We start from the raw sequence: 46,232 nt of genomic DNA, 5'->3' as shown, positions 1-46,232 counted from the left end.
AAAGCAGCCTTGCGCTCACTTGAATAACGAGCCATTCGACACTCTTTATCCGCCCCCGGTCTTCACATTTAGATTATTCAGATTAGGCGACAACTATTCTGACACCGGGGGTTACGACGCAGCTCCCGGTAGAGGGTGGAGCGATGAACGCCAATGGCGCGTGCGGTGGCAAGGATGGACATCCCCTGTGCGCGAAGCACCGATAACTGGTATCGTTGCCCCTCGGTCAACTGCTGATAGCTCATGGTGATACTGCTTATACTTTGGCGAGCAGAAGGGTACCACCAATCAGCAGTTGGCCACCTCTCGCCATTCATCCATGAGTGTCGCACTTATTATCTGAATTCCCGTCTTAATAAGCTTAGGATTGAGGTTAGCCTCAGGCTCGTCCCAAAATAGATATCCCCTTTCTAATAACACGCCGGTACTGATAAGGCGCGCCAACATAGCCAATTTGCGCAAGCCCTCGGCAACTAGTGACATCTCCAGTTTTTGGCCTGCCTGCTGGAGATAGAAGCGTCCGGTATGAGGTTCAACAATTACCTTCCCTCCTATCGCCTCTTCCAGTGGTTGCATCAACTTAGAGACTAATTTCTCTCGTGGACCTTTAAGTGATGGAGCCCCCAGTAATGAGCAGGTATCGCGCCAAGTTACCTCAAACTCAAGATGGTAATTATCGTACAAATTGATAAACCAAGGGCACAAAGTAACCAACTCTCGAGTTGGCAAATAAACAGGAGATTGATTCAATTTTTTGTGTGGGACAATTTCTACCTGTACACTGCTCACGGCGTTAGAAGCAAAATTAATCTCGCAATTTTGCTTCTTGTCTTCCATGATTAGTTTGATTTCACAACGTTCACGCCCCTGCTTTCGCTTAACAAGCCTCCCTAAACTTTCAGGGCGAAAAACCCCTATCAACTTATCTGCATAGGCTTTCTGCAAAGAGGATTTAGCAAGATCTCCACCAGTGTTAACACTTAACAGAGAGTATATGGCTTTAAGAAGATGGGTTTTTTCACAACCATTTTCAGCAACGATTACATTCAACCCCGACCCGAAGAGCAAGGAGTCACTTGGTAAAGATGTAAAGTTTTTGAACGTGGCTTCTTTTAACATAATTTGAAATCCAGATTTAAATTGCACCCGCCAAAATGAGTTCAGCAATCATACACCTTTGGTTATATCGCTATCATTTTGAGTAAATTGCACACATAGTTTTTATTGTGCAACATCTATGCAGACAAAGGAATCACAAAGCTGATTCGAAAGCCAGCCCCCCTTTACCGCCGTCCAATCGCTCACTCCCCCAACCTCTGTGCCAATCCGGAATATCGCTCGGTCTTTTTCCGCACGGCTTGTGCCAGCAGGGCGCGATCGCCGTAGAGGTCGAGGCGGGCCTTGGCGCGGGTGATGCCGGTATAGACCAGCTCGCGGGTGAGCAGCGGGCTGGGGCTGTCGGGCAGCACCAGCACGGTATGGGCAAACTCCGAACCCTGGGATTTGTGGATGGTCATGGCGTAGACGGTCTCGTGGGGGGGCAACCGGCTGGGCAGCAAAGCCCGCAGGGTACCGTCCGGCTGCTCGAACCACACCTTGAGGCGGCCGGTGTCATCGGGCAGACAGAGCCCCATGTCGCCGTTGTAGAGGCCGACCCCGTGGTCGTTGCGCACCACCATCACCGGGCGGCCCGCATACCAGTCGCCGTCACGCTGGATCAGCCCTGCCTTGGCGAGGGCCAGTTCGAGCCGCTCGTTGAGCCCCGTCACCCCGAAGGGGCCATCCCGCAGGGCGCAGAGGATCTGGAAGCCGTTGAACGCCTTGAACACCGCCGCCGGATCCTCTCCGGCCCGGGCCGCCTTCAGATAGCTGCCGTAACCGGCTACCCCCTGGGCAATCAGGGCATCGTAGGCCTCCCCCGCCCAGGGGTGCAGGCTGATATCGGCAAAGCCCATGCCCCAGACCGCCTCCACCGCCGTGGCATCGCCGCTGTTGCAAGCGCGCGCCAGCTGACCGATGCCGGAGTGCTGATCAAAGCGCCAGCTCTTGGAGAGCAAACAGAGGCTGTCGCGCACGCTGGCCCCCGCTGGCGTGCCCTGCAAGCGGTAGCCGGTCTGGCGGGAGAGCCAATCCGCCTGCGCCGGGCTGATGCCCTGTTCGATAAAGCTGCAGATATCGCCGAGCACGGCCCCCGCCTCCACCGAGGCGAGCTGATCCTTGTCGCCGAGCAGGATCAGGCGGGCGTGGCGGGGCAGCGCATCCAGCAGGCGCGCCATCATCGGCAAATCGACCATGGAGGCCTCATCCACCACCAGCAAGTCGAGGTGTAGCGGGTTGCCCGCGTGGTGGCGGAACTGGCTGCGCCCCGAAATGACCCCGAGCAGCCGGTGCAGGGTGCCCGCCTCGGTGGGGATCGCTTCGACCCACTCGGGGGGCAGATCGAGGGCCTGCAGGGCAGAGCCGATACTCTCGGTGAGGCGCGCCGCCGCCTTGCCGGTGGGGGCCACCAGCCGGATCGCCGGCGCCTTGCCCGCTTGCAGGCCGGTCTCTACCAGAATGGCGAGCAGTTTAGCAACCGTGGTGGTCTTGCCGGTGCCGGGGCCGCCGGAGATCACCGCAAAGGGGCGCGCCGCCGCCGTGGCCGCCGCCAGCTTCTGGCCGTTGCAGCAGAGCGCCTCGGGCACCAGCACATCCAGCTTGCTCAAATCGCTCGCCGCCTGCGCACTGGCGAGCAGCGCCTCGATGGCGGGCCAATCCACCTCGTTCGGGAACACCAGATCCAGATACTTTTCGATAAAGTGGCGGGCCGAGAAGTCGGGGGCGAGGCGGGCCTTGAGCAGCGCCGCGAACACCAACCCGTAGTCGCGGGCAAACAGCCGCGACAGGGCCGGGGCAATCTCCGGCCATTCGGCTCGCTCGCTCAGGGCGCGCAGATAGCGGGCCACCCCCTGCTCGTGATCGTGGTAGCGGGTGAGGTAGAGACGCCCGTGCCACAGCCGCAGCGGCCAGCGCGGGGCGAGCCCCTCATCCTGTTCCGTACCCACGAGCGGGCTTGCCGCAAACAGGGCGGGCCAGCGGGCAGGATCCGCCAGATCAGACAACAGATCCCGGCTCTGCTGGGGATCCAGCCCGAACGGTCGCAGGGATCCGGCAGTCAACATTTCAAGCGGCAGACAGACATGGCCGCGCCCCAGCTCGAAGCAGGCGAGCGCAGCCCCCAGCACCAGCTCGGGGCTGCCACCAAGGTCGGCCACCAGCCGGGCAAATTGCAGATCCAGCTGGCGGATACGGCCAGCCAGCGCCAGTGTTTTGAGCCGTTCAACCATCATTGCGCTGGTCGCGGTGCTGATCTTGGTGCCGCTCATGCCTCTACCTCGTTCAATGCTTGGGATCCCGCTGCTGGCAGCTCACTGCCTTCGCGAAACAACTTATCCAGCCCCAGCACCAGTTCACGGCTCGGGCGGGTATGGAAAATGCCCCCCTGCGGCATGCCGCGCAGGAAAAGATAGAAAACGCCGCCAAAGTGCTGCTCGAAGTCGTAGCCCGGCAGGCGCAGGGTGAGCAGCCGGTGCAGCGCCAGCGAGTAGAGCTGGTATTGCAGGTCGTAGCGGTGCTCGGCCATCGCCCGCTCCAGCGCCGGACGGCTGTAATCGGCAGGACTCATGCCGAGGTGATTCGATTTGTAGTCGAGCAGATACCAGCGCCCCTGCCACTCGAACACCAAGTCGATAAAGCCCTTGAGCATCCCCTGCACGGTGGCAAAGCTCAGCGGCTTGTTGCCCCGCGACAGCGGGTCGTGCTGCTGGCAGAGCGCAGTCAGCGCCGGTGCCGTCACCCGTCCCATGGGCAGGAAGAACTCCAGCTCCACCTGTTTGCGCTCGGGGGCCAGATCCCGCAGCCGTACCGGATCACCAAAGCCGGTATCGAGCGGAGTATCCAGCACCGCCTCCACCTGCTGTTGCAGCACCGGGGCCCAGCTTTCGTCGAAACCATCTTGCAGCAACAAGCTGGCGATATGCTCTGCTAGCGGCTCACCAGCGGCGCTTTGAAAGTCGATGGTCTCGAACAGGCTGTGGAGCAGGGTGCCGGGACGCGCCCCTTTCGGGAAGGTGAAGATGGAGGGCTGGGGTGCCTCCTCCGGTTGCTCGGAAGCCAATGCAGCCGCCTCGGTCATCACCTCGTCATCGAAGCCGGGGTTGGCAAGCACGCCCTTGCTGTGACCGTGACCCTGCGCCGCCAGCCCGGAGTAGGAGCTGATCCACCAGTCCCGCTCAAGGGAGCCGGAAAAGTGGCGCACCTGCGGCTCGCCCAGCTGCTCCTCCTCTGGCGGCAGCGGGGCCGGACGGGTGAGCGAGGGCTCACCGACGGCCACCCCGGGCAGCGCCTGTGCCAGCTCGGTCAGCGCGGTCGCCAGCGTCTGCGCATCCCCCTCTTCACCCTTTTGCAGCAGGTAACCGATGGCGGTGTGGTGCAGGTCTGTCTTCTCCGACTTGCCCGCCCCCGCCCGCACCGGCGCCAACCCGAGCCAGGTGGCATAGACCCCCCGGGTCAGGGCCACGTAGAGCAGGCGCAAGTCTTCGGCGAGGCGCTCCTTGTCGGCCTCGGCCAGGGACTCCTCGGCACCGGTGAGATCGAGCACGGTGCGATTGCCCGCCTCCCCCGTTTCGTGGAACAGGGGGGTGTCGGCGGCGCGGTGGCTGCAAATGAACGGCAGGAAGACCAGCGGGTACTCCAGCCCCTTGGATTTGTGGATGGTGACGATCTGCACCAGCTTGCGCTCTGATTCGAGGCGCAGTACCTGCTCCCCGTCCTGCCCGTTGGGGCGGCTCACCGCCTCCCCCAGCCAGCGCAGCAGGGCATACTCCCCATCCAGCTCGCTGCTCACCTGTTGCAGCAGCTCGCCAAGATGGAGGAAGTTGGTCAGCCGCCGCTCGCCATAGGGGCTCGCCAAAAGCGAAGAGGCGAGATTGCGCCGGTGCAGCAGGGCCCGCAGCATCGCCAGCACGCCACGGCGGTGCCAGATCTTGCGGTACTCCATAAACTCCTGCACCGCGCTCTCCCACGCCCGCTCGTCGCTGGCCAGCCCATCGAGCGCCTTGGCGTCGAGGTCAAACAGGCCGGTGGCGAGCGCCGCCCGCAGGCTGCGCTCCTCGCTCGGGTTCTGGCAGGCGTGCAAAATCAGCAGGATCTCCCGCGCCTCCGTCTGCTCCAGCACGCTCTCGCGGTTCGACAGATAGACGGAGGCGATGGCAAGCCGTGCCAGCTCCTGCTGCACCAGCTTGCCCTCAGCGCCGGTGCGCACCAGCACGGCGATATCCCCGGCCTTCACCGCTTTGTCACCGATCTGCGCCTTGCCCTCGCGGGCCAGCGTCAGCAGGCGGTGGATCTCGGCGGCGGTGGCGCGGGCCATCTTGCTCTGGTAATCCCCCCGGTTGAAGGTGGGCTGGCCGGTCAGCTGCCAGCAGTGGAGCACGGGCGCGGTGGCGCCATCGAGCAGCAGCGCCTTGCTCTTGCCCTGCGACTCCACCGGCAGGAAGGGGATATCCGCCTCGTAGATAAAGGGATCCTTGGCCCGTTCGAACAAGCCGTTGACCGCCCCCACCAGTGCACTGCTGGAGCGCCAGTTGCGCCCGAGGGTGTAGTGGGCGCTCACATTTCGCCGCGCCTGAATGTAGGTAAAGATGTCGGCGCCGCGAAAGCCGTAGATGGCCTGCTTGGGGTCACCGATCATCAACAGCGCCGTGTCTGTGTGGCCGCCGTAGAGGCGGTGGAAGATGCGGTACTGCTGGGGGTCGGTATCCTGAAATTCGTCGATCATCGCCACCCGGTAGGTGGCGCGAATGCGCTCGCAGAGCCGCTCGCCAAGGCTTGAGCCAAGCGCCCCGTCGAGGTCTTTCAGCAGGTCATCGAACGAGAGCTGATGGGCTTGGCGCTTACTGGCCTGCATCCGGCTGCGCACCACCTTGGCCGCCCGTTGCAGGATCAGATCCCGAATACCGGGGCGGCTCGCCAGCAGCTCGTCTATCTGACTGAACAGCGGCAGGGTCGGCACTGCCCCCCCCTTCTTGAGGTTCTCCTCCAGCACCGTCTGGCCAAAGCGCTCCAGCTCCTTGGGAATGGCGTAGCCACTGCTCTCGTCTTGCGCCCAGTCGGCTATCTTGGCGAGCCACCCTTCGTAGTTCTTGCCGGTGTAGCGGCTGATCTGGCCGTCGGTCTGGCGGCGGATCTCGTCCGTCTGCGCCAGCCATTCACTCTTCACCGCCGCGATGCGGGCCATAGCCGCCTGATGACGGGCTGCGAGGGTCTCGTCCCCCAGCGCGGGGTGGATCTCCAGCTCGCTGTTGTCGAGCCAGCTGCCCATCTCCCGCAGCAGGGCGGCGGGGCTCGGCCAGAGCGCGCGCACCGCGCTGGCGAGGGCTTTATCCACCGGATAGAACTCGGCGCGCCAGTAGTCGCTCACCGCCTGCAGCCTGAGCTGGCTGTCGTCGGTAAGAAATTCGGTTTCAAAGAGGGCGCCCGACTCGAAGGCGTTCTGCTTGAGCATCCGCTGGCAGAAGCCGTGGATGGTAAAGACCGCCGCCTCGTCCATCTGCCGCTCGGCGGCCAGCAGGCGGCGGGCCGCCAGCTCGTGATCCTCCACCTCTTCCAGTAGTTGGGCCAGCAGGGTGTCACTGCTATGACCGCGCATAAAGGCGAGGCGCGCCTCGTGGATGCGACTGCGGATCCGCCCGCGCAGCTCGGCGGTGGCCGCTTCGGTAAAGGTCACCACCAGAATTTCGGTCACCGAGAGCGGCCGCTCGTGGACGCTCGGCTGACCGGCATCGGCCCCCTCTTCGATAAGCGGGCCGTGGCCCAGCAGCAGGCGCAGGTAGAGGCCAGCGATGGTGTAGGTCTTGCCGGTACCGGCAGAGGCTTCGATCAGTCGTTCACCATGGAGGGGAAAACGCAGGGTATTGAGCGGGTTAGCCATTATTTCAGCTCCTCCAGGGTCTTGAGCAGCGGGGTCAGGTGTTCGCGGGCCAGCGCCTGCAACTGCCCCAGCACCTCGTCATCGAGTTCGGGGAAGCAGCGGGCGACGTAAACGTCTTGCCCCTCCCCATTGATCATCCAGCCGCCGTTGAAACGGGTGAGGGCCGCCTTGTCGGCCGCCTCCGGCTTGTCGGGATCCTTCTCGATCGCCTTGAGCCAATCCCAGGCGGTGTTGGGGAAGAAGGGCAGCGGCCGCTTCATCCCCTGCGCCCAGCACGCCACCAGCGCCGCCAGCTTGGGGCGCGCCTTGTCAGCCGGGAGCCTGGGCAGGCGCAGGCTCTGCTTGGCGTCGAACAGCAGGGTGTCACCGGGGGCATCACTCAGGGAGAGGCAAAGGTGCTGGATCCAGCCCAGCAGCAGATCCTTGCCGTTGAAGCTGCCGGGGTTGATCACCAGCAAGCGCCCCTTCTGGGTGTCGATCCACCCTTGCAGCTGACCCTGAGTGAGGGAGATATCGATCTCCACCGCCTGCTTTTCTGACTCATTGGCAGCAACCCATGGCCGCAGCCGGTCCGCCAGCTTGCCCATCTCGGCATCCAGATCGTCCAGCAGCAGGCTGCCAAACCACCCTTGCGGCAACAGGCCGCTGAGCTGCAACCGCTCGCGACGCTCGGTGCTATCTCCTTCCGCCAGATGGGCATCGAGCAGCAGATCTTTCAGCTGATAATGTTGCAGGCCATCCAGCTCGAACGGCTCGCTATCCTCGATGTTGGCTTCGTTTAGCTCAAACCACACCTTGAGGCGGCGGTTGAGGAAATATTTGGTGGGCTGGCGATAGAAGCGCAGCAGCTCCGCCAGCTCCAGCCCCTGCTCCTTGCCCCATTCGGGGGGCAGCGGCAGCTCGCCACTCTGGAAGTTGGCCGCGCCACGCACCGGATTGAGGGCGGGCAGCCAATCGGCGGCATAGGTAAAGAGGCGTGAACCCGCCTCCGGGTAGAAGTAGTTGCGGCTGTAGGGGGTGAGCGGGTGCGCCACCATCAGGTGGTTGAGCAGCCGCTTGCCGGAGGTTTCGTCATCGAGATCCTCATCCCCTGCCAGCACGAAGCCCTGCCGCACATAGTCGATCAGTTCCGCCAGCAGCACCGATGGCACCTTGTCGCTGTTGTCCTGCGCGCTGAATCCCTGATAACTGATATAGAGCCCCTGCTGGGCGCTGAGCAGCGCCTCGAGGAAGAGATAGCGGTCGTCATCACGACGGGAGCGATCCCCGCGCCGCGACGCCACCGCCATCAGATCGAACCCCATGGGAGCCAGGGTGCGCGGGTAGACGCCGTCGTTCATACCGAGCAGGCAGACCTGCTTGAAGGGGATGGAGCGCATCGGCATCAGGGTGCAGAAGTTGACCTGACCGGCGAGGAAGCGCTGGCTGGAGCGGGACTCTCCCAGCACGCTGCCGAGGTAGTCCTGCAACAGATCGGCGGTGATGGGCTGCTCGAAGCGGGCCTCGCCAAGCCGGGTCTGCCACTCGGCCAGCTGGCTGCGAATGAGCTGGAGCTGACGCTCTTCATCCTCGTCGGCCAGATAGAAGCGCTCCAGCAGCGCCAGCAGGCAGGCGTTCCAATCGGCCAGCGGCTGCGCCTGTTGCAGGCGGGGCAGAAACTCGGCCAGCGAATCGACAAACCAGGCGAGCTTGCCGAGTGCCAGCCCCTGCTGACCCTCGATATCGGCGTAGGGCAGGATGCCCGCCACCGGCTCGCCATCCCCCATGGCAAAGCCGAGCAGCATGCGGCGCAGGCCGAACAGCCAGCTATTGCCGGACATGGGCGGCAGATCGAACCGGACGGGGTAACCGTCATCCAGCCCCCAGCGGATGCCGGTCTCCTGCACCCAGACCCGCAGCTGGTTAAACTCGTCGTCATCCAGTTCGAAGCGGCGCAGCACGGCGGGCACCTCGAGAATGGCGAGCAGCTCGCCTGCCCCGAAGCGGGCATTGGGCAGCCTGAGCAGGGCGAGGAAGCTTTGCAGCAGCGGGCTTTCCTGACTCGCCGCCCGATCCGAGACCGCAAACGGGATCTGACCCCGCGCGCCAAACACCGCCTGAATGTAGGGGCCGTAGCTGTTCACATCCGGCATCATCACCACCACATCTTTCGGGGTGAGGGTCGGGTCCTGCTCGAACAGCGCCAGCAGCCGGTCGTGCAGCACTTCCAACTCCCGCATCGGGCCGTGGCAGGCGTGGATCTGCAAGGATCCATCCGCCGGATCGATAGGGCTCTTGTGATGGCTGCTGTCGAGATCGAACTGACCGGCGCCTCGCTCGGCCAGCTCCAGCACATCCTTCTGGATGGCGCGCAGCAGGCTGACATTGCCCTTGGCGTCTACCTCGTCGATATCGACGAAGGCCTCGATTTGCGGCACCTCCAGCTCCATCAGCTGGTGCAGGTAGTCACGCCCCAGCTTGCCCATGGAGGCGAGCAAGGGGTTGGCGGGGCCCTGCAGGGTCTCGAGATCCGTGCCGGGCTTGAGCTTGTTTTCGAGGCGCGCCAGGGTCTTGCGATCGAGCAAATCCCCCCAGTAGTAGCGGCACGGGTTGGTCACAAACAGGTGAACCTCCACCTCGGGGCGGCTGCCGAGGGCCAGCAGGGCCTCCACATAGCGGGGCGGCAGGGCCGAGATGCCGAACACGAAGACCCGTTGCGGCAGCCTGCCCGGCAGATCCCGGGTACGCTCCAGCTCGTGGATGAAGGCCTCGTAGAGGTTGGCGCGGTGGTAGCCGCTGGGGCTGAGGGCCAAGGTGCGGGCCACCAGCTCGCGCCAGAGCTCGGGCTGCCAATCCTGACCGCTCACTCCGGCCAGCTCCTGGCTCAATCCTTCCCCCTCTTCCCAACGGGCGATCCAGTCCGGCCGGTAGACAAGATACTGGTCGAACAGATCCGCCACCTTCTGGCAGAGCTGCCAGAGCCGCACCTGCTCCGGCGCCGCCCCGTCACTGCCCCCCAGATAGGCCGCGAGGGGTGCAAAGGCGGGTCTGCCGAGCAGGGTGGGCAGAATGGTCATCAGGTGCCAGCTCATGGCCCCCTTGTTGTAGGGGCTCTGGCGGGGCACGTCCGCCAGCACCCGGGTGAACATCTCCCAGATGAAACTCGCGGGCAGGGGAAAGTCGATGTTGGCGGCAATGCCGAACGCCTTGGCCAGCTCCAGCTTGAGCCACTGGGCCATGCCGGGACTCTGCACCAGGATCTGCTCCCGATCGAAGGGGTGGGAGAGCGGAGCCTGCCGGATGCGGCTCACCAGCAGCTCCTTGAGCAGATCCAGCTGATTGGAGTGGTAGAGGGTAAACATGGACGACTCCCGCCAATTTCATGAAGAGGGGGTGCGCGGGGGGACACTCTCTGACATTCCCGTCACGGCACGCGAATCGGGATTGTCGGGGATCGGGGGATAAGATGCAAAAGGCACTTGTGGCGTCCGGACTGCGCGCCGTCACACAGATGACATCCCCGGGAAGCGGGCACAAAAAAGCCGGTGCAGGGCACCGGCCAAAAGGCGTTGGAAAACTTGAAACGTCAGGGTATTACCAGTGCTTGCCGAGGCGGGCATCCAGGCTGAAAGCCCCTGCACCGGCCGCCGCCAGGGCTAGGAAACCACCGGCCACGGAGACGTTCTTCATGAACATCAGCATCTGCATCTGCTCGGCAGGCTGATAGTGGAAGATGAAGGCGGCCATCAGGGTGAAACCGGCCAGCAGCACGGAGAGGCTGCGGGTAAACAGGCCCAGCACGATGGCGAGACCGCCACCCAGCTCCAGCAGGATCACCAGGGGCAGCATGAACCCGGGCACGCCCATGGCTTCCATGTAACCCTGGGTACCGGCGTAACCGCCGATCTTGCCCCAGCCAGCCATCACGAACATCAGCGCCAGCAGTACACGACCCACCAGCAGTGCCACATCTTTCATCTTGTCCATCGTCATATTCCTTTGCTTACCATCATGGTATTTACAGTGTAAAAGCTAATTGTTAACTCATTCATTTCGCCAAGATTTTTCTATCAAGGCAGGTCAAACAGCAGGGCTTCACTCCCCCTGGAGGCGGTGAGCACCCAGCTCGACTCGTCGCGGCTGAGCAGCCCGTCGCCGGGTCGGGCAGCCAGACCGTTGCCGGTCAGCTCCCCTGAAATCATGTGCAGGTAACCATGACGCCCTTGCAGTGCCCACTCCAGGGTCTCCCCTTCTGCGAGCTGCAGACGCCACACTCTGGCCTGCTGGCGGATCCTGAAGGATCCCGCCTCGCCGTCCGGTGACGCCACCAGCGTCATCCCGGGCTTGTTTTCAATCTTCTTCTGCTGATAACCCGGGGTCGTGCCGTGTTCATTCGGCTCGATCCAGATTTGCAGCAGGGAGAGCGGCTCGGTCTGCGAGGGGTTGTACTCGCTGTGCCGGATGCCGGACCCTGCGCTCATCAGCTGGAAATCCCCCGCCGGGATCTGCTCGGCGTGGCCGAGGCTGTCCTTGTGCTCTATGGTGCCTTGCAGCACGCAGGTGAGGATCTCCATGTTGGCGTGAGGGTGGGTCGCGAAACCGCCACCCGGCGCCACCCGATCCTGATTGATGACCCGCAGGGCAGAGTGTCCCATCCATTCCGGGTCATAGTAGTGACCGAAGGAGAAGCTGTGACGGGCATCCAGCCAGCCAAAGTTGGCCTTGCCCCGTGCTTCTGCGGCTCTCAATTTCATCATGGTGTGCTCCTCACTGACCAAGTTGGTTCATTAACGCTGGCGACCGTCACCCAGACCGAAGGGGATGCGGTAGCTGCTGCTTTCGTTGCCCAGGCTCACCGTCAGCTTGCCCTGGGTGCGGCTCGGGATGGCGACCTGCTGGGTGCCGATCAGGTTGGCGTGGACGGAAGCCAGCAGATCACCGGACTCGTCGCGCACCTCCAGCATGGGGTTGGCCTTGCCGTCCATCGCGGCGGTGGCGCTCCAGTTGACGAACAGCACGCCCGGGGCGGCATTGAAGTCAGCGGGAACGGAAGCCTGGGCGGCACCTGCGGTCATCAGGCCTGCAACGGCCAGCATCTTGATTACGTTTTTCATGTTCATTCACTCTCTTGGGTTTTATGTCATTGCCAAGGCCCCTTGGGCCCGAATCAATGCATCCATGCAAGAGATCATTCAAATACTATGTTGTTCTTTTGCTGACATCAGACATCGTGTTTGGGGATGTTTCAGCCCGGAACTACCTTTTATTTGGCTGCCAGGCGTTCCTGCCTAAGCGTTGATTGAATATTAAAGTGACTTCCCCTAAGTTGTTAGCGAGATAATCTGGTAAACACATTCAAAAAAATTGAAGGTTGGATATGGCCAAGGAATCGAACAAGGAGCGGGCGCTGACCCTGGAGGCGATCCGGGTGCTGGACGCCATCGACCGTCGTGGCAGCTTCGCGGCGGCGGCCGACGAGCTGGGCAAGGTGCCTTCGGCGCTGAGCTACACGGTACAAAAGCTGGAAGACGAGCTGGACGCCATGCTGTTCGACCGCAGCGGCCACAGGACCAAGTTCACCCCGGCGGGCCGCATGCTGCTGGAGCGGGGCCGGGTGCTGCTGGAGGCGGCCGAGCACCTGGTGGGGGAGACCCGGGCCCTCTCCCGTGGCTGGGAGACCGACATCACCATCGCCGTCGACGCCTTGATGCCGGTACAGGCTCTCTACCCCCTGGTGGATCGGCTGGCCGAACAGACCGATACCCGGCTGAGGTTTCGCGCCGAGGTGCTGGCGGGCAGTTGGGAGTGCCTGGAGGATGGCCGCGCCGACCTGCTCATCTCCTCTCTCAATGCCGATATCGCCATGACCGGCATCAAGCACCAGGTGCTCAGGGAGGAGGTGATGCTCTACGTCGCCCACCCCGATCACCCCCTGCATCAGGAACCCGAGCCCCTGGCGGACGAGACCCTGCGCCGCTATCGCGCCATCGCGGTAGCCGACACGGCACTGCGCAAGCCGGTGCTCACCTACCGCCTGCTCGACAAGCAGCCGCGCCTGACCGTCAGCACCATGGGGGAGAAGCGGGACGCCCTGCTGGCGGGGCTCGGCATCGGCACCATGCCGCAACGCTGGATTGAAGAGGACATCAAGGCGGGCAGACTCAAGGTGATCAGTCCCGAATATCGCCACCAGATCCAGGTCGTGCTGGCCTGGCGGCGGGACACCATGGGCAAGGCCAAGAGCTGGCTGGTGCGGGAGATCCCCAAGCTGTTTGCCGGTCAGGGGGAATAAAGGACTGCCTTCCGGGGTCGGTGGCGCAGGAAGTACCAAAACTGCGCCCCATTCTTGACGACGGGCTCAGATTCGGAGAAAAGAAAAAAAGCGGACCTCTTGCGAGTTCCGCTCAATGCCAGGAAAGAATAAAACCTTGCGGTTAAAAAAACCCTTAAATTGGAAGCAAACAATCGTTTTCTCAACCAGGAAGGTATTGAATCCGATTCGTGTTGAATTATGTGCGATGTAATATGCATCACCAGCAAAATGTTGAAAGGTTGAAGGATATGCACCACCGAGTGTCATTTTCTGCCACCTTGCACCACAACTGGTCAGGCCATTTCCGCCATTATCACCGGGTTACCCTCCTCTGGTTTTTCTAGGTGTCAAAATTTGAGCCCGATACAGACAAACCACTCAATTTCTGACACGACTAAAAATGCAGATAAAGGAATAGTTGCATGACCTACAGCCAGACACTGGCCAATCACATCCTCGACACCCTGAAGAAAACCCTGACCGACAAGGGGATCCGCTATCAGACCCTGGCAGAAGCCATGGGGGTTTCCATCGCCACCGTGAAACGCATGATGAACAAGCCCTCCCTGCCGTTCGACACCCTGCTGGAGATCTGCCATCTGGTGGGACTCTCCTTCGAAGAGCTGCTGGACCGGACCCAGGATGCCCAGAGCCGCCGGGCCGTCTTTACCCAGGAGCAGGACGAGGCGTTTCACAAGGAGCCGGGGCTCTATGCCTTTCTCGCCAACATCTTCTGGCGCGACAAGACCCTTATCGATCTCAAGCGGGAGTACGGCCTGACCGATGCCTCCTGCTACCTCTATCTGCGCAAGCTGGAGAAGCTCGGCATCCTGCAGCTTGGCATCGACAACAGCTACCACTTCCTCATCAGCGAGCGCATCAGCTTCGAGCAGCACAGCCGCTTCGCCCGCCAGCAGGCGCGCCAGGCCATGTCGGTGCTGGGGGACTATCTGGTGGAGAACATGCACAGGCCCAACAACTACATGGCGCTGTGCCAGCTCCATCTGGGGGAAAGCGAGGCCATGGCGCTGATCGATCGCATGAAGGAGTACTGGCATCAGGAGCTCAAGCTCAACCGCCCCGCCATCGGCCAGCGGGAGGGCAGCAAGACCTACACCATGTCGCTGCAACTGGCGGACTGCGGCTACCAGAGCTTCGACGATCTGATCCCCAACATCGACAACTGATCCCGGTGGATCCTGCGGGATCCGCCCCGTCAGGGCGCCAGAACGCCGCTACTCTGCCAGTTGCACCTGCCGCGCGCCGGTGGCGAGCGGTTGCAGTGCCCGGGTATCCAGGCAGATGCGGATGGCGTCCGGTCGCCAGTGCTCGATGTCGCAATCCACCAGCTTCCCCTCCTCGTCATGATTGACCCGCACCAACCGCAGCACGGCACTCCCCTGGGCCAGGTTGAGGGCGCGGGCTATCTCTCCCCGGGCCGCCGAGGGGGTGATCTCGAGGCTCGCCCAGCCCTGGCCTATGCCATAGCGCTGCCGGTAAAGCTCGGTGAGGGAGCTGGCCAGAGGAGCGCTGGCGATGCCGGGGAAGCGGCTCGCCAGCAGGTGATGGCTGACGTGGAGCACGGGGCGACCGTCGATCAGCCGCTGGCGGCGAATTTCATACAGCGGCGTAAAGGGTTCCAGACCCATCCAGCGGCACAACTCGCTGCTGGCAAGCTGGTTGCCATGGGCCAGCACACGGGTCTCGGCGGTGCGCTGCTGCTCGCCAATCCACTGGTGAAAGTGGGTGTGGATGGCGGGATCGTAGGTGAGGCGAGGCGGCGCCACGAACCAGCCGCGCCGCTCGGCCCGGTAGATGAGGCCGTCCGCCTCGAGGCTGGAGAGCGCCTCCTTGATGGTGATGCGGGTGGTGGCGAATCGCTCGCTCAGGGCCCGTTCGGCGGGCAGCTGCTGCCCCGCCGCCAGGTGTCCGCTGCCGATATAGCGGCGCAGGGTCCGGCAAATCTGTTCGCACTTGGAGGGTATGCGGCCATCGGCCATCCCCTGTTCACTCAATCGCTCTGTCACTGTCACATCCCTGTCGGTCATTCGGGTTTGCACACCACTGGAGTAGACCAGAGGTTGTCGACCCCGAGTTGTAACCGCCCCTGATGACAGCGCCATGACAGGGCGATTGTCACGAAACTGCCATCAAAGCGCCCCGCCACCGTCATATTTCCCCTCTAGCATCCCTCTCGAACCTTAACTGACCTAGTCCAGAGGGATGGGATGATGAAAAGCGTGATCGCAAGTGCACTGGCCCTGGTGGCCATCAGTCAACCGCTGTTTGCCGCCGAGAACATCGCGGATCTCGAAAAAGCCGCCCGCGGTGAGGGCCAGCTCCAGAGCGTCGGCATGCCGGACAGCTGGGCCAACTGGAAGGATACCTGGCAGCAGCTCGGCAGCATCTACGGCATCAAGCATCAGGATACCGACATGAGCTCCGCCCAGGAGATCGCCAAGTTCGCCGCCGAGAAGGCCAACGCCACCGCCGACATCGGCGACGTGGGCGGCGCCTTCGGTCCGGTTGCGGTCAAGCAGGGGGTCACCCAGCCCTACAAGCCCTCCACCTGGGCCGACATTCCCAACTGGGCCAAGGATGCGGATGGCCACTGGATGCTGGCCTATACCGGCACCATCGCCTTCCTGATCAACAAGGATCTGGTCAAGGCCGCCCCCACCAGCTGGCAATCCCTGCTGGGTGGCGACTACAAGGTGACCCTGGGTGACGTAGGCGTCGCCTCCCAGGCCAACAACGGCGTGCTGGCGGCGGCCTATGCCACCGGCGGCAGCGAGAAGAATCTGAAACCAGCCCTGGATCTGTTCGGCAAGCTGGCCAAGCAGGGCCGTCTGTCGCTGAACGACCCGACCATCGCCAACATCGAGAAAGGCGAAGTGGAAGTGGGGGTGCTGTGGGACTTCAACGCCCTCAACTACCGCGACCAGATCGACCCCAAGAAGTTTGATGTGGTGATCCCGAGCGACGGCTCCGTCATCGCCGGCTACACCACCATCATCAACAAGTGGGCCAAGAACCCCAACGCCGCCAAGCTGGCGCGGGAATACATCCTCTCCGATGCAGGTCAAATCAACCTGGCCCGTGGCTACGCCCGCCCCATTCGCAGCAACGTGACCCTGCCGGATGACGTCAAGGCCAAGCTGCTGCCGGCCGAGCAGTATGCCAACGCCAAGCCGGTGCAGGATCACGCCGCCTGGGAGCAGAGCTCCAAGGCCCTGCCGCGCCAGTGGCAGGAAACCGTCATGATCAACATGCAGTAAGGAGTGGCCAGTGCAACACAAGGTGATAGTGGTACTTGTGGATGGCCTGGCAGCAGAGGTAGCCCATTGCATGGGCTACCTCTGTGGCATGGTGGAGGCAGAGCGCGGCCTGCATACGACCCTGAGTGCCGCCCTGCCCTCCCTCTCCCGCCCTCTCTACGAGTGCATCCTGACCGGCTTGCCGCCGGTGGCGAGCGGCATCACCCACAACGGGGTGAATCGCCTGAGCCAACACGACTCCATCTTCCATCTGGCCCGGGCCGCGGGCAAACGCACCGCAGCGGCGGCCTACCACTGGGTGAGCGAGCTCTACAACCAGAGCCCCTGGCTGGTGGCCCGCGATCGCTTCACTCACGATGAGCAACTGCCCATCCAGCACGGCTGCTTCTACTGGGATGACGGCTACCCCGACAGCCATCTGCTGATGGACGGCGAGTGGCTGCGCAGCCAGTACGACCCCGATTTTCTGCTGATCCACCCCATGGGGGTGGACGATGCGGGCCACCAGTTTGGCCTCGATTCCCGCCAGTACCGCAATCAGGCTCGCCGCATGGACAGTCTGCTGGCCGAGCTGCTGCCCCAGTGGCTGGCGGAGGGGTATCAGGTGGTGATCACCTCGGATCACGGCATGAACAACGATCTCAGCCATGGCGGCACCCTGGCCGAGGAGCGCACTGTGCCACTCTGGCTCTTTGGCGATGCCTTCGTCGAGCGCTGGCCGGATGGGGTAGTGATCGCCCAGACCCAGCTCTGCGCCCTGATGGCGGATCTGCTGGGGGTTCCCCACGACAAGCCGGCAGCCCCCCCGCTGCTCAAGGCGGCCTTTATGCGCGAGGTGCACTGATGATGCCTGCCACCACCGAGATCCTCGCGGATCAACAGGTGAAGCCACGCCGGGTGCGCCGCCACTGGCTGCCGGCCCTTGTGCTGCTGCCCTTTGTCCTCTTGATGATCCTGTTCCAGCTCGCCCCCATGGTGTGGGTGCTGGTGGGCAGCGTCCAGACCCCCGATGGCTGGGGTCTCGACCACTACCGGGAGATTTTGGGCTCCCCCTTCTATCTGCAATCCTTCGGCAACTCCTTGCGCATCGCCGGCATCGCCAGCCTGGCGGGGCTCGCCATCGGCACCCTCGGGGCCGCGGCCCTGCGCCACAGCGGCGAGCGGGTCAAGCGGGTGCTGCTGGCCTTCGTCACCATGACCGGCAACTTCAGCGGCGTGCCGCTGGCGTTCGCCTTCATCATCGTGCTCGGCATCAATGGCGCCGTTACCCTGTTGCTCAAATCCTGGGGCCTCATCGACGACTTCAACCTCTATTCGGGCAGCGGCCTTATCCTGATTTACACCTACTTCCAAATCCCCCTTGCCCTGCTGCTGCTCTACCCGGCGTTCGACGCCCTGCAGGATGAGTGGCCCCAGGCCGCCGCCCTGCTGGGTGCGAGCAGGGGGCAGTATGTGTGGCACGTGGCGCTGCCGGTGCTCACCCCTGCCCTGCTCGGCACCCTGATCATCCTGTTTGCCAACGCGGTGGGAGCCTATGCCTCTGCCTACGCTCTCACCACCGGCAACTTCAACCTGGTGACCATCCGGGTGGCCAGTCTGGTCTCCGGCGACATCTTCCTCGAGCCGAATCTCGCGGCGGCGCTGGCGGTGATCCTGATGGTGCTGCTGGGGGTGGTGACAGCCGCCAACCAGTGGCTGCTGAAAAAGAGCTATGTGAACAAGGGGCAATCCCATGCATGATTTGACGCCGCGCTGGCCCAGATGGGTGCTGGGGGCGCTGGTCGCCACCCTGCTGCTACCGCTGCTGGCCACCTTTATCTACTCCATCTCCACCCGTTGGGGGGCGACCCTGCTGCCGGATGGCTTCACCCTCGACTGGTATCTCAAGCTCTGGGGCGACCCGCGCTTTCTGGCGGCCTTTGGCCGCAGCCTCCTGGTCTGCTTCGCCACCCTGCTGCTGGGGACCCTGGTGCTGGTGCCCACCGTGCTGGTGGTGGCCTACTACTTCCCCAGGCTGGATCCCTGGATGAACCTCTTGATCCTGCTCCCCTTCGCGGTGCCGCCCGTGGTCTCCTCGGTGGGCTTGCTGCAGATCTACGCCGACGGCGTGCTGCCGATTATCGGCACGCCGTGGATCCTGATCGGCACCTGGTTCACCGTGGTGCTCCCCTTCATGTACCGGGCGCTGGCCAACAGCCTGCAAGGGGTGCCGCTCAAGGATCTGATGGATGCCGCCCATCTGCTGGGGGCGAGCAGTGCCCGCGCCTTCCTGCTGGTGGTGATCCCCTGCCTGCGCAAGGGGCTGCTGGCGGCGCTGTTTCTCTCGCTCTCCTTCCTGCTCGGGGAGTTCGTGTTTGCCAACATGCTGGTGGGCACCCGTTACGAGACCCTGCAGGTCTACCTCTACAACATGCGTGCCACCTCGGGCCACTTCACCAGCGCACTGGTGATGAGCTACTTCCTGCTGACCCTGCTGCTCACCTGGGCAGCTAACAGATTTCATCGGTGAATCAACATGTTCCATCTAGAAGTGAATCAACTGCACAAATCCTACGGCGACACCAAGGTGTTCGAGGGAATTGAATTCGGCATCCGCAAGGGGGAGCTGGTGACCCTGCTCGGCCCCTCCGGCTGCGGCAAATCCACCCTGCTGCGAGCCCTGGCCGGGCTCACCCCAGTGGATGGAGGTCAGGTGCGGGTGGCCGGTGAGGACATCACCTGGCAAGCGCCCCAGAAGCGGGGCATCGGCATGGTGTTCCAGAGCTATGCGCTCTTCCCCAACATGACGGTGTGGGACAACGTCGCCTTCGGCCTCAAGATGAAGCCCCAGCCGGGGCGGGATCTCGCCGCCAGCGTGCAAGAGGCGCTAGAGCTGGTGGAGCTGACCGGCTTCGAGCGCCGCTATCCGGCCGAGCTCTCCGGCGGCCAGCGCCAGCGAGTGGCGCTGGCCCGCGCCCTGGTGGTGCAACCCCGGATCCTCTTGCTGGATGAGCCCCTCTCGGCGCTGGATGCCCGCATCCGCCGCAGCCTGCGCCAGCAGATCCGCGCGATCCAGCAGCGCCTTGAGCTCACCACCATCTTCGTGACCCACGATCAGGAGGAGGCACTGACCCTGTCGGATCGGATCTTCCTGATGAACAAGGGCTCCATCGTCCAGAGCGGCACGCCGGAGCAGATCTACACCCGCCCCGCCAGCGAGTTCGTGGCGGGCTTTATCGGCAACTACAACCTGCTGGATGGCGAGCAGGCCAAATCCCTGTTCGGCCCGCGCTTTCGCGGTAAGCTGGCGCTGCGACCGGAGTCCATCACCCTGCTGCCCGCCGGGGCGACCAGCCACGAGCCCAGCCTGCCCGGCATCGTTCGCCAGCAGCAGCTGCTCGGCAACGTCATCCGCTATCAGGTGGAGTGCGAGGCAGGGCTGTTGACGGTGGATTGCCTCAACCGCCGTGCCGGCGATCTGCTGCCGGTGGGCAGCGCCGTGACCCTGGTGGTGGCCCGGGATCAACTCTGTGAGGTAGCATAACGCCATGAATCCCATTCATTTTTCAGCCAGTTCCCCGATGCTGGCAGCCAACCCGAGGAGCAGCCATGGCCCTGGCACTGTTTGATCTGGACGAGACCCTGATAGCGGGGGATTCCGCCAGCCTCTGGCTGGAGTACATGGTGGCCCAGGAGCTGGCCCCGGCGGGCATGGTGGCCGAGGAGCAGGCCATGATGTCCCTCTACCACCAGGGCAAGATGGACATGCACCAGTACATGGCCTTCACCCTGCAACCGCTGGCAGGCAGGACGCGCCAGTGGCTCGACTCCCTCTGCACCCGCTTTGCCGAACAGGTGCTGCGGGAGCGCCTCTACCCCGAGGGGCTGGCCCGCATCGAGTGGCACCGCCAGCGTGGCGACGAGCTGGTGCTCATCTCCGCCTCCGGCGAGCATCTGGTGGCCCCCATGGCGCAGATGCTGGGGATGGATCACTGCGTGGCCATCCTGCTCGACGAGGAAGCCGGCATGCTGACCGGCCAGACCCGCGGCACCCTGAGTTTTCGCGAAGGCAAGGTGGCCCGCATCAACCAGCTCTTTGCCGGAAAGGAACACCTCTGGCAGGGGAGCTTCGGCTACAGCGATTCCCACAACGATCTGCCCATGCTGCGGGCGGTGAGCCATCCCCATGCGGTCAATCCGGCCCCCGCCCTGCGCCAGTGCGCCGAGGAGCTGGGCTGGCCCCTCTGGACCTGGCAGTTGCACCCTTGATCCGCGCAATGAAGAAGAGGCCCTCAGGCCTCTTCTTTGCTCAACATGCCATCCCCTGAGGGCGAGTCGTCCCGGGGGGCCAGGGGATCCACCATGTAGATGCGATTCTTGCCGTCACCCTTGGCGCGATAGACCTCGGCATCGACCATGGTCAGCAGGCTCCTGGCCCCAAGCCCGGGGGCACTCGCCACCAGGCCGCCGCTGAAGGTGATCCCAAGACCGGGTTCACGCCAGTGCAGGGAGGCCACCCCAATCCTGTACTGCTCCAGCAGCATCTGGCAGAAGTGGATATCGGGATTGGCAAACAGCACCACCAGCTCTTCCCCGCCATAGCGGCATACCCAGCCATGATCCCCCAGCAGCTTGGCGCCAAAGCTGGCCACCCGCTTGAGCACCACGTCCCCGGTCTGGTGACCATAGGTGTCATTGATCCGCTTGAAACCGTCCAGATCGATCATGGCCAGGCAGAAGCGGTCCTGATCGAGCAGCAGCCGATTCAACCGCTCGTCGAAGAAGCGCCGGTTGTAAAGGCCGGTCAGCTTGTCGAGGTTCGCCTGCTGGCGCACCTCGTGGTAGTCCTTGCTCACCTCCGCCAGCTCGGCATAGACGTGCCTGAGCTCGCGCATCCCCCCCTGGTGCACCTCGTCAGGCTGGGTCCGGCTGGCCCGGATCACGGTGGAGATCTCGTCCAGCATCCGCCTGAAATAACGGGACCAGATCAGTGCCAGCACCATGTAGAGCACGCTGGCCAGCACGATGATCCCGAGCACGTTGAGGGAGGCACTCGCCACCACCGCCTGGATGCTGGAGGCGGGCAACACGCTGATCAGCACCCAGTTGTGGTCCGGCAGGCGGCTGTAGGCCACGAACTGGCGAGACGCCTGATCCAGGAAGATGCCGTCCTCTCCGCTGAAGCGGGAGAGCCAGGTCGGGTGCGTCATAGGCTTGAGCAGTTGTGAGGGATCGGGGTGGGCCAGCACCTTGCCCGACTGGTTGACGATCATCTGGTAGCCGCTGTTCCACTGCCGGTTCAGCTGGACGGAGAAGGGGGCCAGGATGGCATCCACCGCGAAGACCCCCCGCACCTTGCCCTCCTTGTCGGTGATGGCCCGCGCCAGGGCGATCACCAGCGTGCCGTTGGTGTAGTCGTAGTAGGGTTCGGTCCAGACCATCTTGCCCACATGCTGGCTGGCCAGCTGATACCAGGGGCGCACCCTGGGATCGAAGTCCGCATCCGCCTGCCATTCGGGGTAGATCAGCATCTGGCGCTCGGCGGTGCCCACATAGATGTAGATGAGATCCGCCATCACCCCCTTGTAGAGACGCCACTCCCTGAGATAGGAGTCGGTGTTGCGCAGACGGGGGCCGCTGATGTCCTCCACCTTGATCTGGTCGTAGATGAGGGAGAACTGACGCTCCATCTCGTTCAGGTAGGGCTCGATGAAGACGTGGCGCAACTGGTGATTGGTGGCGAGCAGGCGCTGTTGCAGCTCTCGCTGCAGGCTGCGCTCCATGTGCAGGTAGTAGATGGCGCCCAGCATCAGGACGGGAATGAAGAGCAGAAGCAGGCCCAGGCGCATCCGTGCCACCAGGGACCAGGTCTTTTTGGAGACTGCTCGCTTATCCAACCCTGACTCCATGCTATCCCCTGACATCGTGTAGTGTCAGAATATCAGCCCCACCTGATGGCGTCCAAAAGGAAGCGCATCAGGTGGCCAACGAGAAGGAACTGGCCTGGATGTTGAAACCGGAACTGCTGACTGCCCTCCATTACTGCGCCGTGATCACCCTGACCGGTGCCATCACCTCGGAGTATTTCCTGTTCCGACGCGGCATGTCCATCGAGCAGGTGCGCAAGCTGCTGCTGGCTGACAGCCTGGCCGCCCTGGCCCTGCTGCTCATCTTCATCACGGGAGTGCTGCTGGTGGTCGCCCATCCCCAGCCACCGGCCATCCTGTTTGCCAATCCGGGTTACCGCACCAAGCTGCTGATGTTCTTCGCCATGGCCATCAGCTTTGGCTACCCCAGCCGGCTGTTCCACCACTGGCGCCGATCCTTGCGCCAGGGACGGGCTCCCCTTGTCTCCACCCAGCAGCAGTTCTGGGTGATCTGGATCCTTAGGGGCAACCTGCTGCTGCTCGCCCTGCTGCCCCTGCTCGCCAAGCTGGCCAGCCGCTGATCCTGCCCTCGCCCGGCAACAAATGGCTGACGACAAACGCCCCTTCTCGCAGGTATCGTAATGGCGGGGCCCGAGTGCCGCCGAGACTCTTTCTCAGGGATGATTCCGTATGCGTTCAAACATGATGTTATTGATGGCCGCCGCCATCTGGGGGCTGGGCTTCGTCGCCCAGCGTCTGGGGATGGATCACATGGGGCCCTTCACCTTCAACGGCCTGCGCTTCCTGCTGGGCGCCCTCTCCCTGCTGCCGCTCTTGTGGTGGCTCAAGTCACGCCAGCCGCCCCAGCCTGCCGGTGATCACCGCCTGCTGCTGACCGGGGGCCTCATCGCCGGCACCGTGCTCTTCTCCGCCGCCTCCCTGCAACAGGTGGGGCTGCTCTACACCACGGCCGCCAAGGCGGGCTTCATCACCGGCCTCTACATCATCCTGGTCCCCGTCATCGGCCTGGCCCTGCGCCACAAGACCGGGGCCAACACCTGGGTAGGCGCCCTCATCGCCATGGCCGGGCTCTACTACCTCAGCGTCACCGAGGAGTTCACCATCGGCTACGGCGATCTGCTGCAAGTGATCGGGGCCCTGTTCTGGGCCGTGCATCTGCTGGTGCTGGATCACTACTCGAACCGGGTCGCCCCCATTCGTCTTGCCGGGGTGCAGTTCGTGGTGTGCGGCCTGCTCAGCCTGGCCACGGCCTTCGTCATCGAGACCCCGACGGCGAGTGGTGCCGTCGCGGGCTGGCAGGCGCTGCTCTACGCCGGTCTGGTCTCGGTCGGCATCGGCTATACCCTGCAGGTGGTGGGGCAGCGCGGTGCCCATCCGGCCCACGCCGCCATCATCCTCAGCCTGGAGACGGTGTTCGCCGCCATCGGCGGTGTCCTGCTGCTGGGGGAACATCTGGACGAACGGGCCGTGGTCGGCTGCGCCCTGATGCTGGCGGGGATGCTCATCTCCCAGATCCGCCTGCGCTGGTGGTGGAAGTCCCGCCGCAACAAGGTGCCCAGCCAGCCCTGATATCTGCGGTGGTCATTGACCCCAAATTAAACGAGGCGCCCTTGGGCGCCTCGTTTAATTGCCGCCTGCCTAGCGCACGCTGGAGCAGAAGCTCACGTCATCGCGCAGGGGGTCATTGCTCACGCTGTGATAGAGCTCGAAACAGGGGCCGTCCCCAAAGGCGAGGCCGGCCGCGACGATATCGCCGATGTGCTCCTGCCAGCGCTCCCCGTACTGGCTGCGATCCGTGATGAGATAGCGGGACTGGGCGTAGCGCCCGGCGGGGATGAGCTGAATTTCCACCTCCCCCGTCCCCAGGGTGCCCACCGGCACGCTGATGCCGATGTCGGTGCGGCACTGGGCCGGCGGCGTCACCTCGGGGTTGTCGTGGTAGATGAAGATCCACTCTCCCCCTTCCAGGCCACGGGGCGCGGCCCACTGGTGAAGGCGATGGCAGACGGCGTCATACCCTTCGCCATAGGGGCCGGTCACGCGGATATAGGCCAGGGTGCGGGCGTCCATCTCGACGGTGTTCATGGTGTTGCTCCTTGCTGATGAGTGGCCTTCAGCATAAGGGAGTGCCCCTTGCCATGCGTGTCCTTCCTTGCGATCCAGGTGTCCGTTCTTGCCCTTGTCGCGGCGAAACGCCCCTGGGGTGCAGCCATAGTGACGACGAAACGCCTTGGCGAAAGCCTGGGAGCTGCCAAGCCCCGCCCCCAGAGCGATGGCGGTGACGCTGGCATCGGTGTAGCAGAGCTGCCAGGCCGCCCGCTGCATCCGCAGGCGGCGGCACATCTCGCCGGGGGCCTCCCCCACCACGGCGGTGAACACCCGGTGGAAATGGTAGAGGGAGAGGCAGGCGCGACTCGCCAGCGCCTCGATGGAGAGATCCGGATCCTGCTCCAGTGCCCGCAGCACCGGCGTCAGGCGCTCGCGATAGTCGATCATCGGCGCACCCTGGCCATGTAGAGGGCATCCACCAGCACCCCATGACGCAGGCCGTAATCCCGGGCTACGCCCTCCTCCACGAAGCCCGCCTTGCGATAGAGGGCCAGGGCCGCCTGATTGTCGGCCCAGACCGTCAGCTCCACCCGCGTCAAGCCGAGCCAGTTGTCCGCCAGATCCAGCGCAGCCTGCATCAGGGCGGTGCCCACCCCGCGCCCGGCCCAGTCATCGTGTACCGCCATGCCGATGCTCGCCACGTGGCGGCGACGGGGGGCCGGCTCCACCATCAGGACCAGCGCGCCCGCCACCTCCCCCTCCCACTCCGCCAGCAGGCTGTAGATGCCATCCCGCGGGGTCAGCTTCTGCTCCCACTGCTGCAGGGAGGGGAAGGGAAGTTGCAGGGTGCCCGCCTGGGCATGGGGCATGGCATGAAGATCCCGCAGGGCGGCGGCATCTTCCGGCCCGGCGCGGCGAATGGTGATGGACATGAGACCTCCTGATTGGCTGAATCCCATCTTGCCGCAAGGCTGGCGTCTGTTTCCACCCCCATCAGCGAAACCAATCAAAGGGTTAGGCACACTCCATTGGAGCCGCTCCCCCACTTACCCTAGTCTGGCGACTCATCACAAGGAGACCCGCCATGACCGACAAGACCCTGCGCAGCGCCAACGGCGCCCCCGTCGTCGACAACAACAACAGCCTCACCGCCGGCCCCCGCGGCCCCGTCCTGATGCAAGACATCTGGTTGATGGAGAAACTCGCCCACTTCGACCGCGAGCGCATTCCCGAGCGGGTGGTGCACGCCAAGGGCTCGGGCGCCTACGGCACCTTCACCGTGACCCACGACATCAGCGCCTTCAGCAAGGCCGACCTGTTCAACGCCGTCGGCAAGCAGACCCCGGTGTTCCTGCGCTTCTCCACCGTGGCCGGAGAGAAGGGGGCCGCCGATGCCGAGCGTGACGTGCGCGGCTTCGCCCTCAAGTTCTACACCGAGCAGGGCAACTGGGATCTGGTGGGCAACAACACCCCGGTGTTCTTCATTCGCGATCCCCTGAAATTCCCCGACTTCATCCACACCCAGAAGCGGGATCCGCGCACCAACCTGCGCAGCGCCACCGCCGCCTGGGACTTCTGGTCCCGCCATCCGGAATCCCTGCATCAGGTCACCATACTGTTCAGCGATCGCGGCATCCCCAGGAGCCTGCGGGAGATGAACGGCTACGGCAGCCACACCTTCAGCTTCATCAACGACGCCAACGAGCGCTTCTGGGTCAAGTTCCACTTCAAGACCGAGCAGGGCCACCGCTTCTACACCGATGAAGAGGCGGCCACCGCCGTCGGTCAGGACAGAGAGACCAGCCAGGCCGATCTGTTCAACGCCATCGAGCGGGGCGACTTCCCGCGCTGGAAGGTCTATGTGCAGGTGATGCCAGAGGCCGAGGCCCAGACCTACAAGATCCACCCGTTCGACCTCACCAAGGTGTGGCCCCACAAGGACTACCCGCTCATCCCGGTGGGCGTGCTGGAGCTCAACCAGAACCCGGACAACTACTTCGCCCACGTGGAGCAGGCCGCCTTCACCCCGGCCAACGTGGTGCCCGGCATCGGCTTCTCGCCGGATCGCATGTTGCAGGGTCGGCTCTTCTCCTACGGTGACACCCAGCGCTATCGCCTCGGCGTCAACCACGGCCTGCTGCCGGTCAACGCCCCGCGCTGCCCGTTCCACCACGGTGCCCACCGCGACGGCGCCATGCGGGCCGACAGCAACGGTGGCGCCAGCCCCAACTACCAACCGAACCGCTTCGGCACCCAGCAGCCGAGCGAGCAGCACGAACCGGCCCTGAGTCTGGAAGGGGCTGCCCTGCACTACGATTTTCGTGACTACGACAGCGACTACTACAGCCAGCCGGGGGATCTCTTCCGCCTGATGGACGAGGGACAGCGCGCCCGCCTCGCCGCCAACCTGGCCCGCTCCCTCATCAATGTGGAGGATGACGCCATCGTCGCGGCCCAGCTCAGGCACTTCGAGCAGGCCGACCCCGAGTACGCCAAACGGGTCGAGCTGGCCCTGGCCGCCCTGCAGCGCTGAGTCGCAGGCAGCCAATCTCTGCCAAAGCAAAACGGGGGCCTGATGGCCCCCGTTCTCGCATGACGGTCTTTGATGAATGAAAAACGCAGCCCGAGGCTCCGATTTCAATGCCGTATCCATCCCGGAAGCAGCGCCCTCGCGCTTCCCTCTCTTGCCAACAAGGGTTTGTACCGCCAGCTCACGGCGGCAACGACGTTGTGCACTGGCAGAGCGGCACCATTATCCACCTGTGGTAATAAACCTGTCTGTGGTAATGCACTTTTAGTCACCAATAAAAACGGAGCCCGAGGCTCCGCTCTTCCATGCCGTATCCATCCCGGACGCAGCGCCCTCGCGCGCTTCCCTCCCTTGCCAACAAGGGTTGGTACCGCCAGCTCACGACGGCAACGACGTTGTGCACTGGCAGCGCGGCACCATTATCCACCTGTGGTAATAAACCTGCCTGCGATAATGCTCTTTTAGTCACCAATAAAAACGGAGCCCGAGGCTCCGTTTTTCAATGCCGTATCCATCCCGGACGCAGCGCCCTCGCGCTCTTCCCGCTCCTTTGCCAACAAGGGTTGGTACGACGGCAACGACGTTGTGCACTGGCAGAGCTGCACCATTGTCCACCTCTGGTAATAAACCTGCCTGCGGTAATGCACGTTTAGTCACCAATAAAAACGGAGCCCGAGGCTCCGTTGTTCAATGCAGTATCAATCCCGGACGGAACGCGCTTCGCGCTCTTCCCGCTCCCTTGCCAACAAGCGTTTGTACCACCAGCTACTGCGACGACGTTGTGCATTGGAAGAGCGACGAGCCATTGCTTAGATCCCAGTCAAGAGAAGAAAGAGCCGCATTATGCGATAGAGATCACGCCCGTGTCTGTAGCTGGATCAAGAAAAGGCTCACTGGCCCACCCGGATCGTCCGCTGGTTGCCCTCCGGTTCACCACTCTGTGACGGCGTCGTCACCTCTCGCCAGATCAGGGGGCCATTGGTCTCCATCGCCTGTTGCGGCGCGCACTCCAGCCAGAGCTCCCCCTGCTGGATACGGGCCCCCTGGGAGTATTTCTGATCCTGATACCAGCACACCCGCTCGGGCAGCGAACCAAGGGGCAGCACCAGCTCGGTGCCCACCGAGTGGCTGAGGGTGTTGGACGCCGGGGCGGCCAACGCGGGGAAGAGCCAGCCAAGGGCCAGCAGACAACCTGCACAACGGATCATGGGAATTCCTGTCACGGGGGAGTGAAAGTGTAAAGCGACCAGCAGAGCCCTCGACTTGACCAATAAATGTCGGCTCATCTGGCATTCCGGAAGCAATATGATAGCCTGCCTGCGCCCGCCAAGGCCTGTCAGGGTTCTGCCGTGGGCCCCCACCGGCATCGCCGGGATGCGGTAATGAATAACCCTTAATAATCAGATAATTAACTGGATATGTTGTCAATGCGTATCATGCCGTTGCTCAAGGCTGCCTGCCTGAGCCTGATGTTGTCCGCCTGTGTCGCCCCCCTGCTGATGATGAGCCCCACCAGCCAGCTGATGTGGGCCCTGCTCAAGCCGCTGGTCGGTTTCGATCCGAACGAGGCCAACCTGTTCGAGCAACCGCTGATCAAGGACAGAATGACCGCCATGCTGGGGCCCAACTACGAGAGCACCATGCAGCTGCTCAAGACCGCCGACGAGCTGCAACAGGAGGGACCGCTCTTTTACGTGGTCTCCCGCTACGCCCCCGTGCCGGACGTGGCCAAGCAGGCCGGCATGGTCTGGAACGCCGACACCAACCAGCTCGCCGTCATGGTGCAAAAAGGTGACGGGGCGACCCAGGTCTTCGGGGAAAACCTGACGGCCGCCACCCCGACCTGGCCCAGCGCCATGCAGGGCTGGCAGTCCCAGGCCACCCCGGCCGCCACGGCCCTGACCGGTGCCGGTCAGGGGCTCACGGGCGCGGGCAGTTCTCTGCTGGGCACCATGATGGGGGGCCTGCAACAGAGCGCCAGCAAGGCCCTGTCCGACTCCACCAGACAGGTGATCGGCAGTGCCGCAACCACGGCGCAGCAACAAGCGACCAAGGCGGTAAGCGACAGCGCCAAGCAAGCCGCCACCACAGTGCAGCAACAAGCCGAAAAGGCGGTGAGTGACAGCGCCAAACAGGCCGCCAGCAGCGCCGCCACCATCAGTGCCGCCACCACGGCGCAGCAGCAAGCGACCAAGGCGGTGAGCGACAACGCCAAGCAGGCCGTCAGCAGCGCAGCGACCATCAGTGCCGCAACCACGGCGCAGCAGCAAGCCGCCAAAGCAGTGAGCGACAGCGCCAAGCAGGCCGCCAGCAGCGCAGCCACCATCAGTGCCGCAACCACGGCGCAGCAACAAGCCGCCAAGGCGGTGAGTGACAGCGCCAAGCAAGCTGCCAGCAGTGCCACAACCACGGCGCAGCAGCAAGCGACCAAGGCGGTGAGCGACAGCGCCAAGCAGGCCGCCAGCAGCGCAGCCACCATCAGTGCCGCGACCAGTACGCAGCAGCAAGCCGCCAAGGCGGTGAGCGACAGCGCCAAGCAGGCCGCCAGCAGCGCCGAAACCATCAGTACCGTGACCAGTGCACAGCAGCAAGCCGAAAAGGCGGTACAGCAACAGGGCGAGAAGCGGGAAGCGACTTCCGGCACCCTGAGCGATCAGGCCAGGGCGGATGCCGAAGCGGAGCTGGAAAAACTGCTTAACTGACTTTGTTAAGCGTCATGCCACCATAAAAACAGGCCATCACATGATGGCCTGTTGTTTATCTGACCCGTGGCAGGGGAAGATCAGAAATGGCGGTCCTGCTCGGTAGGCTTGGCACCCTTCTCTTCGCTGTGCTCGATGGCGGTGCGGATAAGGTCGACGCCGGCCCGGATGATCAGCACCCCCATGTTGACCAGCTTGACGCAGACCCACATGAAGGTGATGAGCAGGATCAACTTGAGCACCGTCTGGAATGCCTCCAGGAAGTTCTGCTCCAGCTGGGCGGTGAGCCCGTTGGCGCTGCTCATCAGCCAGGTGTACACCTCGCGCACGAAGGGGATCCGGCTCGGCATCTCCAGCACGTCCAGCGCCGCAGGCAGGGCCTGGAAGATGACGATACTGCCAAACAGTATCAGGATGACGCCGATGGCAATCCCCAGAAAGAAACCGAACTGTCGCATGAAGAGCCCCACAATGTAGTGAATGAGAAGAACAATAGCCGCCAATACTAGGGACTGCCCGCGCAGACGGCAATCCTTGCGTCCCCCACAGGGTCGGTGCCCCCTGCAAGCCATTGCCCGGCCGTCTGATTTCTGTGACCCTTGTCCCCACTCCTTGCCCCTGGGTGTCATCATGTTTCGAGTCGTCTTCTGCCTGCTGCTGTTGCTGGGCGGTGCCCTGCCCGCCTCCCGCGCCGAATCCCCTCCCTCTGCGGCCGCCTGCGTGATCCGCCACCAGCAAGGGATCCTGCTGGTGCAGGACAGGCTCTCCTCGCGCTACAGCCTGAGCGGCGGCTACATCGACAGGGGAGAGACCCCGGAGCAGGCGGCCCTGCGCGAGCTGTTCGAGGAGACCGGCCTCCAGGGTCGCGTCACCGGCGAGCTGGGGCGCTGGCAACGGGCCAGGGTGTTCGCCTGCCAGACCCTGGAGCCCCTGCGGGTCCAACGGGGGACGGGGTTTGTCTCCTTGCTCCAGGCCCCGGATCTCGGTGGCGAGATCCTGAACGCCAGGCTGATCGCGGCCGCCGACCTGCCCCCTGACCAGCGTCGCTTCCCGGCGCAGCTCGACTGGATAGCCCCGAGGCTGGCCGAGGTGCCCGAGAGCCAGGTGCTGTGGGTGACGGATTTCAGCGACGCGGCCAGTGCGCTGCACCGCGCCGAGTTGCCACTGAACCAGCGCCTGCAACGGTGGCTAGGGCCGGATGCGCTCTGGCCCAGGGCGGGCAATCTGCTGGGCTCGGCCCCCTTCCAGCTGGCGCTGCTGCCCTTGCTGCTGCCCCTGCTCGGCTGGTCCAGGCTGCGCCACCTGCTGTTTGCCATGGTGCTGCTCACCCTGGTGGTGAACCTGCTCAAGGCGGGCATCGGCTGGCCCAGGCCCTTCCACCTGCAACCCGAGCTGGCCCGCCAGAGTGCCCAGGGCTTCGGCATGCCGAGCGGCCACGCCGCCTCGACCCTGCTCTACTGGGGCCTGCTGCTTGGCTGGCTGCCGGCGCTGCGGGCATGGCAGGGGGCCCTGCTGGCCCTGTTGCTGGCCGGCGTGGCCGGGCTGGCCCGGGTCTGGCTGGGGGTCCACTTCCTCTCGGATGTGGTGGCCGGCCTTGCTCTGGGGGCCCTGCTGCTGGCACTGCGCGCCCCGCTGGCGAAGCTGGCGGCGCGCCCGCTCCCCTGGGCCGGGCTGCTCATCGCCAGCGCCCTCTCGGCCTGGCTCACCCAGTCCACCGCCCTGGCCGGGCTTGCCATGTTCACCCTGGGGCTGGTATCGGGTAATCTGCTATCACTCGAACGGAGCCCCCCCCCCGCCCTGCCCGCCGCGCTGCTGACCCTGGCAGGGGGACTGGTCGTGGCAGGGCTCCTGTTCCTGGTGCCCGCGCTCACCAGCAGCTCTCTGCTGATCCTCGCGGGACAAGGGTGGCTCTTTGGCTGCCTGGGGTTCTGGCTCAGCGCCGGGCTCTGGTGGTCGTTGTCCGCTATCCGTCACGGTGCCCGAACCGGGCGCTCAACCCCTCGTTAAGGGAATGCCATGAATATGAAAAAAGTGGATTTGGCCAAGATCACCCTGGGCTTGCTGTTCCTCAGCCTGCTCATCATCTCGTGCTTCATGGTCTTGCGCCCCTTCCTGCCCGCCCTGGTGTGGTCGACCATGATCACCATCGCCACCTGGCCCCTGATGCAGATGGCCCAGCGCCTGCTGTGGGGCAAGCGCACCCTGGCGGCCTTGCTGATGACCAGCATCTTGCTGCTCATCTTCGTCATTCCCCTCTTCATGACGCTGGCCAACGTGGCGGAGAAGGCCCCCATGCTCATCGAGCTGGGCACCGAGCTCAGCCAATCCCCGCCCCCCGAGCTGCTCTGGTTGCAGCAAGTGCCCCTGGTGGGCGACAAGCTCTATGAGTTCTGGCAGCAGATCCTCGCGAGCGGCGGCCAGGTGCTGTTCACCAAGCTGGCCCCCTACTTCGGCCAGACCGCCCGCTGGCTGGCGGCCCAGGCGGGCAACCTCGGCCTGCTGTTCGTCCACTTCCTGCTGACCGTGGCCATCTGCGGCCTGCTCTACCACTCGGGAGAGAAGGCGGCAGAAGGCATTCGCCGCTTCGCCCACCGTCTGGCGGGCCAGCGCGGTGACAATGCGGTGGTGCTCGCCTCCCAGGCCATCCGCGCCGTCGCCATGGGGGTGGTGGTGACCGCCCTGGTGCAATCCTCGGTGGCGGGCCTGGGCCTGCTCATCGCCGGCATTCCCTATGTCATGGTGCTGGTGGTGCTGATGTTCCTGCTGATCGTCGCCCAGATAGGCCCCTTCCCGGTGCTGCTGGCCAGCGTCGGCTACCTCTACTGGAGCGGGGACACCACCTGGGGCACCTTCCTGCTGGTCTGGTCCCTGCTGGCGGGCACCATGGACAACTTCCTGCGCCCCTTCCTCATCAAGCGCGGGGCCGACCTGCCGCTGATCCTCATTCTGGTGGGGGTCATCGGCGGCTTGCTGGCCATGGGGATCATCGGTCTCTTCATCGGCCCCGTGGTGCTGGCGGTGGGCTACACCCTGCTGGATGCCTGGATCAAGGAAGATGACCAACCGGCGAGCGCTCTGGTGGAGCCGCCCAAGGCGCCGTGACGATTCATTCATCCCCGATGCAAAGAGCCGCCCCAGGGCGGCTCTTTTGTTTATTACCGTCCCATGCAGGTTCGATGAGCGAAGTGTAATCGGACGATCGAGATGCCGCTGTCCGGTGTGTCCATGAATCAGCGGCATCTGTCTGCAGGGAAATATGGATGGCTGTTATAGCGGGAGAATTGATTTACGCGAACGTCTGATTACCCCTTACGGCTAATCGAACCGACGGCTGGTCGCGGCGTTTAGAACCAAAGTTCGAACCGGAACGCCAAAACACGAACCAGGGTTCGAATCACTCCTTCCCCTCCCCTGTTCCCTGCCGAAGGCGCCCGCCACAATGCCTGCACCATTGGAGGAGAACACAAGATGAACGAACTGAGAGCAACACGGGCCCTCATCAGCGGCGGCGCCAGCGGCATCGGACTGGCCATCGCCGAGGCCCTGGCCAGCCAGGGGGTGGAGCTGATCCTGGCTTCCCGCCGCCTGGGGCTGCTGGAGCAGGAAGCGGCCAGACTGGAGGCGCGATACGGGGTGCGAGTCATGGCACTGGATGTGTGCGACGGCGATCAGGTGCGGGACGGCCATGCCCGGATCCGGGAGCGGCTCGGCCCCGTCGATCTGCTCATCAACAACAGCGGGGTCGGCAGCGACCACCTGGTGCAGGACCTGCCGGAATCGGAGTGGGACAGGGTGATGGATACCTGTGCCAAGGGCACCTTCCTGCTGACCCGGGCCTGCCTGCCGGACATGCTGGCAAACCGCCACGGCACCGTCATCAACATCGCCTCCCAGGCCGCCAGGCACGGCTATGCCAGGGCCAGCGTCTACTGCGCTGCCAAGTTTGCGGTGCTGGGGTTCGCCCGGGCACTGCGGGAAGAGGTGCAACACCAGGGCGTCCGGGTCCACACCCTCTGTCCCGGACTGGTGCAGGTGCCGCCCCCGGCCTGTCCGGGCGATCGCAAGCCCGGCTGGCTCCAGGTGGAGGATCTGGCCGAGGCCGTGCTCTATACCCTTCGCCAACCCGCTCACGTCCAGCTCGACGAGATCGGCATGACGGGGATCTGAGCGAGGCACCATGGAACGCCAGCAAGGACAAGGGGCGCCGAGGCGCCCCTTGTCCTGCGTCACACCGTCAGAGGCGGCCTGCGCGTAAGTTCAGGCAGGTTGATGGAGGGTGATGCAGTGGATGCCGCCGCCCCCGGCCGCCACCGGGTCTATGTCTATCTGCACTATCTTGCGCCCCGGATAGAGGCTGGCCAGCAGATCCCGGCAATGGCGGTCGGCCCTGGCATCCCCGAACTGGGGAGCGATGACGGCGCCGTTGATGGGCAGGTAGTTGATGTAACCGGCGGCAAAGTCCGGGCTGCGGCTGAACTTGTTGTCCCGCCCGCCCAGGGGCGGCGGCAGCTGATGCAGCTCCAGCTTGTTGCCGTCGGCGTCCGTCGCCTGCTGCAGGATGGCGAGGTGCTGGCGGGTCACCTTGTAGTCGTAGGAGTCGGGATCGTTGTCCATGTTGATCACCACCCCCCCGGGGCGCACGAAGCGGGCGTAGAAGTCCACGTGGGCATCCGTGATGTCGCGGCCCTTGATCCCCGGCAGCCAGATGATCTTGCGCAGTCCCAGGTTGGCCTTGAGCTCCGCCTCCACCTGCGCCTTGGTGAGGCCGGGGTTGCGGTTGCTGTTGATCCAGCTGCTCTCGGTCATGATGGCGGTGCCGTTGCCATCCACCTCGATGCCGCCCCCCTCACCGATGAGCTCGCTCTGCAGGTAATAGGCATCGGTCTGCCGGCCCACCAGGGCGGCGACCCTGGCGTCATGGCTGTGCTCCTGCTTGTCACCCCAGCCGTTGAAGTTGAAGTCCACCAGCCCGAGCCCTCCCTGCTCGTCCTGCACGAAGACGCCGCCGGTATCCCGCAGCCAGATGTCATCCATCTCGGCGTGGACGAAGTGGGTGTTGCGCTCGCCGCACAACTGGCGCGCCAGCGCCTCGTCATCCTCGTGGCAGAGCACGTTGACCCGGGTGTAGGGCACCATGGCCTGCACCAGCCGCCCTATGGTGGCCTGCACCTCCTTGTAGTGGCGACCCCAGATCTCGCTGGTGGCCCCGAAGGCCACCCACACCAGGGCCTGGGGGGAGGACTCCTCCGGCATGTGGTAGCGAGCGGCGGCGCCGGGTTCGCCGGCGGCGAAGGCCGCGCGGGCACCGGGCAGGCTGCCAAACCCGGCAATGGCGCCAAGGGCAACCAGCTGTTTCAATACGTGGCGTCGGGAAAACATCGTTCTACTCCTGGGTTCAGAGGCTGCTCTTGAAGCGAGTCCAGGCTCGCATGCGGGCACGCATCTGGGATTGTGCTATATCCTGACCCGGAATGAGCCGCTGGTAGCTGGCCTCGTCCAGGTAGATATCCGGGTTGGCCGTCATGGTGGCATCCACCATGGGTCTGGCCTTGGCACTGGCAGTCGGATAACCGGTGCTGTTGGTGATGGCTGCCATGTTGGCCGGGTGCATCACGAAGTTGATAAAGGCGTAGGCATAGTCAGGATGGGGGGCATCCGCCGGGATCGCCATGGTGTCCATCCAGATGGTGCTCCCCTCCTTCGGCAATCGGTATTCGAAGTCGACCCGCTTGCCCGCCTCGGCGGCGGCGCGCCTGGCCTGGGTCATGTCGCCGCTGTAGCCCAGGGAGAGGCAGAGATCCCCGTTCACCAGCTGGGTTACCGGCTGGGACTGGAACTTGCGGATATAGGGCTTGATCCCCTTGAGCAGGGCCAGGGCCGCCTCCAGATCGTCCGCCTTGCCGCTGCGGGGATCCCGCCCAAGATAGTGCAGCACCACCGCCAGCACCTCGTCCGGGGAGTCGATGACCGAGATGCCGCAATCTGCAAATTTCGCCGCCAGCTCGGGCTTGAACAGCATGTCCAGGCTGCTGACCGGGGCATCCGGCATCCGCTGCTTGATAGCGTCCGCGTTGTAGGTGAGCCCTATGGTGCCCCAGGTGTAGGGCACCACGGCCTCCTTCGCATGGGGGTAGGCCTGCTGCAACCGCGCCAGGCCGGGGTCTATGTCCCCCAGGTGTTGCAGCTTGCCCTTGTCGAGCGACTGCAGGCTGCCCGCCCGCATCAGCCGCTCCGCCACCGTGTCCCCCGGGAAGATGAGGTCATACCCGCTGCGACCCGCCATCAGCTTGGCCTCCAGGGTCTCGCTGCTGTCCATCACGTCGTAGATGACCCGGATCCCGGTCTCCCTGGTGAATTCGCTCAGGGTATCGGGGGCGAAATAATCGGACCAGTTGTAGAGGCGCAGCACCTTCTCCTCCTGCGCCTCCCCTTCTGCGGCCTGGGCCCCCAGACCCAGCAGCAGGGCCAGTGCCGTGGCTATCTTGGTCAAGGCGCTCATGATGGACGCCCTCCCCGATGGCCCTGCCCATCCAGGCTCAGCAAGGCGCCATACATCTCGGGGCGACGATCCCGGTAGATGCCCCAGGTCAGCCGCTCCTCGGCCATGGCGGCGAGATCCAGCTCCCGCACCAGCACGCCCGGGGTATCCCTGTCCGCCTCGGCCAGCAGGGCCCCCTTGTGATCCGTGATGAAGGAGGAGCCATAGAAGCGCATCTGCAACGCGGGATCCCGGGTCGCCACCTCGCGTCCGATGCGGTTGGCGGCGATCACCGGCATGATGTTGGCGGCGGCGTGGCCGCGCTGGGTCAGCTGCCAGTGATCCCGGGAATCGAGCCCCTCTGCCCCCGGCTCCGAGCCGATGGCGGTGGGATAGAGCAGCAGTTCGGCCCCTTGCAGCGCCATGGCGCGGGCCGCCTCCGGGAACCACTGATCCCAGCAGATGCCGACCCCGATGCGGCCAGCGGCCGTGTCCCAGACCCGAAACCCCGTGTCCCCCGGGCTGAAGTACTCCTTCTCCTGATAGCCGATGGCGTTCGGGATATGGGTCTTGCGATAGACCCCGAGCAGGCGACCATCCGCATCCGCCATCGCCAGGGAGTTGAAGCAGGCGTTGCCCGCGCGCTCGAACCAGCTGATGGGCAACACCACCCCCAGCTCCCGCGCCAGGGCCGAGAAGCGGCGCAGCACCCGGCTCTGCTCGAACGACTCCGCCAGCGCCAGATGGCCGTGGTATTGCTCGATACAGAAATAGGGGGTGGCGAAGAGCTCCTGCAACAGCACCAGGTTGGCCCCCCTGGCGGCGGCTTCCCGTACCAGGCTCTCCGCTGTGTCCAGATTGCGCTCCAGCTCCCAGCTGCAAGCGAATTGTGTGGTGGCGACAACGATCTTGCTCATCCGGATACCCTCCCTGACACGCGTTCCCGCTGACAGGCAAACTGCATGGTTGCGACGACCTTGTTCATGAATCTCTCCTCCCTGATCCCGTCATGAGGCCTCGCAGACGCCTGACGAGGCCGCTCCAAACGCTTACCCCTGCACCGGCCAGGCCGGCTGCTGCTGGGTGATGCAGTGAATGCCGCCCCCGCCGTGGGCCAACTGGTTGATGCGCACCGGCACCAGCTGCCTGTTCGGGAAGGCGCGCCTCAGCACTTCCCCAGCCGCCTCGTCCGCGCCTACGCCGTAGGCGGGCATGATGATGGCGCCGTTGGCGATGTAGAAGTTGGTGTAGGAGGCGCAGAACACTTCCGCCTCGGCGTCCACCGCCTCGCTCGCCTCGAACAGCTCGAGGCACTCGAAGGAGCGACCTCTCGCATCGGTGGCCAGGGCCAGGGCTCGGCGGTTCTCCCGCACCACGCGGCCATAGGTGGAGTGCCCGTCCAGGGTGGCGTCCACCAGCAGGTGGCCGGGGCGGCTGAAGGCGCAGACCCCGTCCACATGACCGTCCGTCATGTCGCCGGTGACGTGGTCCGGATCCCCCGGCAGCCAGATAGTCTTCTCGATGCCGAGCAGGCGGCTGAAGATCCGTTCGATCTCCACTTTGGTCATGCCGGGGTTGCGGTTGCTGTTGAGCAGCACCGACTCCGTGGTGATCAGGGTGCCCTCCCCATCCACATGGATGGCGCCCCCTTCGTTGGCGAGGAAGCTGCCGATGCACTCCAGCTCCAGGCTGTTGAGAACGCGTCGCGCCAGCCCCTCATCCAGACCGTGGGCCGACTTGCCGCCCCAGGCGTTGAAACGCCAGCTGATCCCGGCGGTGCCAAGCTCGGGATGGCAGATGAAGGTGGGGCCGGAGTCACGGCACCAGCTGTCATCCACCGGCAGGGGAATGAAGCGCACCCCGTCGCCGCACAGGGCGCGAGCCTCCGTCTGTGCGACGGGATCCACCACCAGGTTCACCGGTTCGAAGCGGGCGATGGCATTGACCACCCGGGCGAAGTCCTGCTGGACCTGGGGCAGGGTTACGCCCCAGCCGTTTTCCCACAGCGCCTTGTTGTGCGGCCAGACCATCCAGGTCGCCGCGTGCCGGCACCACTCCGCTGGCATGAACCAGCCCGCAGCCCTCATTCCCTGCTCGCGCATCTCAGCCTCTCTGATTAGGTACTATTAAGGTTGTTGACGATGGAAATAGACTATTCTCCCCGTTGATGGGTAACAAACGATCGATTTTCGATAAAAGTGATAAGTGGAGCTAATCAATGATGTTCAAACACTGGCCCCCTCTCAACGTGCTGCGCGGCTTCGAGGCGGCGGCCAGGCTCGGCAGCTTTCATCAGGCGGCCCAGGAGCTGCACCTCACCCAGTCTGCCATCAGTCAGCAGATCCGCTCGCTGGAGGAGCTGCTTGGCCAGCCTCTGTTTCACCGCCAGGGACGTTCCGTCGCCCTGACCGACGCGGGCCAGGATCTGCTGGAGACGACCCAGCAGGTGCTGCTGCAACTGGCGGTGGGAATACAGCGCCTCGAGCAGTACCGCAAGCCGAACCAGCTTGTGCTCAACACCAGCACCACCATCGCCCGCCTCTGGCTGCTGCCCCGGCTGGCCGACCTTCACCGCCAGCATCCGGGCATCGATCTCTGGCTGTTCACCAGCGACGACACGCCGAACATGGCCGAGCAGACCATCGACATTTCGCTGCGCTGGGGGCTGGCTCCCCAGGCGGAATGCCGCCATCAGCCGCTGCTGGCGGATCGGCTGCTGCCGGTGGCGAGCCCGGCCGTGCTGGCACAGCCCGCGCAGGAGCGCACCACCCTGCACGGGGAGCGGGAGATGGACTGGCACCACTGGACCCTCAAGGGCGGCGACGATCTGCACCTGCAGACCCAGGGGCTCAACTTCTCCGATCCCGGCTTGTTGCAGGATGCGGCCAGCGCCGGGCTCGGGGTGGCACTGGCGAGCGAGCTGCTCTCTCGCGACGCACGCCGACAGGGGTGGCTGCTGCCCCTCTCGTCCCACCGGGTGGCCGGGCCGAACTGGAACATGCTGATCCATCAGGAGAGCGAAGGCAGTCCCCAGTGCCGGGCGGTGAGCCAATGGCTCCAGCAGCAGTTTGCTGCAGAGGCTGCCACCCGGGGCAAGGACGCGACACTCTGAGAGCGGTCACTGAATCGGGGCGGCAAGGGTGATTAAATGGCCTCTTCCCTTTTGCCGGATATCGCCGTGACCATGCCATCCGTCCCCCAGCCCCTCTCGTCCTGGCCCGAGCACCTGCAGGCCTCCTGGCTGCGCTGTGTCCACCAGACCAGCGCGTCCCTCTGGCATCCTCCCCACTGCGCCAGAGGGCAGACCCTGGAGAGCCTGCGCCAGCGCAAACGGGACCTGCTCACCACCGGCGAGATGGCGCTGGAGGATCTCTACGAGTTCATGGAGGGGCGCCCCTGCGCCCTGCTGCTCACCGACGAGAGCGGTTGCCTGCTGGCCCGGACCGGCCACCCCGATACCCTGCAGGCGCTGGCGGCACTCGGTTTTGGCCCAGGCGCGTTTTTCAGCGAGGGACGCATCGGCACCAATGCCGTCAACCTGGCGGCCCTGGAGGGGGTGCCGCTCTGCGTCAGCGGCCCCCAGCACTTCAACCAGCGTCTCCACCCCTGGCACTGCTGTGCCAGCCCTGTCTACAACAGCACCGGTCGCCAGGTGGCGATCGTGGCCCTGATCTGCCGGGTGGAAGAGGCCGCGCCGGGGGATCTCGCGCTCACCGTCAGCGCCGGCCGTGAGCTGGCCAATCTGCTGCAGATGGAGCGCCTGATGCAGGAGTCCCAGCACCACTTGAGCGAGCTCTATGCCCTGTTGGATGGCATGGAAGACGGCGTGCTGGCCTGGGATCCCCAGGGGCGGCTGCGCTACCTCAACGCCCTGGCGGCCAGTCGGCTGCAACTCGACCCGGCTGTCTGCCTGGGCCACCCCCTCGCTCACCATCTGCTGTTGCCCCAGCGCCTGCGTCTGGCCATCGCGGAGATGACCCCTCTGAGCCATGTGGAGGTGACGCTGGAGCGGCGAGAGACCCGGGGCGAGGCCTTCATCGACGCCCTGGTGAGCCTCAAGCCCCTCCCGGGGCCGGACGGGGTCAGCTTCATCGTCCTGCTCCATCCCACCGATCGATTGCGCGCCATTCATCAACTGCGCCAGACGGTGCCCGAGCTCTCCGCCCTGGTGGGGGAGTCTAGCGCCATGCGCAAACTGCTGCGCCACGCCCGCCAGGCGGCCAGGGGACAGGGCCCCGTCCTGCTGCGAGGGGAAGAGGAGGTGGGCAAGGCCCAACTGGCGGAGGCCATCCACTTTGGCAGCGAGCGAGCCGCCGGCCCCCTGGTCATCTTCAACTGCCAGGCATGGCCGAGTGAGCGGATGGCGCTGGAACTCATGGGGTCCGACGAGGCGGGGCAGGAGCGGGCAGGCAAGTTCGAGCTGGCTCACGGTGGCACCCTGGTACTGGAGCAGGTGGAGTGCCTGCCCGCCCCCATGCAAGCCGCCCTGCTGCAACTGCTCAAGACGGGGCGCATCCAGCGCTTCGACTCCGCCCGCATCCTCCCCCTCAGGGTGAGGATCATCGCGACCAGCAGCGCCCCGCTGGAGCAGCGGGTGCAGGAGGGGGGATTCGGACGCCAGCTGCTCTATGCGCTGCAAGGGTGCGAACTCTGGCTGCCGAGCCTGCGGGAGCGCAGCGCCGATCTGCCTGGCCTCATCCGCCAGCACCTTACGGTGCAGGGGGGCGAATCGGGGCGCCAGTTCACCCCTGACGCCCTCGACTGCCTGCTGGCCTACCCCTGGCCCGGCAACCTGGGGGAGCTGCGCAGCGCCATCGAGTACGCCCTGCTGCATTGCAGTGAGGCACAGATCCCGCCCCGGGCGCTCCCGGCCGCCATCCGCCAGGGTCATTGCCTGCTGGCGGACGAGGTGGTGGGACAGCCGCTGCTCACCCTGGCGGAGCTGGAGCATCAGGCAATCCTGCGGGCCGCCCGTGCCAGCAAGGGCCAGGTCAGCCAGATGGCGCGCCAGCTCGGGATCAGCCGCACCACCCTCTGGCGGCGGCTCAAACTGCTCGACATCGATCCCGCCGACTACCACCACTGACCAGAACGCCCCTCAAAAAAAGCGGGCCCCGTCGTGACGGGGCCCGGATGGGGAAATGTTTCAGTCGCCGAAGCGATCCTGCGCCAGTTGCTGGAAGCAGCTCAGCGCCGCCCCGGCATCCTCCCCGCGCGCCAACAGGATGAGCGCGTCTCCCTGACGCACGTTGAGCATGGTCACCCGGGTCAGGCTGCGGGGGTTGGCCTCTTTGTCATCCTTTTGCAGCCTGAGTTCGGCGGCAAAGGGCTTGAGTGCCGCGACCAGTCGGGCGGCGGGGCGCACATGCAGGCCGTGGGGATTCTCCACCACCACCTCGCAGCGCAGCCAGCCGTCGTCGGCAACGGGGGCTGCCTCCGTGGTGACCTGCGCCGCACTGGCAGGCAGCATTCCCTGTTTCGGGCCCAGGGCGCCAAGCGCCTCGGCGGCTACCTCGTCCAGCGTCAGGCCTGCGCCAGCGGCCACCACCGCCGCCAGAGTGCCCTCGACCAGCGGGGCGGGGCTGAGCCGCACCCGGGCGCTCAGCTCGGGGGGCAGCAGCTCGAGGGCGGTCTCCGCACTCAGGAGGGCGCTGCCCAAGTCCATCAGCACCAGCACGCCGCTGCCGTCATCCGCCTCTTCCATCGCACTCATCACGGCGATGGCGTCGGTGCCGATGGGATGGGCGGGGTCATCGACCCCGGCCGCCAGCAACAGTTTCGCCGGGCTGCCGAGCTGATCGGCCAGGGCTTTCAAACCGGCCGCAAGCTGGGCGCTGTGAGAGACCACTACGATGCCGATCATGTCACAACCTCGCTCTGTCACGCAGGGCGGTCAGCAGCAGCAGGGTCGAGGTGGCCCCCGCATCCTGATGGCCGATGCTGCGCTCACCAAGATAGCTGGCGCGCCCCTTGCGGGCCTGCATCTGGATGGTGGCCTCGGTGCCGGCTGCGGCTGCAGCCACCGCCTTGTCCAGCGCCTCGGGGAGCGGCAGGCCCTGTTGTTCAGCCTGCTGCAGGGCGGCCAGAGCGGGCCACCAGGCGTCGCACATGGTCTTGTCACCCGGCTCGGCACGGCCGCGGGAGATGATCCCCTCCACCCCGTCGCTCAGCATCTTGCCGAGCTGGCCGAGGGTCAGGCTCTGACAGGCATCGCTGCTGGCCACCGCCCGGATGAAGAAGGTGCCGTAGAGGGGGCCGCTGGCGCCGCCGACCGAGGAGAGCAATGTCATACCGGTGGTTTTGAGCACCTGGCCGATGTCTTTGTCCGCCACCGCGGGCAGCTTCTCCGCCACCTTGGTAAAGCCACGCTGCATGTTGAGGCCGTGGTCGCCGTCGCCGATGTCGGTATCCAGCGCCGTGAGGTAGTCACGCTGCTCGGTGAAGATGTGCTCGCAGTCGAGCAGCCAGTTGACGATCTGATGCTTGCTTAACATGAATATTCCTCAGCAGCCGCGCCGCAGGGCGGGGGTGTGAACGGGGGCATCCCACAGGGTCATCAGCTCGTCATCCACCTTGAGCAGGGTGATGGAGATGCCGGTCATGTCGAGGGAGGTACAGTAGGGGCCGATGAGGTTGCGCACCAGATGAATGCCCGCCTCTTCGCACAGGGTGGCGAGGTGACCATAGACGCCGTAGAGCTCGGAGATGGGGGTGCCGCCGAGGCTGTTGACCAGGACGATGACCCGGTCACCCCCATTGAGCGGTTCGATAAAGGTGTGTTCTTCCTGCCAGCAGCCGGTGGCTCTGTCCCAGTGGCGCAGGGTGCGGCCATAGGGGCTGTTGTCGGTCAGCTCCTTGAACATGTCGTCCACCAGGGCGTTGAGGTCGGTGAAGGGACGGCGCTCAATGCCGGGTTCACCGTGAATGCCCACGCCGAACTCCACCTCGTTGTCCGCCAGGGTGAAGGAGGGCTTGCCCGCAGCAGGGACGGTGCAGGCGTGCATGGCCACGCCTATGGTGCGGCTTTGGTTGTTGATCCGGCGGGCCAGCGCCTCGCAGCGCGCCAGATCGTAGCCCGCCTCGGCGGCGGCACCGACCAGCTTCTCGCACAGCACTGTCGTGGCAACCCCACGGCGGCCAGCGGTGTAGAGGCTGTCCTTCACCGCCACGTCGTCATCGATGAGGGCGAAGCCCACCTTGACCCCGTCACCGTGCAGCAGCTCGACCGCGGTCTCGAAGTTGAGCACGTCGCCGGTGTAGTTCTTCACCAGAAACAGCACGCCCGCGCCGCCGTCGACGGCCTGACCGCACTCGTACATCTGATCCGGGGTCGGGGACGTGAAGATCTCGCCGGGGCAGGCACCATCCAGCATTCCTTTGCCCACCAGGCCACCGTGCATGGGCTCGTGGCCGCTGCCGCCACCGGAAACCAGCGCCACCTTGCCCGTCACGGGGGAATCGGCGCGGGTGATGTAGTGGGGTTCGATTCGCACCTTGAGCTCGGGGTGGGCAGCGGCCATCCCCATCAGTTGTTCACGGACCACGGCATCGACAGCGTTGATCAGCTTCTTCATGGCTCACTCCTTGGCTTGCCACCACACGGGTGGACAGATGGTTGATGGAGCCAGTCTAGCGAGCCATAGGGGGATAAAAATGACAGGGGTTTCGGTTCGGATCTGAAACAGCAAACAAAGCCTGACGTTTCAATCTGAAACGAGCGGATGGGGAAGATCCGGGAAAGTGTTAGCCGCCTCACAGCCATGAAAAAGGGCCCCGCAGGGCCCTTCTCGATAGCGTGAGGATTAGATGGCCCAGCCACCGGCGTAGAAGATCACCAGGGCCACGGCGATGATGACGGTGCCGATGTTGAGCTTCTTCCACTCGGCGGCAAACAGGCGGCCGACCACCAGGGCCACGAAGCCCAGCATGATGCCGGTGACGATGTTGCAGGTGAGCACGATGAAGACGGCGCACAGCATGCCGGATAGGGCATCGACCGAGTCGTTGAAGTCCAGCTTGGTGACGTTGCCCAGCATCAGCAGGCCCACATACATCAGGGCCGGTGCGGTGGCGTAGGCCGGTACCAGATAGCTCAGCGGGGAGAGGAAGATCATCAGCAGGAAGAGCACGCCGACCAGGGTGGCGGTCAGGCCTGTCTTGCCGCCGGCAGCGGTCCCTGCGGCAGATTCGATGTAGACGGCTGCCGGAGCACCACCTACCACACCCGCCACCATGCTGCTGACGGAGTCCGCAGTCAGGGCCTTGCCACCGCTGATGATGTGACCACGCTCGTTGATGAGGCCAGCCTGACCGGCCACGGCACGGATGGTGCCGGTGGCGTCAAACACGGCGGTCATCACCAGCGCCAACACGGTCGGAATCACCACCGGATTGAGGGCGCCCAGCAGATCCATGCTGCCCACCAGGGAGCCATTCTCGCCACTCAGGCTCGGCATGGCGAAGAAGCCCTGCCAGGTTACTTTCGGATCGAAGATGAGGCCGAGGATGGAGATGGCGATGATCACCATCAGGATGCCGCCCGGCACCTTGCGGCGCTCCAGGCCGAAGATGGCAGCCAGACCCAGCACCGTCATGATGACCGGGAAGGCGGTGATCTCGCCGAGCTGCACCGGCAGGCCCGCCCCTTCATTCTTGATCACCATGCCGACCCCGTTGGTGGCGATCAGCAGCAGGAACAGGCCGATACCGATGCCGGTACCGTGGGCGATGCCGGAGGGAAGGTTGTCCAGGATCCACTGGCGCACGCCGGTGACGCTGATCAGGGTGAACAGCACCCCCATCAGGAAGATGGCACCCAGCGCGACCGAAATGCTCAGCCCCTGCCCCAGCACCAGGCTGAAGGCGGTAAAGGCGGTGAGAGAGATGGCACAGCCGATGGCCATCGGCAGCTTGGCCCAGAGCCCCATCAGCAGGGAACCGAAGGCGGCGATCAGGCAGGTCGCCACAAAAACCGGGCCCTGCTCAAAACCCGCTGCGCCCAGCATGTTCGGCACGACGATGATGCTGTAGACCATCGCCAGGAAGGTGGTCAACCCGGCCAGCAGCTCCTGTCGCACCGTGCTGCCACGCTGGCTGATGGAGAAATAGGAATCCAGAAACCCGCCATTGCCGGCGCGGGCCGTCGTTTGTTGCGTTGCCATAGTTCATCCTGAAAGTGTGAAGGAAATCGTTTGCTTGCTGGCGCGCAAAATAGCAAGAATTTGACGAGATTGCAGCGGATAAGCCCCCATTTCCCCGAAGTTTTTCATAAAAAGGCTCGTTGGAGGCCTCATTTTCCATGAGAGAGGCCCATCCCAAGCTTCTACACTCTTAGCTAGCCACGTTCCCATCTACCGGAGAGAAGCCCATGCACACAGGCAACCTGCTTGGCCAGATCCCCTCCCCCCTGCCCAGTGAATTGTTCGCGGATCTGGTCAGTACCAACAATGTTCGTATCGAGCGCATCCTCTCCCAGGGGCAGCAGACCCCTACCGGAGAGTGGTTCGATCAGGATGAACACGAATGGGTATTGCTGGTGCAGGGAGAGGCCATCCTGGTCTTCATCACACCGGATACCGGGGTACAGGAACGCGTCCATCTGGGGCCGGGGGATTACATCAACATCCCGGCGCACCTTCAGCACAGGGTGGAGTGGACCCATCCGACCGAGACAACCGTCTGGCTCTGCGTCTATTACTAGCAAGCTCACGGCTCAAGAAGGCAATGCTTCTCGAAGAGGAGACCGTGGAGACGAAAAGAAGCCCAGTCTGTCGACTGGGCTTCTTGTTAGTGGCATAACGGACGCAGAGACGGACAAAGTCCGGCTCAAGCACAAGGAACAACAGACCGGGACAAAGTTGCCAGTGGCAAGTCACAGCCCTGGTGGTTGCTTCTTGTGCTCTGAGCTCTTATCCCGACGCCAGAAAGCAAAAAGGCCTTCCCGATAGGGAAGGCCTTTCAATTTAGTGGCGGAGCGGACGGGACTCGAACCCGCGACCCCCGGCGTGACAGGCCGGTATTCTAACCGACTGAACTACCGCTCCGCATTCGGTTAGCTTTCGCTAAA

General features: G+C 64.3%; 39 protein-coding genes, 1 tRNA gene and 1 pseudogene. 18 read left to right on the top strand and 23 right to left on the bottom strand.

Annotated features, from left to right (window positions below):
- Positions 1-110: 110 nt before the first annotated feature.
- The 8 genes and pseudogenes from PG883_RS13270 to PG883_RS13235 form a co-directional block, all read right to left on the bottom strand.
- Positions 111-245 (bottom strand): annotated as a pseudogene (locus PG883_RS13270) (helix-turn-helix domain-containing protein); the annotation flags it as partial.
- A 43-nt stretch (positions 246-288) separates the two neighbouring features.
- Positions 289-1,167, bottom strand: a complete 879-nt coding sequence (locus PG883_RS13265) for an AAA family ATPase (protein WP_270807299.1) — start codon at positions 1,165-1,167, stop codon at positions 289-291.
- Between the two features lie 134 nt (positions 1,168-1,301).
- The gene (recD, locus tag PG883_RS13260; RefSeq protein ID WP_270807298.1) at positions 1,302-3,365 is read right to left on the bottom strand and encodes an exodeoxyribonuclease V subunit alpha; all 2,064 of its coding nucleotides are present in this window, start codon (positions 3,363-3,365) and stop codon (positions 1,302-1,304) included.
- A complete protein-coding gene (recB, locus tag PG883_RS13255) occupies positions 3,362-6,970 on the bottom strand; it encodes an exodeoxyribonuclease V subunit beta (protein ID WP_270807297.1) in 3,609 nt (1,202 codons plus the stop codon). The genes recD and recB overlap by 4 nt, the downstream gene beginning before the upstream one ends.
- Positions 6,970-10,311: an exodeoxyribonuclease V subunit gamma gene (recC, locus tag PG883_RS13250; RefSeq protein WP_270807296.1), complete on the bottom strand. Its 3,342-nt coding sequence runs from the start codon at positions 10,309-10,311 to the stop codon at positions 6,970-6,972. Before recC ends, recB begins: the two co-directional genes overlap by 1 nt.
- A 232-nt stretch (positions 10,312-10,543) precedes the next feature.
- Positions 10,544-10,936, bottom strand: a complete 393-nt coding sequence (locus PG883_RS13245; RefSeq protein ID WP_043154976.1) for a DoxX family protein — start codon at positions 10,934-10,936, stop codon at positions 10,544-10,546.
- Positions 10,937-11,019: 83 nt separating this feature from the next.
- Positions 11,020-11,706, bottom strand: a complete 687-nt coding sequence (locus PG883_RS13240; RefSeq protein WP_010675910.1) for a pirin family protein — start codon at positions 11,704-11,706, stop codon at positions 11,020-11,022.
- Between the two features lie 30 nt (positions 11,707-11,736).
- On the bottom strand, positions 11,737-12,069 hold the full coding sequence (locus PG883_RS13235; protein WP_043154978.1) for a hypothetical protein: 333 nt from the start codon (positions 12,067-12,069) through the stop codon (positions 11,737-11,739).
- A gap of 257 nt (positions 12,070-12,326) precedes the next feature.
- Between PG883_RS13235 and PG883_RS13230 the strand changes: the two genes are divergently transcribed.
- Entirely contained in the window at positions 12,327-13,241 is a 915-nt protein-coding gene (locus tag PG883_RS13230) for a LysR family transcriptional regulator (protein WP_010675912.1), read from the top strand.
- Positions 13,242-13,684: 443 nt separating this feature from the next.
- Positions 13,685-14,449 carry a helix-turn-helix domain-containing protein gene (locus PG883_RS13225; RefSeq protein ID WP_010675913.1) on the top strand — a complete coding sequence of 255 codons (765 nt, stop codon included), beginning with the start codon at positions 13,685-13,687 and terminating at the stop codon, positions 14,447-14,449.
- 48 nt (positions 14,450-14,497) lie between these two features.
- On the opposite strand, the gene PG883_RS13220 is transcribed toward PG883_RS13225, so the two are convergent.
- Positions 14,498-15,310, bottom strand: coding sequence for a UTRA domain-containing protein (locus PG883_RS13220; protein WP_161646905.1), 813 nt, complete (start codon positions 15,308-15,310; stop codon positions 14,498-14,500).
- A 183-nt stretch (positions 15,311-15,493) separates the two neighbouring features.
- On the opposite strand from PG883_RS13220, the gene PG883_RS13215 reads away from it, so the two are divergent.
- From PG883_RS13215 to PG883_RS13190, 6 genes are all read left to right on the top strand, one after another.
- Entirely contained in the window at positions 15,494-16,540 is a 1,047-nt protein-coding gene (locus tag PG883_RS13215; protein ID WP_010675915.1) for an ABC transporter substrate-binding protein, read from the top strand.
- Positions 16,541-16,550: 10 nt separating this feature from the next.
- Positions 16,551-17,384: an alkaline phosphatase family protein gene (locus tag PG883_RS13210; protein WP_270807295.1), complete on the top strand. Its 834-nt coding sequence runs from the start codon at positions 16,551-16,553 to the stop codon at positions 17,382-17,384.
- Positions 17,384-18,280, top strand: a complete 897-nt coding sequence (locus tag PG883_RS13205) for an ABC transporter permease (protein WP_201935404.1) — start codon at positions 17,384-17,386, stop codon at positions 18,278-18,280. The genes PG883_RS13210 and PG883_RS13205 overlap by 1 nt, the downstream gene beginning before the upstream one ends.
- Complete coding sequence (locus tag PG883_RS13200; RefSeq protein ID WP_128272487.1) at positions 18,273-19,049, top strand: ABC transporter permease; 777 nt, start codon at positions 18,273-18,275, stop codon at positions 19,047-19,049. The genes PG883_RS13205 and PG883_RS13200 overlap by 8 nt, the downstream gene beginning before the upstream one ends.
- A gap of 6 nt (positions 19,050-19,055) precedes the next feature.
- Positions 19,056-20,063 (top strand): ABC transporter ATP-binding protein, encoded by a 1,008-nt coding sequence (locus PG883_RS13195; RefSeq protein WP_201935401.1) that lies wholly within the window; start codon positions 19,056-19,058, stop codon positions 20,061-20,063.
- 65 nt (positions 20,064-20,128) lie between these two features.
- Positions 20,129-20,788: an HAD family hydrolase gene (locus tag PG883_RS13190; RefSeq protein WP_041214057.1), complete on the top strand. Its 660-nt coding sequence runs from the start codon at positions 20,129-20,131 to the stop codon at positions 20,786-20,788.
- A 23-nt stretch (positions 20,789-20,811) separates the two neighbouring features.
- Here PG883_RS13190 and PG883_RS13185 read toward each other — a convergent pair whose 3' ends face one another.
- A complete protein-coding gene (locus tag PG883_RS13185) occupies positions 20,812-22,416 on the bottom strand; it encodes a sensor domain-containing diguanylate cyclase (protein ID WP_270807294.1) in 1,605 nt (534 codons plus the stop codon).
- Between the two features lie 110 nt (positions 22,417-22,526).
- Here PG883_RS13185 and PG883_RS13180 point away from each other — a divergent pair, with 110 nt between their 5' ends.
- A complete protein-coding gene (locus PG883_RS13180) occupies positions 22,527-22,967 on the top strand; it encodes a DUF2214 family protein (RefSeq protein WP_029314852.1) in 441 nt (146 codons plus the stop codon).
- 109 nt (positions 22,968-23,076) lie between these two features.
- Positions 23,077-23,976 (top strand): DMT family transporter, encoded by a 900-nt coding sequence (locus tag PG883_RS13175; RefSeq protein WP_042864813.1) that lies wholly within the window; start codon positions 23,077-23,079, stop codon positions 23,974-23,976.
- Positions 23,977-24,045: 69 nt separating this feature from the next.
- On the opposite strand, the gene PG883_RS13170 is transcribed toward PG883_RS13175, so the two are convergent.
- Together PG883_RS13170 and PG883_RS13165 are read right to left on the bottom strand one after the other, a co-directional pair.
- Positions 24,046-24,903 (bottom strand): AraC family transcriptional regulator, encoded by an 858-nt coding sequence (locus tag PG883_RS13170; protein ID WP_113069107.1) that lies wholly within the window; start codon positions 24,901-24,903, stop codon positions 24,046-24,048.
- Positions 24,900-25,388 (bottom strand): GNAT family N-acetyltransferase, encoded by a 489-nt coding sequence (locus PG883_RS13165; RefSeq protein WP_010675925.1) that lies wholly within the window; start codon positions 25,386-25,388, stop codon positions 24,900-24,902. The genes PG883_RS13170 and PG883_RS13165 overlap by 4 nt, the downstream gene beginning before the upstream one ends.
- Before the next feature lie 152 nt (positions 25,389-25,540).
- Between PG883_RS13165 and PG883_RS13160 the strand changes: the two genes are divergently transcribed.
- Entirely contained in the window at positions 25,541-26,989 is a 1,449-nt protein-coding gene (locus PG883_RS13160) for a catalase (protein WP_128313530.1), read from the top strand.
- Positions 26,990-27,876: 887 nt separating this feature from the next.
- Here the strand turns inward: PG883_RS13160 and PG883_RS13155 are convergent.
- Positions 27,877-28,194, bottom strand: coding sequence for a DUF1496 domain-containing protein (locus tag PG883_RS13155; protein ID WP_039040821.1), 318 nt, complete (start codon positions 28,192-28,194; stop codon positions 27,877-27,879).
- A 219-nt stretch (positions 28,195-28,413) separates the two neighbouring features.
- Between PG883_RS13155 and PG883_RS13150 the strand changes: the two genes are divergently transcribed.
- The gene (locus PG883_RS13150; RefSeq protein WP_270807293.1) at positions 28,414-29,688 is read left to right on the top strand and encodes a hypothetical protein; all 1,275 of its coding nucleotides are present in this window, start codon (positions 28,414-28,416) and stop codon (positions 29,686-29,688) included.
- Positions 29,689-29,768: 80 nt separating this feature from the next.
- Here the strand turns inward: PG883_RS13150 and PG883_RS13145 are convergent, their stop codons facing one another.
- A complete protein-coding gene (locus tag PG883_RS13145; RefSeq protein WP_010675931.1) occupies positions 29,769-30,146 on the bottom strand; it encodes a hypothetical protein in 378 nt (125 codons plus the stop codon).
- 172 nt (positions 30,147-30,318) lie between these two features.
- Here PG883_RS13145 and PG883_RS13140 point away from each other — a divergent pair, with 172 nt between their 5' ends.
- The 3 genes from PG883_RS13140 to PG883_RS13130 all read left to right on the top strand — a co-directional run bounded on the left by PG883_RS13140 (position 30,319) and on the right by PG883_RS13130 (position 33,855).
- Complete coding sequence (locus PG883_RS13140) at positions 30,319-31,695, top strand: bifunctional NUDIX hydrolase/phosphatase PAP2 family protein (RefSeq protein ID WP_270807292.1); 1,377 nt, start codon at positions 30,319-30,321, stop codon at positions 31,693-31,695.
- 9 nt (positions 31,696-31,704) lie between these two features.
- A complete protein-coding gene (gene ydiK, locus PG883_RS13135; protein WP_029314855.1) occupies positions 31,705-32,790 on the top strand; it encodes an AI-2E family transporter YdiK in 1,086 nt (361 codons plus the stop codon).
- Between the two features lie 366 nt (positions 32,791-33,156).
- Positions 33,157-33,855, top strand: a complete 699-nt coding sequence (locus PG883_RS13130; RefSeq protein WP_270807291.1) for an SDR family oxidoreductase — start codon at positions 33,157-33,159, stop codon at positions 33,853-33,855.
- A 90-nt stretch (positions 33,856-33,945) separates the two neighbouring features.
- Here PG883_RS13130 and PG883_RS13125 read toward each other — a convergent pair whose 3' ends face one another.
- The 4 genes from PG883_RS13125 to PG883_RS13110 form a co-directional block, all read right to left on the bottom strand.
- Positions 33,946-35,067: an agmatine deiminase family protein gene (locus PG883_RS13125; protein ID WP_270807290.1), complete on the bottom strand. Its 1,122-nt coding sequence runs from the start codon at positions 35,065-35,067 to the stop codon at positions 33,946-33,948.
- 16 nt (positions 35,068-35,083) lie between these two features.
- Positions 35,084-36,187 carry an extracellular solute-binding protein gene (locus PG883_RS13120; RefSeq protein ID WP_270807289.1) on the bottom strand — a complete coding sequence of 368 codons (1,104 nt, stop codon included), beginning with the start codon at positions 36,185-36,187 and terminating at the stop codon, positions 35,084-35,086.
- A complete protein-coding gene (gene aguB / locus PG883_RS13115; protein ID WP_270807288.1) occupies positions 36,184-37,083 on the bottom strand; it encodes an N-carbamoylputrescine amidase in 900 nt (299 codons plus the stop codon). The genes PG883_RS13120 and aguB overlap by 4 nt, the downstream gene beginning before the upstream one ends.
- A gap of 132 nt (positions 37,084-37,215) precedes the next feature.
- Positions 37,216-38,268, bottom strand: coding sequence for an agmatine deiminase family protein (locus tag PG883_RS13110; RefSeq protein ID WP_270807287.1), 1,053 nt, complete (start codon positions 38,266-38,268; stop codon positions 37,216-37,218).
- 116 nt (positions 38,269-38,384) lie between these two features.
- Between PG883_RS13110 and PG883_RS13105 the strand changes: the two genes are divergently transcribed.
- Both PG883_RS13105 and dhaR read left to right on the top strand, forming a co-directional pair.
- A complete protein-coding gene (locus tag PG883_RS13105) occupies positions 38,385-39,278 on the top strand; it encodes a LysR family transcriptional regulator (protein WP_134997731.1) in 894 nt (297 codons plus the stop codon).
- A 72-nt stretch (positions 39,279-39,350) separates the two neighbouring features.
- A complete protein-coding gene (gene dhaR / locus PG883_RS13100; RefSeq protein WP_270807300.1) occupies positions 39,351-41,252 on the top strand; it encodes a dihydroxyacetone kinase operon transcriptional regulator DhaR in 1,902 nt (633 codons plus the stop codon).
- Positions 41,253-41,312: 60 nt separating this feature from the next.
- On the opposite strand, the gene dhaM is transcribed toward dhaR, so the two are convergent.
- From dhaM to PG883_RS13080, 4 genes are all read right to left on the bottom strand, one after another.
- Complete coding sequence (gene dhaM, locus PG883_RS13095; protein ID WP_270807286.1) at positions 41,313-42,029, bottom strand: dihydroxyacetone kinase phosphoryl donor subunit DhaM; 717 nt, start codon at positions 42,027-42,029, stop codon at positions 41,313-41,315.
- A gap of 1 nt (position 42,030) precedes the next feature.
- Positions 42,031-42,660, bottom strand: a complete 630-nt coding sequence (dhaL, locus tag PG883_RS13090) for a dihydroxyacetone kinase subunit DhaL (RefSeq protein ID WP_270807285.1) — start codon at positions 42,658-42,660, stop codon at positions 42,031-42,033.
- Between the two features lie 9 nt (positions 42,661-42,669).
- Positions 42,670-43,740 carry a dihydroxyacetone kinase subunit DhaK gene (gene dhaK, locus PG883_RS13085; protein ID WP_270807284.1) on the bottom strand — a complete coding sequence of 357 codons (1,071 nt, stop codon included), beginning with the start codon at positions 43,738-43,740 and terminating at the stop codon, positions 42,670-42,672.
- Positions 43,741-43,968: 228 nt separating this feature from the next.
- The gene (locus PG883_RS13080; protein ID WP_201873108.1) at positions 43,969-45,327 is read right to left on the bottom strand and encodes an NCS2 family permease; all 1,359 of its coding nucleotides are present in this window, start codon (positions 45,325-45,327) and stop codon (positions 43,969-43,971) included.
- 206 nt (positions 45,328-45,533) lie between these two features.
- On the opposite strand from PG883_RS13080, the gene PG883_RS13075 reads away from it, so the two are divergent.
- Positions 45,534-45,866 (top strand): cupin domain-containing protein, encoded by a 333-nt coding sequence (locus PG883_RS13075; RefSeq protein WP_128343324.1) that lies wholly within the window; start codon positions 45,534-45,536, stop codon positions 45,864-45,866.
- A 266-nt stretch (positions 45,867-46,132) separates the two neighbouring features.
- Here PG883_RS13075 and PG883_RS13070 read toward each other — a convergent pair.
- Positions 46,133-46,209 (bottom strand) — tRNA-Asp (locus tag PG883_RS13070).
- Positions 46,210-46,232 lie beyond the last annotated feature (23 nt).

Source organism: Aeromonas sp. QDB25 (assembly GCF_027707725.1).
GTDB classification, from domain to species: domain Bacteria; phylum Pseudomonadota; class Gammaproteobacteria; order Enterobacterales; family Aeromonadaceae; genus Aeromonas; species Aeromonas caviae.
Note: the sequence above shows the minus strand (reverse complement) of the source record. Positions and strands in the feature narration are given on the sequence as shown.

What these genes read in the sequence shown, in the direction of transcription:
- PG883_RS13215 (WP_010675915.1), top strand. Translation starts at nt 15,494, where the DNA reads ATGAAAAGCGTGATCGCAAGTGCACTGGCCCTGGTGGCCATCAGTCAA.
- PG883_RS13190 (WP_041214057.1), top strand. Translation starts at nt 20,129, where the DNA reads ATGGCCCTGGCACTGTTTGATCTGGACGAGACCCTGATAGCGGGGGAT.
- dhaL (WP_270807285.1), bottom strand. Translation starts at nt 42,660, where the DNA reads ATGTTAAGCAAGCATCAGATCGTCAACTGGCTGCTCGACTGCGAGCAC.
- PG883_RS13235 (WP_043154978.1), bottom strand. Translation starts at nt 12,069, where the DNA reads ATGAACATGAAAAACGTAATCAAGATGCTGGCCGTTGCAGGCCTGATG.
- PG883_RS13205 (WP_201935404.1), top strand. Translation starts at nt 17,384, where the DNA reads ATGATGCCTGCCACCACCGAGATCCTCGCGGATCAACAGGTGAAGCCA.
- dhaM (WP_270807286.1), bottom strand. Translation starts at nt 42,029, where the DNA reads ATGATCGGCATCGTAGTGGTCTCTCACAGCGCCCAGCTTGCGGCCGGT.
- PG883_RS13240 (WP_010675910.1), bottom strand. Translation starts at nt 11,706, where the DNA reads ATGATGAAATTGAGAGCCGCAGAAGCACGGGGCAAGGCCAACTTTGGC.
- PG883_RS13140 (WP_270807292.1), top strand. Translation starts at nt 30,319, where the DNA reads ATGTTTCGAGTCGTCTTCTGCCTGCTGCTGTTGCTGGGCGGTGCCCTG.
- PG883_RS13120 (WP_270807289.1), bottom strand. Translation starts at nt 36,187, where the DNA reads ATGAGCGCCTTGACCAAGATAGCCACGGCACTGGCCCTGCTGCTGGGT.
- PG883_RS13080 (WP_201873108.1), bottom strand. Translation starts at nt 45,327, where the DNA reads ATGGCAACGCAACAAACGACGGCCCGCGCCGGCAATGGCGGGTTTCTG.
- PG883_RS13165 (WP_010675925.1), bottom strand. Translation starts at nt 25,388, where the DNA reads ATGTCCATCACCATTCGCCGCGCCGGGCCGGAAGATGCCGCCGCCCTG.
- PG883_RS13230 (WP_010675912.1), top strand. Translation starts at nt 12,327, where the DNA reads ATGGCCAAGGAATCGAACAAGGAGCGGGCGCTGACCCTGGAGGCGATC.
- PG883_RS13125 (WP_270807290.1), bottom strand. Translation starts at nt 35,067, where the DNA reads ATGTTTTCCCGACGCCACGTATTGAAACAGCTGGTTGCCCTTGGCGCC.
- ydiK (WP_029314855.1), top strand. Translation starts at nt 31,705, where the DNA reads ATGAATATGAAAAAAGTGGATTTGGCCAAGATCACCCTGGGCTTGCTG.
- recD (WP_270807298.1), bottom strand. Translation starts at nt 3,365, where the DNA reads ATGAGCGGCACCAAGATCAGCACCGCGACCAGCGCAATGATGGTTGAA.
- recB (WP_270807297.1), bottom strand. Translation starts at nt 6,970, where the DNA reads ATGGCTAACCCGCTCAATACCCTGCGTTTTCCCCTCCATGGTGAACGA.
- PG883_RS13150 (WP_270807293.1), top strand. Translation starts at nt 28,414, where the DNA reads ATGCGTATCATGCCGTTGCTCAAGGCTGCCTGCCTGAGCCTGATGTTG.
- PG883_RS13145 (WP_010675931.1), bottom strand. Translation starts at nt 30,146, where the DNA reads ATGCGACAGTTCGGTTTCTTTCTGGGGATTGCCATCGGCGTCATCCTG.
- PG883_RS13175 (WP_042864813.1), top strand. Translation starts at nt 23,077, where the DNA reads ATGCGTTCAAACATGATGTTATTGATGGCCGCCGCCATCTGGGGGCTG.
- recC (WP_270807296.1), bottom strand. Translation starts at nt 10,311, where the DNA reads ATGTTTACCCTCTACCACTCCAATCAGCTGGATCTGCTCAAGGAGCTG.
- PG883_RS13180 (WP_029314852.1), top strand. Translation starts at nt 22,527, where the DNA reads ATGTTGAAACCGGAACTGCTGACTGCCCTCCATTACTGCGCCGTGATC.
- PG883_RS13220 (WP_161646905.1), bottom strand. Translation starts at nt 15,310, where the DNA reads ATGACCGACAGGGATGTGACAGTGACAGAGCGATTGAGTGAACAGGGG.
- PG883_RS13160 (WP_128313530.1), top strand. Translation starts at nt 25,541, where the DNA reads ATGACCGACAAGACCCTGCGCAGCGCCAACGGCGCCCCCGTCGTCGAC.
- PG883_RS13130 (WP_270807291.1), top strand. Translation starts at nt 33,157, where the DNA reads ATGAACGAACTGAGAGCAACACGGGCCCTCATCAGCGGCGGCGCCAGC.
- PG883_RS13200 (WP_128272487.1), top strand. Translation starts at nt 18,273, where the DNA reads ATGCATGATTTGACGCCGCGCTGGCCCAGATGGGTGCTGGGGGCGCTG.
- aguB (WP_270807288.1), bottom strand. Translation starts at nt 37,083, where the DNA reads ATGAGCAAGATCGTTGTCGCCACCACACAATTCGCTTGCAGCTGGGAG.
- PG883_RS13245 (WP_043154976.1), bottom strand. Translation starts at nt 10,936, where the DNA reads ATGGACAAGATGAAAGATGTGGCACTGCTGGTGGGTCGTGTACTGCTG.
- dhaR (WP_270807300.1), top strand. Translation starts at nt 39,351, where the DNA reads ATGCCATCCGTCCCCCAGCCCCTCTCGTCCTGGCCCGAGCACCTGCAG.
- PG883_RS13105 (WP_134997731.1), top strand. Translation starts at nt 38,385, where the DNA reads ATGATGTTCAAACACTGGCCCCCTCTCAACGTGCTGCGCGGCTTCGAG.
- PG883_RS13155 (WP_039040821.1), bottom strand. Translation starts at nt 28,194, where the DNA reads ATGATCCGTTGTGCAGGTTGTCTGCTGGCCCTTGGCTGGCTCTTCCCC.
- PG883_RS13195 (WP_201935401.1), top strand. Translation starts at nt 19,056, where the DNA reads ATGTTCCATCTAGAAGTGAATCAACTGCACAAATCCTACGGCGACACC.
- PG883_RS13170 (WP_113069107.1), bottom strand. Translation starts at nt 24,903, where the DNA reads ATGATCGACTATCGCGAGCGCCTGACGCCGGTGCTGCGGGCACTGGAG.
- dhaK (WP_270807284.1), bottom strand. Translation starts at nt 43,740, where the DNA reads ATGAAGAAGCTGATCAACGCTGTCGATGCCGTGGTCCGTGAACAACTG.
- PG883_RS13225 (WP_010675913.1), top strand. Translation starts at nt 13,685, where the DNA reads ATGACCTACAGCCAGACACTGGCCAATCACATCCTCGACACCCTGAAG.
- PG883_RS13110 (WP_270807287.1), bottom strand. Translation starts at nt 38,268, where the DNA reads ATGCGCGAGCAGGGAATGAGGGCTGCGGGCTGGTTCATGCCAGCGGAG.
- PG883_RS13075 (WP_128343324.1), top strand. Translation starts at nt 45,534, where the DNA reads ATGCACACAGGCAACCTGCTTGGCCAGATCCCCTCCCCCCTGCCCAGT.